This window comes from Adlercreutzia aquisgranensis, assembly GCF_943193145.1.
In the GTDB taxonomy this organism is placed as follows: Bacteria; Actinomycetota; Coriobacteriia; order Coriobacteriales; family Eggerthellaceae; genus Xiamenia; species Xiamenia aquisgranensis.
Map to the genome: position 1 here is coordinate 56,867 of NZ_CALPDA010000011.1, position 57,671 is coordinate 114,537.

At 64.9% G+C, this 57,671-nt stretch carries 45 protein-coding genes, 1 tRNA gene and 1 pseudogene (2 of these 47 running past the window's edge); 33 read left to right on the forward strand and 14 right to left on the reverse strand.

The features are described from left to right. Positions 1 to 1,004, reverse strand: partial view of an energy-dependent translational throttle protein EttA gene (gene ettA / locus NFR41_RS07940; RefSeq protein WP_251231413.1) — the 5' portion only. It extends 676 nt beyond the left edge of the window; 1,004 of the gene's 1,680 nt are visible here — the first part of the coding sequence; it begins with the start codon at positions 1,002 to 1,004; its stop codon lies beyond the left edge, outside the window. 277 nt (positions 1,005 to 1,281) lie between these two features. Between ettA and NFR41_RS07945 the strand changes: the two genes are divergently transcribed. From NFR41_RS07945 to NFR41_RS07965, 5 genes are all read left to right on the forward strand, one after another. Beyond that, the gene (locus tag NFR41_RS07945) at positions 1,282 to 2,871 is read left to right on the forward strand and encodes a helicase HerA-like domain-containing protein (protein ID WP_251231414.1); all 1,590 of its coding nucleotides are present in this window, start codon (positions 1,282 to 1,284) and stop codon (positions 2,869 to 2,871) included. 312 nt (positions 2,872 to 3,183) lie between these two features. Continuing rightward, on the forward strand, positions 3,184 to 3,843 hold the full coding sequence (locus tag NFR41_RS07950; RefSeq protein WP_251231415.1) for a hypothetical protein: 660 nt from the start codon (positions 3,184 to 3,186) through the stop codon (positions 3,841 to 3,843). A 9-nt stretch (positions 3,844 to 3,852) separates the two neighbouring features. Continuing rightward, positions 3,853 to 5,010, forward strand: a complete 1,158-nt coding sequence (locus NFR41_RS07955; protein ID WP_251231416.1) for an SPFH domain-containing protein — start codon at positions 3,853 to 3,855, stop codon at positions 5,008 to 5,010. A 123-nt stretch (positions 5,011 to 5,133) separates the two neighbouring features. Continuing rightward, complete coding sequence (locus tag NFR41_RS07960) at positions 5,134 to 5,511, forward strand: histidine triad nucleotide-binding protein (protein WP_251231417.1); 378 nt, start codon at positions 5,134 to 5,136, stop codon at positions 5,509 to 5,511. A gap of 182 nt (positions 5,512 to 5,693) precedes the next feature. After that, positions 5,694 to 8,321: a DEAD/DEAH box helicase gene (locus NFR41_RS07965; protein WP_251231418.1), complete on the forward strand. Its 2,628-nt coding sequence runs from the start codon at positions 5,694 to 5,696 to the stop codon at positions 8,319 to 8,321. A 284-nt stretch (positions 8,322 to 8,605) separates the two neighbouring features. Here NFR41_RS07965 and proC read toward each other — a convergent pair whose 3' ends face one another. Continuing rightward, the gene (proC, locus tag NFR41_RS07970) at positions 8,606 to 9,400 is read right to left on the reverse strand and encodes a pyrroline-5-carboxylate reductase (protein ID WP_251231419.1); all 795 of its coding nucleotides are present in this window, start codon (positions 9,398 to 9,400) and stop codon (positions 8,606 to 8,608) included. Between the two features lie 315 nt (positions 9,401 to 9,715). On the opposite strand from proC, the gene NFR41_RS07975 reads away from it, so the two are divergent. The 4 genes from NFR41_RS07975 (at position 9,716) to NFR41_RS07990 (ending at position 15,407) form a co-directional block, all read left to right on the forward strand. Next, positions 9,716 to 11,953 carry a HelD family protein gene (locus NFR41_RS07975; RefSeq protein ID WP_251231420.1) on the forward strand — a complete coding sequence of 746 codons (2,238 nt, stop codon included), beginning with the start codon at positions 9,716 to 9,718 and terminating at the stop codon, positions 11,951 to 11,953. A 2-nt stretch (positions 11,954 to 11,955) separates the two neighbouring features. Beyond that, on the forward strand, positions 11,956 to 12,567 hold the full coding sequence (locus tag NFR41_RS07980; RefSeq protein WP_251231421.1) for a very short patch repair endonuclease: 612 nt from the start codon (positions 11,956 to 11,958) through the stop codon (positions 12,565 to 12,567). Positions 12,568 to 12,619: 52 nt separating this feature from the next. After that, positions 12,620 to 14,428 carry an ABC transporter ATP-binding protein gene (locus tag NFR41_RS07985; protein ID WP_432762702.1) on the forward strand — a complete coding sequence of 603 codons (1,809 nt, stop codon included), beginning with the start codon at positions 12,620 to 12,622 and terminating at the stop codon, positions 14,426 to 14,428. 88 nt (positions 14,429 to 14,516) lie between these two features. Further along, positions 14,517 to 15,407 (forward strand): TIGR02452 family protein, encoded by an 891-nt coding sequence (locus tag NFR41_RS07990; RefSeq protein WP_251231423.1) that lies wholly within the window; start codon positions 14,517 to 14,519, stop codon positions 15,405 to 15,407. Between the two features lie 78 nt (positions 15,408 to 15,485). Here NFR41_RS07990 and NFR41_RS07995 read toward each other — a convergent pair whose 3' ends face one another. After that, positions 15,486 to 16,523 carry an L-lactate dehydrogenase gene (locus NFR41_RS07995; protein WP_251231424.1) on the reverse strand — a complete coding sequence of 346 codons (1,038 nt, stop codon included), beginning with the start codon at positions 16,521 to 16,523 and terminating at the stop codon, positions 15,486 to 15,488. Between the two features lie 518 nt (positions 16,524 to 17,041). Between NFR41_RS07995 and groEL the strand changes: the two genes are divergently transcribed. From groEL to NFR41_RS08010, 3 genes are all read left to right on the forward strand, one after another. Continuing rightward, positions 17,042 to 18,625 (forward strand): chaperonin GroEL, encoded by a 1,584-nt coding sequence (gene groEL / locus NFR41_RS08000; protein WP_251231425.1) that lies wholly within the window; start codon positions 17,042 to 17,044, stop codon positions 18,623 to 18,625. A 185-nt stretch (positions 18,626 to 18,810) separates the two neighbouring features. Continuing rightward, positions 18,811 to 19,932: an S-methyl thiohydantoin desulfurase family protein gene (locus tag NFR41_RS08005; RefSeq protein ID WP_251231426.1), complete on the forward strand. Its 1,122-nt coding sequence runs from the start codon at positions 18,811 to 18,813 to the stop codon at positions 19,930 to 19,932. A gap of 3 nt (positions 19,933 to 19,935) precedes the next feature. Further along, complete coding sequence (locus NFR41_RS08010; RefSeq protein ID WP_251231427.1) at positions 19,936 to 21,489, forward strand: hydantoinase/oxoprolinase N-terminal domain-containing protein; 1,554 nt, start codon at positions 19,936 to 19,938, stop codon at positions 21,487 to 21,489. Between the two features lie 12 nt (positions 21,490 to 21,501). Here the strand turns inward: NFR41_RS08010 and NFR41_RS08015 are convergent, their stop codons facing one another. After that, positions 21,502 to 22,515 (reverse strand): C39 family peptidase, encoded by a 1,014-nt coding sequence (locus tag NFR41_RS08015; RefSeq protein WP_251231428.1) that lies wholly within the window; start codon positions 22,513 to 22,515, stop codon positions 21,502 to 21,504. 295 nt (positions 22,516 to 22,810) lie between these two features. Between NFR41_RS08015 and NFR41_RS08020 the strand changes: the two genes are divergently transcribed. The 5 genes from NFR41_RS08020 (at position 22,811) to NFR41_RS08040 (ending at position 27,677) form a co-directional block, all read left to right on the forward strand. Continuing rightward, on the forward strand, positions 22,811 to 23,584 hold the full coding sequence (locus tag NFR41_RS08020; RefSeq protein WP_251231429.1) for a response regulator transcription factor: 774 nt from the start codon (positions 22,811 to 22,813) through the stop codon (positions 23,582 to 23,584). 2 nt (positions 23,585 to 23,586) lie between these two features. Beyond that, a complete protein-coding gene (locus NFR41_RS08025; protein ID WP_251231430.1) occupies positions 23,587 to 25,032 on the forward strand; it encodes a sensor histidine kinase in 1,446 nt (481 codons plus the stop codon). A 238-nt stretch (positions 25,033 to 25,270) separates the two neighbouring features. Beyond that, entirely contained in the window at positions 25,271 to 26,095 is an 825-nt protein-coding gene (locus NFR41_RS08030; RefSeq protein WP_251231431.1) for a transporter substrate-binding domain-containing protein, read from the forward strand. Between the two features lie 107 nt (positions 26,096 to 26,202). After that, a complete protein-coding gene (locus tag NFR41_RS08035; protein ID WP_251231432.1) occupies positions 26,203 to 26,856 on the forward strand; it encodes an amino acid ABC transporter permease in 654 nt (217 codons plus the stop codon). 53 nt (positions 26,857 to 26,909) lie between these two features. Then, positions 26,910 to 27,677 carry an amino acid ABC transporter ATP-binding protein gene (locus tag NFR41_RS08040; protein ID WP_251231433.1) on the forward strand — a complete coding sequence of 256 codons (768 nt, stop codon included), beginning with the start codon at positions 26,910 to 26,912 and terminating at the stop codon, positions 27,675 to 27,677. Positions 27,678 to 27,996: 319 nt separating this feature from the next. Here the strand turns inward: NFR41_RS08040 and NFR41_RS08045 are convergent, their stop codons facing one another. Next, on the reverse strand, positions 27,997 to 29,691 hold the full coding sequence (locus NFR41_RS08045; protein WP_251231434.1) for an FAD-dependent oxidoreductase: 1,695 nt from the start codon (positions 29,689 to 29,691) through the stop codon (positions 27,997 to 27,999). Between the two features lie 267 nt (positions 29,692 to 29,958). Here NFR41_RS08045 and NFR41_RS08050 point away from each other — a divergent pair, with 267 nt between their 5' ends. Continuing rightward, positions 29,959 to 31,401: a helix-turn-helix transcriptional regulator gene (locus NFR41_RS08050; protein ID WP_251231435.1), complete on the forward strand. Its 1,443-nt coding sequence runs from the start codon at positions 29,959 to 29,961 to the stop codon at positions 31,399 to 31,401. A 485-nt stretch (positions 31,402 to 31,886) separates the two neighbouring features. Here NFR41_RS08050 and NFR41_RS08055 read toward each other — a convergent pair whose 3' ends face one another. Then, the gene (locus NFR41_RS08055; RefSeq protein WP_251231436.1) at positions 31,887 to 32,498 is read right to left on the reverse strand and encodes a GNAT family N-acetyltransferase; all 612 of its coding nucleotides are present in this window, start codon (positions 32,496 to 32,498) and stop codon (positions 31,887 to 31,889) included. A 568-nt stretch (positions 32,499 to 33,066) separates the two neighbouring features. Here NFR41_RS08055 and NFR41_RS08060 point away from each other — a divergent pair. The 10 genes and pseudogenes from NFR41_RS08060 (at position 33,067) to NFR41_RS08105 (ending at position 40,962) form a co-directional block, all read left to right on the forward strand. After that, complete coding sequence (locus tag NFR41_RS08060; RefSeq protein ID WP_349665474.1) at positions 33,067 to 33,795, forward strand: B3/B4 domain-containing protein; 729 nt, start codon at positions 33,067 to 33,069, stop codon at positions 33,793 to 33,795. Between the two features lie 382 nt (positions 33,796 to 34,177). Continuing rightward, positions 34,178 to 34,414 (forward strand): NifU family protein, encoded by a 237-nt coding sequence (locus NFR41_RS08065; RefSeq protein WP_160212886.1) that lies wholly within the window; start codon positions 34,178 to 34,180, stop codon positions 34,412 to 34,414. A 20-nt stretch (positions 34,415 to 34,434) separates the two neighbouring features. After that, on the forward strand, positions 34,435 to 34,722 hold the full coding sequence (locus NFR41_RS08070; protein WP_160212885.1) for a hypothetical protein: 288 nt from the start codon (positions 34,435 to 34,437) through the stop codon (positions 34,720 to 34,722). Positions 34,723 to 34,734: 12 nt separating this feature from the next. After that, positions 34,735 to 34,968, forward strand: a complete 234-nt coding sequence (locus tag NFR41_RS08075; protein WP_160212884.1) for a CpXC domain-containing protein — start codon at positions 34,735 to 34,737, stop codon at positions 34,966 to 34,968. Further along, positions 34,958 to 35,776 (forward strand): annotated as a pseudogene (gene lgt / locus NFR41_RS08080) (prolipoprotein diacylglyceryl transferase); the annotation flags it as partial. The gene NFR41_RS08075 and the pseudogene lgt, both read left to right, overlap by 11 nt. 318 nt (positions 35,777 to 36,094) lie before the next feature. Further along, positions 36,095 to 36,475 carry a desulfoferrodoxin family protein gene (locus tag NFR41_RS08085; protein ID WP_160212882.1) on the forward strand — a complete coding sequence of 127 codons (381 nt, stop codon included), beginning with the start codon at positions 36,095 to 36,097 and terminating at the stop codon, positions 36,473 to 36,475. Between the two features lie 86 nt (positions 36,476 to 36,561). Beyond that, positions 36,562 to 38,022 (forward strand): pyruvate kinase, encoded by a 1,461-nt coding sequence (gene pyk / locus NFR41_RS08090; protein WP_251231437.1) that lies wholly within the window; start codon positions 36,562 to 36,564, stop codon positions 38,020 to 38,022. 297 nt (positions 38,023 to 38,319) lie between these two features. Then, complete coding sequence (rhaD, locus tag NFR41_RS08095; RefSeq protein ID WP_251231438.1) at positions 38,320 to 39,255, forward strand: rhamnulose-1-phosphate aldolase; 936 nt, start codon at positions 38,320 to 38,322, stop codon at positions 39,253 to 39,255. Between the two features lie 215 nt (positions 39,256 to 39,470). Beyond that, a complete protein-coding gene (rpmE, locus tag NFR41_RS08100) occupies positions 39,471 to 39,956 on the forward strand; it encodes a 50S ribosomal protein L31 (RefSeq protein ID WP_251231439.1) in 486 nt (161 codons plus the stop codon). A gap of 229 nt (positions 39,957 to 40,185) precedes the next feature. After that, positions 40,186 to 40,962, forward strand: coding sequence for a flavin reductase (locus NFR41_RS08105; protein ID WP_251231440.1), 777 nt, complete (start codon positions 40,186 to 40,188; stop codon positions 40,960 to 40,962). Between the two features lie 149 nt (positions 40,963 to 41,111). On the opposite strand, the gene NFR41_RS08110 is transcribed toward NFR41_RS08105, so the two are convergent. Continuing rightward, positions 41,112 to 42,572: a helix-turn-helix domain-containing protein gene (locus NFR41_RS08110; RefSeq protein ID WP_251231441.1), complete on the reverse strand. Its 1,461-nt coding sequence runs from the start codon at positions 42,570 to 42,572 to the stop codon at positions 41,112 to 41,114. 228 nt (positions 42,573 to 42,800) lie between these two features. Between NFR41_RS08110 and NFR41_RS08115 the strand changes: the two genes are divergently transcribed. Beyond that, complete coding sequence (locus NFR41_RS08115) at positions 42,801 to 44,492, forward strand: FAD-dependent oxidoreductase (RefSeq protein WP_160212876.1); 1,692 nt, start codon at positions 42,801 to 42,803, stop codon at positions 44,490 to 44,492. A 183-nt stretch (positions 44,493 to 44,675) separates the two neighbouring features. Here the strand turns inward: NFR41_RS08115 and NFR41_RS08120 are convergent, their stop codons facing one another. The 5 genes from NFR41_RS08120 to NFR41_RS08140 form a co-directional block, all read right to left on the reverse strand. After that, complete coding sequence (locus NFR41_RS08120) at positions 44,676 to 45,569, reverse strand: class I SAM-dependent methyltransferase (protein WP_251231442.1); 894 nt, start codon at positions 45,567 to 45,569, stop codon at positions 44,676 to 44,678. 158 nt (positions 45,570 to 45,727) lie between these two features. Beyond that, complete coding sequence (locus NFR41_RS08125; protein WP_251231443.1) at positions 45,728 to 47,065, reverse strand: DUF1385 domain-containing protein; 1,338 nt, start codon at positions 47,063 to 47,065, stop codon at positions 45,728 to 45,730. A 4-nt stretch (positions 47,066 to 47,069) separates the two neighbouring features. Then, complete coding sequence (gene thyX / locus NFR41_RS08130; protein WP_251231444.1) at positions 47,070 to 47,762, reverse strand: FAD-dependent thymidylate synthase; 693 nt, start codon at positions 47,760 to 47,762, stop codon at positions 47,070 to 47,072. 146 nt (positions 47,763 to 47,908) lie between these two features. Further along, positions 47,909 to 48,430 carry a hypothetical protein gene (locus tag NFR41_RS08135; protein WP_160212872.1) on the reverse strand — a complete coding sequence of 174 codons (522 nt, stop codon included), beginning with the start codon at positions 48,428 to 48,430 and terminating at the stop codon, positions 47,909 to 47,911. Positions 48,431 to 48,549: 119 nt separating this feature from the next. Beyond that, positions 48,550 to 49,503 (reverse strand): serine O-acetyltransferase, encoded by a 954-nt coding sequence (locus NFR41_RS08140; protein ID WP_251231445.1) that lies wholly within the window; start codon positions 49,501 to 49,503, stop codon positions 48,550 to 48,552. A gap of 367 nt (positions 49,504 to 49,870) precedes the next feature. Between NFR41_RS08140 and NFR41_RS08145 the strand changes: the two genes are divergently transcribed. Both NFR41_RS08145 and mdh read left to right on the forward strand, forming a co-directional pair. After that, complete coding sequence (locus NFR41_RS08145; protein ID WP_251231446.1) at positions 49,871 to 52,426, forward strand: DNA topoisomerase I; 2,556 nt, start codon at positions 49,871 to 49,873, stop codon at positions 52,424 to 52,426. A 246-nt stretch (positions 52,427 to 52,672) separates the two neighbouring features. Beyond that, positions 52,673 to 53,599, forward strand: coding sequence for a malate dehydrogenase (gene mdh, locus NFR41_RS08150; RefSeq protein ID WP_251231447.1), 927 nt, complete (start codon positions 52,673 to 52,675; stop codon positions 53,597 to 53,599). A 182-nt stretch (positions 53,600 to 53,781) separates the two neighbouring features. Here the strand turns inward: mdh and NFR41_RS08155 are convergent, their stop codons facing one another. Together NFR41_RS08155 and NFR41_RS08160 are read right to left on the reverse strand one after the other, a co-directional pair. Continuing rightward, positions 53,782 to 55,149: a class I SAM-dependent RNA methyltransferase gene (locus NFR41_RS08155; protein WP_251231448.1), complete on the reverse strand. Its 1,368-nt coding sequence runs from the start codon at positions 55,147 to 55,149 to the stop codon at positions 53,782 to 53,784. A gap of 72 nt (positions 55,150 to 55,221) precedes the next feature. After that, positions 55,222 to 55,297: transfer RNA gene (locus NFR41_RS08160), tRNA-Arg, on the reverse strand. Positions 55,298 to 56,153: 856 nt separating this feature from the next. On the opposite strand from NFR41_RS08160, the gene NFR41_RS08165 reads away from it, so the two are divergent. Together NFR41_RS08165 and NFR41_RS08170 are read left to right on the forward strand one after the other, a co-directional pair. Then, on the forward strand, positions 56,154 to 56,996 hold the full coding sequence (locus NFR41_RS08165; protein ID WP_251231449.1) for a DUF559 domain-containing protein: 843 nt from the start codon (positions 56,154 to 56,156) through the stop codon (positions 56,994 to 56,996). A 394-nt stretch (positions 56,997 to 57,390) separates the two neighbouring features. Beyond that, positions 57,391 to 57,671, forward strand: partial view of a rod shape-determining protein gene (locus tag NFR41_RS08170; protein ID WP_160212868.1) — the 5' portion only. It continues 775 nt past the right edge of the window; 281 of the gene's 1,056 nt are visible here — the first part of the coding sequence; it begins with the start codon at positions 57,391 to 57,393; the stop codon falls past the right edge of the window.

Consider the following 57,671-nt stretch of genomic DNA (forward strand, 5'->3'; position numbering starts at 1 on the left):
TCGCCGAAGGCCTTGTGCAGGTGGCTTACCTCCAGCACCTTCGCGCCCAAGCGCGGGCCGGCGGGAATCTGAATCTCGGAAAAGTCCAGCTTCTTGGCGTTGCGCGCCTCGGCGGACATCTGCTCGAAGTTCGCCAGACGGGCCTTGCTCTTGGCTTGGCGGGCCTTCGGTGAGGAGCGCACCCATTCCAGCTCGCGGGCCATGCGCTTGGCAAGCTTGGCCTGCTGCTGGCCCTGGGCCTCGATGCGAGCAGCCTTGGTCTCCAGGTAGGTGGAGTAGTTGCCCTTGTAGGGGAACAGCTGGCCGCGGTCCACCTCGCAGATCCATTCGGCCACGTTGTCCAGGAAGTAGCGGTCGTGGGTGACGGCCAGCACCGCGCCCGGGTAGCGCTTCAGGAACTGCTCCAGCCACAGCACCGACTCGGCGTCCAGATGGTTGGTGGGCTCGTCCAGAAGCAGCAGGTCGGGGGCTTCCAGCAGCAGCTTGCACAGGGCCACGCGCCTGCGCTCGCCGCCGGAGAGCACGTTTACGGGCATGTCCGGGTCGGGGCACTGCAGCGCGTCCATGGCCTGGGACAGCTGGCTGTCCAGGTCCCAGCCGTTGGCGGCGTCGATTTCGTCCTGCAGGCGGCCCATCTCGTCCATAAGGGCGTCGAAGTCGGCATCCGGGTCGCCCATCTCGGCGCTCACCTGGTTGAAGCGGTCGATCTTGGCCAGCACGTCGGCGAAGGCCTGGCGGATGTTCTCGATGACCGTGGCGTCCTCGTCAAGCGGCGGCTCCTGCTGCAGGATGCCCACGGTGTAGCCGGGGGTGAGCCGCGCCTCCCCGTTGGAGACCTCCTCCAGACCGGCCATGAGCTTGAGCAGCGTGGACTTGCCCATGCCGTTGGGCCCGACCACGCCGATCTTGGCGCCAGGGTAGAAGGACAGCGACACGTCGTCCAAAATGACCTTGTCGCCGTGGGCCTTGCGTGCCTTGTACATTTGGTAGATGAACTCCGCCATAACACTCCTTGGGAACGGTTCGAACCGAAGCAGGCGCAGCGGCGGGTCATCCCGCGCGCCATGGCTTCGCTGGTTGTGCCCGCTATTTTCGCATGGAACGCCGCAGCCGAGAAACACGTTCGTCAAAACCCCACTGCCCAGGACGTCGACGGGCATGCCGTCGGCCCTGTCGGTTTTCCGTTTCGTGCCAGATGGCGGGCGTGGCGGCGCTGCGGCGGGCTCCGAGGGATAATCGAGTCCAGCCTGTACGGCTGCCATTTCGTCGAGAGGACCTGCCATGCTGTCCACCGAACCTGCCGCCATCTGGGTCGCTCAGGGCGAAAACCCCTGCTATCTGCTGCTGAACCAGGCGAACCGCCACGGCCTTGTAGCCGGCGCGTCGGGAACGGGCAAGACGGTTACCGTGAAAGCCCTGGCCCAAGGGTTCTCCCAAGCGGGCGTGCCGGTGTTCGTGGCGGATGTGAAGGGCGATGTGACCGGCGTGGGCCAGGCCGCGGAGCCCGACGACGCCCTGCGTGAGAGGCTGGAAAAGCTCGGCGCAACCGATTGGCAGCCGGCCGCCTGCCCTATGCGCCTGTGGGATGTCATGGGGGACTGCGGCATTCCCGTTCGCATCACCATCTCCGACATGGGCCCGCTGCTGCTGGGTCGTATGCTGGGCCTCACCGACGTGCAGCAGGGGGTGCTCGACATCGTCTTCCGCGTTGCCGACGAACAGGGGCTTCTGCTCATCGACCTGAAGGACTTGCGCTCCATGCTCTCCTACGTGAGCGACCATGCCAAGGAGATTGAGACCGTCTACGGGCGCGTGTCGTCCCAGTCGGTGGGGGCGATTCTTCGGTCGCTTCTTGCGGTGGAGGACCAGGGCGGCAACATGTTCTTCGGCGAACCGGCAATCGACCTGGCGGACATGATGGCCTGCGACGAGTCGGGCCAGGGCTACGTGAACGTGCTGCGCGCCGAGAAGCTCGTCTCTTCGCCCCAGGTGTACGCGATGTTTCTGCTGTGGATGATCACCGAGCTCTACGAATCCCTGCCCGAGGTGGGCGATCCGGACAAACCCAAGCTCGTGTTCTTCTTCGACGAAGCCCATCTGCTGTTCGACGACATGCCGAAAGCGTTGCGCGACAAGCTGGTGCAGGTGGTGAAGCTCATTCGCTCGAAGGGCGTCGGGCTGTACTTCATCAGCCAGTCGCCCTCCGACATTCCCGACGAGGTGCTGGCCCAGCTGTCGAACCGTATTCAGCATGGGCTGCGTGCCTATACGCCCGCCGAGCAGAAGACGGTGAAGGCCACTGCAGAGGCGTTCCGCGAGAACCCTGCCTTCGACGCCGCCGAGGCGCTGCTCGAGCTGGGCACGGGCGAGGCGCTGGTGTCGTGCCTGGACGAGGACGGCAAGCCCAGCATGGTTGAGCGGGCCATGGTGCTTGCGCCCGAATGCACCATGGGCGCCGCGCATGAGGAAACCGTGCAGGCGGCCGTCGACGGGCATCCGGAGCTGATGGCGAAGCTTGGCGGTGCCGTCGACCGGGAAAGCGCCTACGAGAAGCTGGCCGCCCAAGCTGCCGAGGCGTCTCAGGCGGCAGAGCTTGCCGAGGAGCGGGCGAAGCTTGAGGCGGAGCGGGCGGCCTTCGAGAAGCAGAAGGCCGACGAGGAGGCGAAGGCGGCGAAAGCGGCGGCCAAGGAGGCGGCTCGGGCTCAGGCTGCAGCCGAGAAGGCAGCTGCCAAGGAGGCCGAGCGCCAGGCCAAGGCCGAGCAGAAGCAGCGCGAGCAAGTGGCCAAAACCGTGAACTCGGTTATCGGGCAGATAGGCCGGGAAACCAGCCGCCAGCTGCTCCGAGGCCTCTTCGGCTCGCTACGCCGCTAGGCCGTTCGGGCATAGAAGAAAAGTCTTCGCAAACGTTGCTTGGTGCGCTAGAATGCTGCAAGTGCGTTGGCTTCATATTTGAATACATCCGATGGGCCTTGCCAAGGTTGCATGCGGTGCGTCTGGGACGCATTCGGCGCGGAATGCTGACGCGAGAATGTTTTTCGCAATGCTAAGGGGGGGCGGACGATGGGCCAACTCGAGTTGATGCCTCGCGAGGTTATTCTGAGGCGTGACTCCAGCATCTCCTATGATCCCAGGGGGAAGGGATGTTCTCCTAATGCCGAGCTCTGCCTTACCAACGAAGCTCTCTTGGTGGGAATCAAGGGAATGTTTGGCGGCATCAAGAAAACGCTGAGATTCCCTTTGAGCGGCATAGTGGTTGACAACGGTGTTCCTCGCGTATGCGAGGGCCGGTCGCGAGACGGTAGCCGGCAGCTGCACGTGTTTTTCTCCCACGGGGTGGAGTCGTTCGCCCTCGGCGAGGCCGACGTCGAGGGCGGCGATTTGAAGTCTGCCCTCAAAAGCGTGCTTACTTCTCAGTCGGAAAAGGAGCAGCAAAACATTGCCCAGTGGTGCCAGGCAATCACGATGGCTGTGCGTGGCGCGCGCTCGGCCGTTTGCCCGGTTGCGCCTCCTCCGCCGGTGGCTTCCATGCGGGTCGAGCCGGCGGCAAGCCCGATTAGACCTGCTGTTGCGCCGGTTGCGAAGGGCGATTGCTGCGACGAAGAAGGCGGCTCGGAAACGCTCGCCTATCAGGTCGGCAGTCTTATTGCTACCGCCTCGAAGGGCATCGTAGGCGCGGCGGCTTTCGCTTCCGAACGAGCGGCATCGGCTGCTTCCGAGCGGAGCAAGCCCGCGGAACACGTCAACGTCACAGACCGCTGCATCGGCTGTGGTGCGCCGCTTGCGGGCTTCAAGGGGCAGCGGATAGTCTGCCGGTATTGTGACACGGACCAAACCATAGACTAGGGGGATTGCATGGGAATCATTCAGGCTGCCTCCGACTCGGTTCGGGGAACCCTTGCCGACCAGTGGAAAGAGGTCTTTACTGCGGGCCCCTTTGGGGAGCATGCGGTGCTTATTCCGGGCATTCTCAAGAACAGGGCAACCGGTCGGGGCTCGAACGCCTACGGAACGCAAGGGGTCATCAGCAATGGGTCACGTATCTTTGTTCCAGAAAACACGGTCGCCTGCATATACAGCGAAGGCGAAATCGAGGAGATGATATCCGAGCCGGGCAACTACGAATATACCGATGGGGAAGAGAGCATGTTTAGCGGGGACGGAGTGGGAAGTCTGATTGGGCAGGTGGCAAGCCGCATAGGGTTCGGCGGGGTTCCTGCGATGGACAAGCGTGTCTCTTTCGTCAACATGCGAGAGATACGGCATATACCGTTTGGTACCCGCGGCCCACAAATGTACAACGATGGGTATTATCACTGCGATTTGGAGGTTCACGCATACGGCAACTTTTCCATCCAGGTGACTGATCCCTACGTTTTCCTACGTAACTTCGTTCCCCCCAACGCGTATTTCTATACGTTCGATGACACTTCGGCGCGCAAGCAGATACTGTCTGAGTTCCTTCAGTCGTTCATCGTTGCGCTGAACCGTCTTTCCAACGAGTTTCGCATCTCCCAGCTCCCAAGCCAGGCCCGTGTTGTTGCCGAACGGGTTGCTGCAGACGAGGCTTACGTTGGCAGTTGGCCGAAGCGGTTCGGATTCGAGCTCAAGCGAGTGGCTGTCGAGAGCATTGAATTCTCCGACGAGTCGAGAGAGCTGGTGCACGGCTTCAACCGCAAGCGCATGGAGGTCAACGCGTTCGAGGGGGTGTCCCAGCATGCTGCCAACATTGCTGCGCAGCAAAGGATTGCTCAAGGTGTGCAGGAGAACGGGCTGGGCGAGGGCGGCGGCATGTTGTTCGGCATGAACCTGGCCTCAGCGCTCTCGTCGAGTGGGGTTGTGACTTCGGGTTCCGAGGCGCGATCGGACAGCGCCTCCGCAGTCGGCTCTCCTATTGGCGGCGATCTCGACGATTGCATCGAGGCTGTGAAAAAGCTCAAGGAGCTTCTTGATCTGGGTGCGCTCACTCAGGACGAATTCGATGCGAAGAAGCGAGAGGTCTTGAATCTGTAGGCGCCTTTCCTTATGGCGGCATGCGGTCGGCTCGTCTTCCTCGTCAGTGCGGCCGAAGGGCTTGCGGTACAATGGCGGGCGGCAGGAAACGCGCCCGTGCGGCAGCTGACGAAAGGACTTTCCATGGCTGACGATTGCCTGTTCTGCAAGATCGTGTCCGGCGGCATCCCCTCGGCGAAGGTCTACGAGGACGACCTGTGCTACGCCTTCGACGATATCGAGCCCGAGGCGCCGGTGCACACGCTCATCGTGCCGAAGCAGCACTACGACAACCTGCAGGACGGCGTGCCGGCCGAGCTGTTGGGGCATCTGCTGTCCGTGGTGCCGCAGGTGGCGAAGGCCAAGGGCGTCTACGAGAGCGGCTATCGCACGGTGATCAACACCGGTCCTGATTCCGCGGCTACGGTGCCCCACCTGCATCTGCATATCCTGGGCGGCACCAAGATGGGCCGCTTCACCTTCGAAGGCAGCGCTCGAGACGGTGCGTCGGCGGCCGAGTAGCAGCGCGCGGTGAGGGGAAGATGCCGCCGCACTTCCCGAGAACAGCAGGTAGCACCGCTGCGTTTTTGCCTTGGCGACTCGCAACGGGGCGAAAGGTTTCGGTTGTTGGCGACAATGGCCGGGTGTGGTTGTGCGCCGAGCGGCAAGGACCGTAGCGGCGATGGAGGACGAAAGAGCAGAAGATGGCGAAAGACGAGCAGCCCAACGAGCCCTTGGAGGCTACCCCCGTGGAGCTGATTCCCGGCACCGACGTCGACCCTTGGGAGCCGGGCAGCTTGGGCTGGCTTCTGCCGTGGGCCGAAACCGGCGAGGGCGACCTTATGACGGCCGACCAGGCTCTGGAAACCTTCTTGACCTGGGTGGAGGCCCGCGGCATTCAGCCGTGGCCCCATCAGGAGGATGCGCTGGTGGACCTGGCGGCGGGCGATCACGTGGTGCTGGGCACGCCTACGGGCTCGGGCAAGTCTCTCGTGGCCATGGGTCTGTGTTTCATCGCCATGGCAACGGGCAAGCGCGCCTACTACACGGCCCCCATCAAGGCGCTTGTGAGCGAGAAGTTCTTCGCCATGGTGGAGGTCATGGGCAAGGACAACGTGGGCATGCTCACCGGAGACGCCTCCATCAACCCGGATGCCCCCATCGTCTGCTGCACGGCCGAGATCCTGGCAAACATCGCCTTGGCCGAAGGGGAGGATGCTCGGGCGGACTGCGTGGTCATGGACGAGTTCCACTACTACGGCGAGCCGGATCGTGGCTGGGCTTGGCAGGTACCGCTGCTCATTTTGAAGAAAGCCCAGTTCCTGCTGATGAGCGCCACGCTCGGCGACATGTCGGCCATCGCCGGCGCGCTGCAGGAGCGTACGGGCCGTTCGGTCGACCTGGTGCTTGACGCCCCGCGCCCGGTACCCCTTTCCTTCGAATACGCCACCACTTTTCTGGAAGCCACAGTCGAGCTTGCCCTGCGCGCCGGCGAAGAGCCGCTCTACGTGGTCCACTTCTCCCAAGACGAGGCGTTCGGTTCGGCCCAGAAGCTTTCGAACTTCGGCATAGCCACCAAAGAGCAGCGCGAGGGTATCAAGAAGGTCATGCGCGGCACGCGATTCACCACCCCCTTCGGCAAGGCGCTGCAGCGGTTGCTGCTGGCCGGCGTGGGCGTGCACCATGCGGGGATGCTTCCGCGCTATCGCCTGCTGGTGGAGAAGCTTGCGCAGAAGGGGCTGCTGTCGGTCATCTGCGGCACGGACACCTTGGGCGTGGGCATCAACGTTCCCATTCACACCGTGGTGTTCACCAGCTTGGCGAAGTTCGACGGCGTGAAGCAGCGCCGGCTGCGGGCGCGCGAGTTCCACCAGATCGCGGGCAGGGCGGGCCGTTCTGGCTTCGACACCGAAGGTGTGGTCATCGCCGAGGCCCCCGACCACGAGATCGCCAACCTGAAGGCTGTGGAGAAAGCGGGGGGCGACCCCAAGAAGCTGCGGAAGGTGAAGAAGAAGCAACCGCCCGAGGGTTTCGTCAGCTGGTCGGAGAAGACCTTCGAGCGTTTGGTGGAGGCGCAGCCGGAAACGCTGGTCCCCCGCATGAAGATGACCCACGGCATGGTGCTCGGCGTGGTGGGTCGCGGCGGGGATGCGCGCGCCAACGTGCAAGAGCTTATCGACGAGTCCGCCCAGACGCCGGAGGAGAAGGCGGCGCTTTCCCAGCGCGCCGACGAGATCTTCAAAACGCTCGTCGACACCGACGTCGTGGTGATAGGCGAGGACGAGGCGGGCAACCCGGACTATCGCCTGACCGTTGAGCTGCCGGAAGACTTCGCGCTGGACCAGCCGCTTTCCCCGTTTCTGCTCAGTGCGCTGGCATTGTTCTCGCCCGACGAGCCGAACTACGCGCTGGACGTGATATCGCTGGTGGAGGCTACGCTCGAGGACCCGCGCCAAGTGCTGCGTGCCCAGCAGCGCAAAGCCCGCGACCGCGCCATGGCCCAGATGAAGGCCGACGGGGTCGACTACGAGGAGCGCCTGGAGCGCTTGCGGGAAGTCACCTACCCGCGCCCGCTGGAAGACGAGCTCGATGCCGCCTTCGAGCTGTACTGCAAAGAGGTTCCCTGGGCGCGCGACTTCCAACTCATGCCGAAGTCGGTGCTGCGCGACATGGTGGAGACGGCGGCCGACTTCAAGACCTACGTGAACACCTACGGTATCGCTCGCTCGGAGGGCACGCTGCTGCGCTACCTGTCCGACGCCTACCGCGTGTTGGAGAAGACGGTGCCGCCCGCCGCCCGCGACGAGCAGCTGGAGGAAATCGTCGATTGGCTTGGCCTTTTGGTGCGCACCACCGACTCGTCCCTGGTGGACGAGTGGGCGCGCGCTGGCCAGCTTCCCGAAGCCGACGTTGCCGGGTTCGGCGCCGAGGACGCCGTGGTGCGCGATCGCCACGGCATGGAGCTGATGGTGCGAAACGCCCTGTTCACGCGTGTGAAGCTGATCGCCGCCGACAAAGCCGATGCGCTGGGCGCTCTCGACGAGGACTGGGGGTACGGTGCGCGGAAATGGGGCCAGGTGCTGGATGACTTCTACGACGTCCACGCCGATGCGCGCATCGACGCCGACGCCCGGTCGAAGCAGTACGTGCTGCTGGACACCGCCCGGGAAGAGGCCGATCACGCCTGGCATGTACGCCAGATCGTGCTGGACACCGAAGGGGACTGCGACTTCTGCATCGACGCCGACGTGGACTTGGACGCCTCCCAGGAGGAGGGCGAAGTGGTGTTTGCGAACTATCGCGCCGGGTTCGCGGACGAACTGGGCGAATAGAGCTCGGCGCTTCGGGCTTCGGCCGAAGGATCCGTCGCTTGTCCTCGCTCGCGCGGGTGCTGCGGCTCGCCGCTTCTCGCCGCTGCGGAATCGCTCCTTGACCCTTCGGCCGAAGCCCTCCGCTGCTTGCTGGCGCCCTGGCCGCTTCGGCGCGGTCGGGAAAGGTGCGTCGCTTGTCCTCGCTCGCGCGGGTGTTGCGGGTTGCTCCTCTTTGCCGCTGCGGAATCGCTCCTTAGTCTTTCCCGACCGCGCCTTCGCTACTTGTGGGCTGTGCTCCCGCTGCCTTAGAGCTGCTTCGACTTTTGGACGCAGGCGTCGATGGCGTCCATGATGGCGCCGCGGAATCCTGCCTCTTCAAGCACGCGCACGCCTTCGATGGTGGTGCCGCCGGGGGAGCATACCATGTCCTTCAGCTCGCCGGGGTGCTTGCCGCTTTCCAACACCAGCTTCGCGCTGCCCAGAAGCGATTGGGCGGCGAACTCGTAGGCTTGGGCGCGGGGCATGCCGGCGGCTACGGCGCCGTCGGCCAAGGCTTCGACGAACATGAAGGCGAAGGCCGGCGAGCTGCCGCCTACGGCGCCTTCCGCGTCCATGAGCCGCTCGGGGATGGCGATGGCCCGGCCGAAGCTGCCCATGAGCTGCAGGCAGAGGGCCTCGTCGTCGGGCTGCGCGTTCGGTCCGGCGCAGACAGCGGTGCAGCCGGCCCCCACGAGCGCCGGCGTGTTCGGCATGCAGCGCACCAGGCGCACCGGGTGGCCGAACAGCTCTTCGATGCGCTGGCAGGTAAGCCCCGCGGCGATGCTTACCACCAGCTTGTCGTTGGCCGTGCTGGTGGCTATTTCGTCAATGACCTGGGGGAAGAACACCGGCTTCACCGCCAGGATCAGTACGTCGGCGGCATTGGCAACTTCGACGTTCGAAAGCGAGGCGTCTATCCCGAAGCGCTCTTGCATCCGGGCGCGGGTTTCCGGGGTCTTCGCCGAGCCCACGATGTCCGCAGGCGTCGCGATGCCCGACTCCAGCAAGCCGCCGATGATGGCCGCTGCCATGTTCCCCAACCCGATGAACCCTATTTTCATGATGTTCCTTCCGCTGCGCTTCGATACGGAGGCATTGTAACTAAAAACGAGCAGCCCGCCCCCGCCAAAGCGGAGACAGACCGCTTCGACAAGCCGAAAACTTGATTGAGTCTTGGTTGCTGCGGGATGACTGCCGCGGCTGGGGTGGCGGCGCCCGGTGCTTGCGCTTCGCCTTCCACTGCGGTTTTCGATGGCGCGACAAGTCTTGCTCCTGCCCGTCCGTTTGCGACGATTTCATAACGGGGATGTGCCGATGGGGGATATGCCGTACAATCGAATACCGTTTTTCACCCGAGACCTATGTGAGGAATGCGCATGATGGCCGATGAGCAGAGAAAATCGCAGGGATCCGCCGGGGATTTTGCCGACGAGCCCGAGTTCGCCGCCGAGCAGGCGCACCTAAACGCCACGTACGACACCATTCAGCGGGTGGCGCGCGGGGCTGCGGCCAAGCTCGAACGGGTGGCGGCCCAGGCTGCGGCGGACAAGGAGTCCATGGCCGCCGAGGTGACCATGAACACCGCCACCGAAGACGACGCCACCGAGATGTGGGCCGACTTCCACGCCATCAACCAGGTCATCGCCGGATACAACCTCTCCCACGACCTGGAGGCGAAGAAGCTGGCCGCCTGCGAGCTGCTGCTGCGCCAGCCCTATTTCGCCCGCATCACCCTGCGCTACCGCGAAGGCGCCGAGCCCAAGGAACTGTACCTGGGCACCGCGGGCCTTTCCGACGAGAACTACAAGCGCGTGGTGGTGGACTGGCGAAGCCCCGTGGCCGAGGTGTACTACAATCAGGAGATGGGGCGTACGTCCTACGTGGCTGAGGGGCGCACGATCGCCGTCGACATGCTGGGACGGCGCCAGTACGACATCCAGGGCAGCCGCCTGAACGCATACTTCGATACCGACGTGGCCATTCAGGACTCGCTGCTGCTGGCCTCGCTGTCCCACGAGCGCACCAGCCAGATGAAGGCCATCACCGCCACCATCCAGAAGGAGCAGAACCGCGTCATCCGCGCCGACGACGTTGCGGCCCTTGCCGTGTGGGGTGTGGCCGGCTCGGGCAAAACCAGCGTCATGATGCAGCGGCTCGCCTACCTGTTCTTCCAGCAGCGCGAGACGCTGGACGCCAGCCGCGTGTTCCTCATCAGCCCGAATCCGGTGTTCTCCCACTACATATCGGGGGTGCTGCCCGACATGGGCGAGCGCAACCCCCAGACGTTTACCTGGGACCAGTTCGCGGCGCTGGTGATGCCCGAGGGCCACGGTGCGGGCAACGTGGCCGTGCCGGTGGGCAACCTGCACAAGATCGAGCGCGCCCTGGACCCTTTCGAGTTCGACCAGCGCGACTTCCGCGATGTCGAGCAGGACGGCCTTCGCATCGTCAGCGCCGACCAGGCGTGGCGCGCGGTGCAGAAGTTCGCCAACGTGCCAGCGGGGCCGCGCCGCGTGAACCTGGTGCGCGAGGAGCTTCTGTCCCGCGCCGAAGCGCGCATCGGCCAGCTGGCGGCCGACGACTCGGTGCTCGAGGAGATAGAGGCGCTGCCCTTCGACATGCAGATCCGCATCTTCGATGAGCTGGTGACCGTTATCCCCGAAGAGGAGGAGCAGGCGGTACGCTTGCGCTACGTGCGCTGGAAGTACCGCGATGCGTTGCGGGCCGTCGCCGACGACCAGTGGCTGCGCATCGACCGCATAGCCATGCGCATGCTGGGCGCGTCGGGCGTGGTGCCGCTGGAGTGGCTCTACGCGAAGATGGTGGTGACCGGCTACGGCAACAGCGACGCGCAGTACGTGATGATCGACGAGGTGCAGGACTACACGGCGGCCCAGCTGCTTACATTGGCCCGTTACTTCAACCGCGCGAAGTTCATGACGTTGGGAGACGCCAACCAGGCTATCAAGGCCGACTGTGCCTCGGCTGCCGAGGTGGAGTCGGTGCTGCATGCTGCGCGCGGCCCGGTAACCACCTGCGAGCTTCTGACCAGCTACCGCTCCACGCCCGAGATCACGGCGCTGTTCGCCTCGCTGGCGCATGGGGTGGGGTCGGATTCGCGGGATGTGCATCTGACGGTGCAGTCGGTGCAGCGCGATTCCGAAAAGCCCGCGGTGGTCGAATGTGCTGACGACGAGCTATGGCTGGAGGCGCTTCGAGGGGCGGTGAGCCAGGCGCGTCAGAGGTGCACGTCCCCCGACACGCCGGCTGCCGACGCGTCTGCGGGCCTCACGGCGCTCGTGGTGCCCAACGGCTACGAGGCGGACAAGCTGGCGGCCACACTGGGCGAGGCGTGCCCTGCGCGGGTTGAGGACACCAGCCAGCTTCCCGATACAGGGGTGGTGCTCATCACGTTGAAGCTGGCCAAGGGCCTGGAGTTCGACCACGTCATCGTGCCCGACGCAAGCGAGCGGTCGTTCCCCGTCGCCACGGGCGCCACCGAGGTCGACCGCGACTTGGCCCGCCGCAGGCTCTACACCACCATCTCGCGCGCAACGCGGCGCCTGACTCTGCTGGCTCGCGGCGAGGTGACGCCGGCGCTGAACCTGGGGTAGCCATGGCGGCTGCGAGAAAGAAGGCGCGGCCTGTTGCTGGAAGCAGGTCGGGCGCCAAGGCCGAGAACGACGTTGCAAGCGGGGGCTCCGTCGCGGGCGAGGGTTCCGGCATCGCCGAGGACGCTGCTGAGAGCGAGAAGGCGCGAAGGCGGAAAACGCCTGATGCGCCGCCTGCCACCAACGAGCACGTGCGCAAGTCCATGCAGGGCAACAAGCGCGCGAACACCAAGCCCGAGCTGCTGGTGCGCCAACGCCTGCGCGAGGCGGGGCTGACCGGCTACCGGCTGCAATGGAAGGTGCCGGGGCATCCCGACATCGCCTGGCCCGGCAAGAAGGTGTGCGTCGAGGTGCGCGGCTGCTTTTGGCACCGCTGCCCCCACTGCCAGCTGTCCATGCCCAAGTCGCACGTGGAATACTGGGCAATGAAGTTCGATCGCAACGTGGAGCGCGACGCCGAGACCGCGGCGCGCCTGGCGGAGCTGGGATGGAAGGTGCACGTCATCTGGGAGTGCCAGCTGAAGAAGAAGGTTATCGACGCCACCTTCGCCGAGCTGCTGCCGGTGCTTTCCGAAGAGCTGGGCAAGCCGCTTAAGGGGGCACCCGACTGCTCGTAGGCGCGCACGGCTGCTTGCGAGCGGGCGCAGCGTGCGATATGCGGCATGCGGGATGCACGACGGAACGGAAGGGAGCATGATGGACAAACCGTCGCTCACGCGGCGAACGCTGCATTACTACTGGCTGGTCACGCGGAGGCACCTCGGGCTGTTCGCGGGGCTGGTGGTGTCCACCATTGGGTTCGTGGCGCTTCTGCAGTACGGCAACCCCTACCTCATGAGCCTGGTGGTCGACCGGGTGTCGGAAGGATCGACGGTGGCTCCCGACCAGGTGTTTTCCGCCTTCGGGCCGCTTGTTTTGGCGCTCGTGCTGGTGAATCTGGTGGGGCAGGCGTGCAGCAAGCTGCAGGACTACACTCTGTGGAAGCTCGAAATCGCCGTGAACTACGACTTGGCCACCATGGCCTTCGACGCCCTTGCCAACCAGTCCATGAGCTTTCACTCCAACCGCTTCGGCGGCACGCTGGTGTCGCAGACCACGAAGTTCCTGAGCGGTTACAACCAGCTGGTGGAAGTGATTATGTTCCCGTTTCTGCCGGTGATCTGCTCGGTGGTGTGCACCGTGGCGTTCTTGGTGCCGGTGGTGCCGCTGTACGTGGTCATCCTGCTGGTGCTGCTGGCGGGCTACGGCACCATCTCCTACGTCATGTACAAGCGCATCCTGCATCTGAACGAGGCGGCGGCAGGGGCCCAAAACGCCCTGTCCGGCGAGCTTTCCGACGCGGTCACCAACATCCTTGCCGTGAAGACCTACGGACGCGAGGACTACGAGCGGGGGCTGTTCGACGCCGCCAACAGGGAAGTGGTGGCCAAGGACTCCAAGCGCATGTGGTCGAGCATGGCGCGCGGCATCATCACCGCGGCCGTCACCGTGGTCATCATGAGCGTGGTGTCGGTGTTCATCGCGGGCGGCAACGCGTGGTTCGGCATCACTCCGGGCGTGCTCATCATGATGTTCACCTACACCAACACCGTGGCGAACCAGTTCAACTTTATCAACACCGGCTTGCAGCGCATCAACCGGGCTTTCGGCGACGCGAGCGGTCTTACGGCAGTGCTCGACGAGCCGCGACTGGTGGCCGACTCTCCCGACGCGAAGCCGCTGGTGGTGACCGAGGGCGCCATCGACTTTTCCGACATCGGCTTCTGCTACCAGGACGGCGGCGCCAAGACGTGCGTGTTCGACGACTTCAACCTGCATATCCCCGGAGGCCAGCGCGTAGGGCTCGTGGGCATGAGCGGGGCGGGCAAGACCACGCTCACGAAGCTGCTGCTGCGCCTGGCCGACATCCAGGAAGGTCGCATCACCGTAGACGGCCAGTCCATAGCGGATGTGACCCAGCAGAGCCTGCGCCGCCAGATCGCCTACGTGCCACAGGAGGCGCTGCTGTTCCATCGCACCATCGCCGAGAACATCGGCTACGGCAAGCCCGACGCCACCATGGACGAGATTCGCGAGGCGGCTCGCCTTGCCAACGCGCTGGAGTTCATCGAGCGGCTGCCCCAGGGCTTCGACACCGTGACCGGCGAGCGCGGCATCAAGCTGTCGGGCGGTCAGCGCCAACGCATCGCCATCGCCCGAGCCATGCTGGCAGACGCCCCCATCCTGGTGCTCGACGAGGCCACAAGCGCGCTGGATTCCGAAAGCGAGGCCCTGGTGCAGGAGGCACTCGGGCGCTTGATGCGGGGGCGCACCTCCATCGTGGTGGCTCACCGGCTGTCCACCGTGGCCAGCCTCGACCGCATCGTGGTGCTTTCCGACGGGCGGGTGGTGGAGGACGGCCCTCACGCCCAGCTGGTGGAGCGAAACGGCGACTACGCCAAGCTCTGGTCCATGCAGACCGGCGCCTACCTGGAGTAGCTGCCCGTCGCTTGCTTCCACGGTGTACATGCACGCAGGTTTTGGTCTATGATGAGTGAAGTATCTGCGAGAGATTCAGGAGGCGGTTATGGCGGTGAATGCGACGGATAGGGACGCGCAGCGAGCGGAACGCAAGGCTCAGGCGGCGAAGCACAGCGCGCTTATGAAGGGCGCCTTCGCGTCGGATACGGCGAAGACCGTTGATGCCGCCGTGATTTACGAGGACGGCCAGGCGCGCATGCTGGAATTGCCCGAAGCCGCTTTCGAAGGTACGGAAACCGTGGTCACCACGGCGTTCGCCCCCGAGGCGCTCTTCCGCTTCGGCAAGGGCAAGACCATGGTGGTGGACCCGGCGTCGGCCACCCGTCCCGGCGGTGCCTACGAGGACGGAGCGTTCGGCCCCGAGCAGGTGCTGTGCGCGGAAAGCAACCTCTACGAAGTGCTGCAGGGAATGCGGCAGGAGTTTCACCAGGGCAACCGCGGCACCCAGGCCGGTATGCTGTTCACCGACCGCGCCGCCTACCTGCCCGACGTGGCGTTTCTGCGCGGGGGCACCGTGCGCAAGGCCAACGTGCTGGCTATCCCCGAACCGGTGCGCGCCCGCGCGCTTGAGAACCATCGTTCCGAGCGCGAGTGCGACCTGGCGCTTGCGAACCGTGTGGAGTCCATCCTGCGCGCGGCGGCTGCCAACGGCTGCGAGACCGTGGTGGTGGGCGCCTTCGGATGCGGTCGCAACGGCTACCCGGCGTCGCAGGTCGTAAGCCTGTTCCAGGATTGGATTGCGGCGCATCCGGGCGCCATCGGCCAGCTGGTGTTCGCGGTGCCCCGCGCCTTCGTCGACCAGTTCCGCGAGGCCTTCGGCCAGCCCGAGCCCGAGGTAGCTCCCGTAGTGGCCGCACCGGAAGCCGGCAACGACAGCGACTCCGACGAGTTCGACTGGCGAAGCGTAGAGCTGCCCGAAGGCATCACCGTCCGCTAGATCCGTTGGGTCGCCGCCCCCGTTTCTTGGCGGCCGAAATCGCACTCGCAGGGGCGTCGCTTCGGCGGCGCCCCTTCGCTACTCCATCCCCAGGTCAAGCCCGGCTATCACGTCTTTGAGCGTGGCAGCCGAGGCCCTCAGGTCGGCGAGCTCCCGGTAGTTCAGCGACGGGGGCATGCGGGCCTCGATGCCGCGCTTGCCCACGATGCAGGGGGTGGACAGCGCCACGTCCGAGAGGCCGTACTCGCCGTTCAGGAAGTTCGACACCGACAGCACCGACTTCTCGTCGCGGGCGATGGCCCCGCAGATGCGCGTGACCGCCATGGCGATGCCGTAGTAGGTGGCCTTCTTCTTCGCGATGATCTCGTAGGCGGCGTTGACCACGGTGTCGGCCACCTCGCGGCGGAACTGCTCGTAGGAGCCGCCCGCGCGCATGGTGAAGTAGTCCTCTAGGGGGATGCCGGCCACGTGCGCGCTCGACCAGGCGATGAGCTCGCTGTCGCCATGCTCGCCCAGGATGCGCGCGTGCACGTTGCGCGGGTCCACCTGCAGCCGCTCGCCCAGGATGTGCTTCAGGCGCCCCGTGTCCAGCACCGTGCCCGACCCGATGACCCGTTCCTCGGGCATGCCGGAGAGCTTCACGGAGACGTAGGTGAGCACGTCCACCGGGTTCGATACCACCAACAAGATGCCGCCGCAATGGCGCGAGCGGATTTCGGCCATGATGTCCTTGAAGATGGCCACGTTCTTGTTTACCAGGTCGATGCGCGTCTCGCCGGGCTTCTGCCCAAGGCCCGCGGTAACCACGATCACGCCCGCATCGGCCACGTCGTCGTAGGTGCCGGCATGGATGTCGCAGGGGCTTGCGAACGCGGTGCCGTGGGAGATGTCGAGCGCCTCGCCCTCCGCGCGATCGGCGTCCACGTCGATGAGCACCATTTCCGAGAACAGCCCCGACTGCATGAGCGCGAATGCCGTGGCCGACCCCACGAATCCGCAGCCTACAATGGCTATCTTGCGGTCGTTGACGGCGGTGGGTGCTGCCGGGTCTTGCGCGCTCCTCATTGCTGCTTCTTCGCTTGCGGTGGGCGTTGCCTGGCCCAGTGTGCTGTCCATAGGTGCTCCTCTGCTGGCGGTGCGCCGGTTGCGTGGATTGGTTTTCGAAGCAAGTATATCGGGCGTCATCCATGCGGCAGCTCCGACTTGGCTGGCCGCAACGCAACGGTTACGGACGCGCTGGCTTGGCGATGGCGCACTCGGGGGCGGGGCGACAGGGCGATGGGGCGACGGGGCGGCAGGGCTGCCTCGCTCCTTGGAGCGAGCAGAAACTACCCATATCCGTTCATTTTGTCCAGAGATTTTCAAAGCGCTGAACTGGCATAACATAGAAAACCGCAGGTCATAAGCTCGAAATCCCGTGGACAAAATGAACGGATATGGGCATTTTTCCGAGAGGGCGGCATTGGCTTGGGCGGAGGCGTCCGAGGCTGCTGCTTTTACGTGGTTCACCGTGGCGGACGGCGCGCATCGGTGGGTCGTGCTATGCTGGGTGGGCTAGGATACATTCGGGCGCGAGAAAACCTAACGGAACGCCTCGGTATGGCGTTGACAGGGTAATTACTAGGAGTGGGACTATGCGTGGTCGTGGCAAGCAGATAACGTTCGGCGTGGCGGCTTGGGAGGGGTTGGCCGCCGGCGAGCGCACGATGGCTCGGACGGTGGCTGCCACCTTGGGTCCGCGCGGGCGCTATGTGGCCTGGGACACGAAGGACAAGCGCACCCCCAGCTTGTCGAACGACGGCGCCATGGTGGCGGGCAACATCGACCTGCCCGACTCGCTGCAAAACGTGGGGATGAAGGTGGTGCGCGAGGCGGCCATGGCGGCTAACCTGGGGGCGGGTGACGGCACCACTACGGCCACCGTTTTGGCCGATGCCCTTGTAACCGAAGGTGTGAGGGCGGTTGTTTCGGGCGCCGAGCCGCTGGCGCTGCGCCGCGGCATGCAGAAGGCGTGCGATGCGCTGGTGGAGGCGCTGCGAGCGTCCGCCCAGCCGGTGACCACCGCCGAGCAGCTGGCGGAAGTAGCCATCGTGGCCGCCGGCGACGAGAAGATAGGCCGCACCGTGGCCGACGCGCTGGTCAGCGTGGGGACAGAAGGCGTGGTCTCGGTGGAGAAGAGCAACATGTTCGGCATCTCCCACAAGGTTCAGAAGGGCATGATGTGGGGCTTCGGCTTCATCTCCCCTCAGATGGCCGACGACATGGGCGCCATGGTCACCGAGCTGCACCAGCCCTACATCCTCATAACCGACCAGCGTCTGGCCGACAACTTCGACGACGTCATCCCGGTGCTTGAAGAGGTGGCGAAATCGGGGCACCCGCTGCTCATCTGCGCTGACGACGTGCGCGGCGTGTCGCTGAAGTCGCTCCTGGCCAACAACGCCCGCGGCAAGCTGAAGACCGTGGCCGTGAAGGCTCCCGGGCTAGGCGAGCGCCGCAAGAACGAGGCGGAGGATCTGGCCGTGCTCACCGGGGGCACCTTCGTCACCGAGGCCCAGGGATTGCGCCTGAGGGACGTCACCAAAGCCATGCTCGGACGGGCCGAAAGCGCCATCATCACGAAGGACTCGTGCGTGGTGGTGGGCGGCAAGGGCAAGCAGGAGGCCGTCGACGCGCGCAAGGCATCCATCCGCGCGCAGCTGGACGGCACGGTTGCCGGCGAGAGCCACGATGTGCTGCGCGAGCGCTTGGGGAAGCTCTCGGGCGGCATCGCCGTCATCTCGGTGGGCGCCGCTACCGAGACCGAGCAGGACGAGATTCGCAGCCGTATCCAGGACGCTCTGCGGGCTACGCGCTCGGCGGCGGAAGAAGGCCTGGTAGCAGGCGGAGGGGTGGCGCTCGGCCAGGCGGCGCAGGCGTTTGGTGCGCGCGATTTCGCCAGCGAGGACGAACGGCTTGGCGCCGAGATCGCGCGCAGGGCAGCCTGGGCGCCCGCGAAGGCCATCGCCGCCAACGCCGGCTTCGACCCGGAGGTGGTGGCTCACGGGATTGCGAGCGCTCCTGCAGGCGAAGGTCTCGACGCTGCCACCGGCGAGTGGGGCCCCATGATTGCCCGCGGCATCGCCGACCCCGCCAAGGTCACCCGGGTGGCCTTGGAATCCGCCGTTTCCGTGGCGGGCCTCATCCTGATAACGGATGCCGCAGTGGTAGGGAACTAGCGGCGGGCGCGTGAGGACGCTTTCGCGGGCCGCGCTCTCCACGTTTTCGCAAGAATTAACGTTGTCGTCTCCTGTTGCGGCGGAGTGGCTGGTAAACTTGCATATCCGTGCATAAGATACAGGGCGACTGCTTCGCCGCACGGCAACGAGGCAATCCGATGGTTTCCGAAGGGAAGGAAGCATCTATGCGTCTTATAGGGCTGGAGGATGTGGAGGACATTGCGCTGGGGGCTTCGCTTCTGGGCGCGGGCGGCGGGGGCGACCCTTACGTGGGCAAGCTTGCCGCCATGGCCGCTATCCGCGAGTGCGGACCGGTCACGCTGCTGGACGCCGACGAAGTGCCCGACGACGCCTTCGTGGTGCCTTCGGCCGGCATGGGCGCACCCACGGTGCTTACCGAGAAAGGCTTCGGCAGCAACACGGAAATACAGGCGCTCAAGGACAACGTCCAGCGCTTCTTCGGCCGCGAGGTCTACGCTACGCTTCCCGCCGAGGCCGGCGGCGTGAACTCCATGTTCCCGCTGATCGTGGCGGCGCGCCTGGGCATCCCCATGGTGGACGCCGACGGCATGGGCCGGGCGTTCCCCGAGTTGCAGATGGTCACCTTCACCATCGGCGGTGTGCGCACCACGCCCATGGCCTGGGCTGACGAGAAGGGCAACTTCGGCGTTCTCGACACCATCTCGAACAAGTGGGCCGAAGACGTGGCGCGCTCGGTCACCATGGTCTGCGGCGGTGCGGTATCCATCATGCTGTTCGGCATGGACGGGGCCAAGCTGAAGGAATGCGGCGTGCACGGCATCGTCACCCGCAGCCAGCAGCTGGGCCGCGCCATCCGCCAGGCCAAGCATCTGGCGGCCGAGGAAGGGCTGACCCCCGAGGAGTTCTTCCTGCGGTTCACCGGCGGCCACAAGCTGTTCAAGGGCAAGATTTCTGACGTGCTGCGTGAGATGCGCGGCGCATTCAACTACGGGCGCGTGAAGCTGGCCGGCATCGGCGACTACAAGGGCTCGGCGGCCTACGTGGACTTCCAGAACGAGAACCTGTGCTGCGTGGTGGACGATCGCATGGTGGCCACCACCCCCGACATGATTTGCCTGGTGGACGTCGAAACCTTCATGCCCGTGCCCACCGACGCCCTGAAGTACGGCAAGCGCGTGATGGTGGTGGGCCTGGAGTGCTTCCACCTGTGGCGCACGCCGGAGGGGCTGGAGCTGGCGGGCCCGCGCTACTTCGGGCTTGACACCGACTACATACCCGTGGAGGAGCGCTGCAAGATGGCGGTTGCGGAAGGCGAGGTGGCTTAAGCCATGTACAGACTGGGAATCGACGTCGGGGGAACGAACACCGACGCAGCGCTGATCGACGAGAACCTGCAGGTGGTGGCGGCGGTGAAGAGCCCTACCACCGAGAACGTGGAAGACGGCATTGTGGCCGCCATGAACGCGGTGCTGGAAGCCGCGGCCATCGATCGCGACCAGGTGGGCTGGGCTATGCTTGGCACCACCCAGTGCACGAACGCCATCGTGGAGCGCAAGGGGCTCTCTCCTGTGGCCATCCTGCGCATCGGCGCGCCTGCAAGCGTGTCTATGCCGCCCATGGTGGACTGGGCGCCGGACATCGCCTCGGCGTGTGTGGCCGACGTCATCGTGGGCGGCGGCTTCGAGGCGGACGGCAAGCGCATCGCCCCCTTCGACGAGGCAGCCGCCCGTGCGTTCTTCGAGAGCGTGAAGGGCAAGGTGGAGGCCGTGGCCATCAGCTGCGTGTTCGCCACGGTGCGCGCCGACGACGAGCTAGCCGCCGCCGCCATCGCCCGCGAGGTGTTCGGGCCCGATATGCCCCTGTCGCTGTCCCACGAGATCGGCAGCATGGGGCTTATCGAGCGCGAGAACGCCACCATCCTAAACGCCGCCTTGGACCGTGTGTCGAAGCGCTTCACCGAAAGCTTCGCTCGGGCGCTTCGGGAGGCCGGCGTCGCCTGCGCCCAGGCCTATCTGTCCCAGAACGACGGTACGCTCATGACCTTGGAATATGCGCGTCGCTACCCGATTCTCACCATCGCCTGCGGTCCCACCAACTCCATCTGCGGCGCCAGCCGCCTTACCCAGGTGGACAACGCCATCGTCATCGACGTGGGCGGCACCACCACCGACCTGGGCGTGCTTCAGCTGGGCTTCCCGCGCGAGAGCGGCGTGGCCGTCACCATCGGCGGCGTGCGCACGAACTTCCGCATGCCCGACGTGGTGTCCATCGGGCTGGGCGGCGGATCGATCGTTCGCGTGGGCGAGGACGGCTCGGTTACCGTAGGCCCCGACTCCGTGGGCTTCCGCATCGCCCAGGAGGCGCGGGTGTTCGGCGGCTCCACGCTGACCGCCACCGACGTGGCCGTGCGCCTGGGCATGGCGCAGGTGGGCGATCCAGCCCTGGTGGCCGATGTGCCTCAGGAGCTTGCCGAAGCGGCCATGGCGGTTATCCGCGAGCTGGCCGAGGACGCCATCGACGCCATGAAGACCTCCAGCGACCCCATCGACGTCATCCTGGTGGGTGGCGGTTCGATCATCCTGCCCTCCGATTTGGCGGGCACCAGCACGGTGTACGCCCCCGACCACGCCGGGTGCGCCAACGCCGTGGGCTCGGCGCTTGCGAAGGTGGGCGGCGAGGCAGAGATCCTCGTTAGCTACGACCAGGTTCCGCGCGACGAGGCCATAGCCAACGCTACTGAGGCGGCCATCGCTGCGGCCCATGCGGCCGGCGCCGTGCCCGGAACGGTGACGGTGGTGGACGCGGAGGACGTGCCACTGGCCTACATGACGGGCCATACCTGCCGCATCAAGGTGAAGGCCGCAGGCGACCTGCAGGCTTAAGGGGCGTCGGGCTTAGGCGCTGATCGCCCAGAAGCACAGCGCCTGACCGATGATGGTGTCGATGTCCCAGGTGGTAGCCGAGCGCGTGGGGCTGTTCGGGTCGTAGACCACGGCCCGCCCCTGGGAATCCAGCCCGTTCATCACGATGAAATGCCCTTCCTCGGTGAAGTCGCCCGGGCCCATGATGGCCACCACCGGGGTACCTGCCGACAGGGCGTTCTCTATCTGGAAGGCGTCGGCGCCCAGCTCTTCGGACTGCAGTCCCAGCATACGGGCGCCCTCGCTCATGAAGACCCATCGGGTGCTGCCATCCTCTACGAATCCGTTGCTCTCGGAGAATTGCGCCATGGCTACCGGGTCGTAGGAGGCGTCGCCGGTCAGGTAGACGTAGACCATGGAAAGGCACGTGGGGCCGCAGCCGGCGATGCCCAGGGTGCTGTCGGCGTAGGGGGTTTCAGCCCAGTTCGCGTCCTTCTGGTACAGGTGGGGCATCGTTCCGCGCGCCCATTCCGACGCCGGCGTGCTCGCGGGGCTCTCGTCCGACCCGGAGCGGCTGCGTGCCTCGTCCAACGCGCCCTGGAATGCGCCGGCTGCGTCCACGCCGGCAGCGGCGGTAGTAGTGCCCGAAAGGAACGAGAGAGGGCTTTCCTGGCCCGAGGCGCGCAGAAGGCCGCTCCCTATGAGCAGCAGCACGACCAGTGCCAGCGCTATGCAGCCGAAGCTCTTCAGCTTGTCCGATATGCGCAGGGGTTCGTAGGCGAAGGCGGGCTGCGCCGCTCGGCGACCGGCTTGCCGAGGGCGCGACGAGGCTTGGGCTGCTGCTGCGCTTCGGCGCACCGCGTCCGTCCGCTGCTCGGGAATGCGCGCGAACGAGCGCGGGGGCGCGAAGCTCTCTGTCACGCCGTAGCGCGGGTTCTGCGTGCTGTAGTAGTCCAGGTCGTCTACGTCCAGGTTGTCGTAGGAGAAGCCGGCGGTCTGGGGGCCCAGGTCGGCGAAGGTGGCATGGCGTGCGTTTCGGTGGTCCATCGTGCCCTCCTGCGGTGCGTCGTGACGGCTGCGGCGCGTTTCGAGGTGTAGCGCCTTGCTCCTAAACCTACCATCGCGTTCGGTTTGGTGTCCCATAGGGAATGCTTAGCAATTTCTTATCGGGCTGTACTTTCTGGGAAATACCCGCCAAACAGCCTGGTAAAGGCAGTGTTTCAGTAGATACTGTGGAAAGCGGGCCGCAGCGCTTTCGCTTGCGCGAAGGCTCGCGTATCTAGGAGCGTGCACGGATGCGCAGGCTGCTTGGCGGCGTGCGCGCAGAGGGAAGGAGCATGCCGTGGAGGAGCGGGCCCTGCGTATTCTCGCTGTCGACGACGATGCCGCCATCGCCGACATGGTGGCGCGCATGCTGGAGGCGGAATGCTACGACGTGACTGCCTGCTATTCCGGAGGGGAGGCCTTGGCGCTGTTCGCCGCCGAGCCTTACGATTTGGTGCTGCTCGACATCATGATGCCCGGCATGGACGGGTTGGAGGTGTGCCGGCAGATCCGGCAGACCAGCGAGGTGCCCATCGTGTTCTTGTCCGCCAAGGACGAGGAGACCGACAAGGTGCTGGGGCTGCTCATGGGCGCCGACGACTATATCGTGAAGCCATTTCGCCAACGGGAGCTGGTGGCGCGTGTGAAGGCGCGGCTGCGACGGTTGGAGGCGAGCCGCAGCGCCGGTGCCGCCGACGGCTCCGGCTTGGGCCGAGTTGGCGATGAAGGTGCCGACGAGGGCGCGCCCGGCATCCGGCGCGTGGGCGACCTTGAGATCAACGAGCGCGGTCATGTAGCTCACTTCCAGGGCATGGAGGTTTCGCTGGCCCCGAAGGAGTTCGGCGTGCTGGCCATGCTGGTCCGCAACGCCGGCGCCACGGTTTCGGCGGCCGAGCTCTACGAGTCCGTCTGGGAGCAGTCCTACGACAAGACGGCCAACAACTCCGTCATGGTGTGTATCCGCGGAATACGCCGCAAGCTGGCCGAGGTGGACTCGTCCATGGACGTGGTGCACACGGTGTGGGGCGTGGGCTACAAGATCGAGGGCTCTGCGAAGGCGGCGGGGAGGTAGCCATGGCCTTGGAGAACGCCCAGTCGCGGCATCTGTGGTGGAACCTGCTAGGGCGCCTCGCCGGCTTTCTCATGCTGTGGACGGCGCTGTGCATTGCTGCTGCCTTCCTGCTGGAGCAGTTCGTATTCCCCTCGTTCGGCGAGTTCATAGCCTCGTCCACGAGCGAATGGCAGGGCACCACCCAGGAGAATCTGAACGAGCTGGCCATGGTGCTGGGCTACGATGCCCTGTACGGGCCTCACGACCAGACGTTTCGCCAGCAAGCGTCCATCGGATGGGACGGCACCCTGCTGGTGCGCGACATCAGCTTCTACGAAATGGTGAGGCGGCTCAAGCTCCCGGTGTTCTTCGCCGTGTACCTGCTCGGCGTCGTTGCCGTTTCCGTGCTGGTGCTGCGCCGCTCGGTCCGCAACTTCGACAAGCTGGCGCTGGCGGTCACGGGCTTGGCTCGGGAGCGGACCCAGGCACCGAAGCTGCCGAGCAACCTGTACATCATCCAGTCCGAGCTGCTGCAGATCCAGTCCGCGGCCATCGCCGACGAGATGGCGTCGGTGGAGGAGGAGCGCCGTAAGAACGAGATGGTGGCCTACCTGGCCCACGACATCCGCTCGCCCTTGACCTCGGTGACCGGCTATTTGGAACTGCTGAAGGACACGCCGGACATGCCGCTTGAGGCCCGCCGCCGCTACGCCGAGGTGGCCTTCTCCAAGGCGTGCCGCATGGAGGGCCTGGTCAACGAGTTCTTCGAGATCACCCGCTACAACGTGGTGCGCATGCCCATCGAGCGGGAGCGGCTGGATGCGGCGCTGTTCTGCCAGCAGGTGGCCGAGGGCTACGACATCCAGGCGGCGGCGCGCAACCTGACCATCGAGGTGGACGCGCCGGAGGGGCTTGAGTTTCTGGGCGACCCGGACAAGCTCTCGCGGGCGCTGGGCAACGTCATCCGCAACGCCATCGCCTTCGCCGACGAGGGGACGGTCATCCTAGTGTCTGCGGCGAGGACCGCGTCGCTTGGCGGCGACCCTATTGTGGACGTGGCGCCTTCCGGGCGGTTGCAGCCGCCGTCGCCGACGAGCCGGGTGGGAGCTGCCGCTGGCGAAGATGCCGCCGTCGGGGAAGCCTCGGCCGAGGGGACGCCTGCCGTACCGGTGCCGCCCGTGCCGTCGGCCTTCGCCATGGTGCCGCATCCGGTGAGCGCCGCCGTGGTCTCCCAGGCCCAGTACGTGCGCTTCACGGTGACTGACCATGGCAAGGAGATCTCGAAGCTGCACCTGACCAGCATATTCGACAAGTTCTTCCGCGAGGACAGCTCGCGCGGCCAGGAAAACGGCGGTGCGGGGCTGGGGCTTGCCATCGCCAAGGAGATCGTGCAGGCCCACAAGGGCGAGATCGCCGCCGCCAGCGACCACGGCGTCACCACGTTCTCCATCACGCTGCCCTTGGTGTAGCGCGCGGGGGGGGGCTCGGCTTGCCGTAGCCGCGCCGCCCGCGCGACCGAAAGCCTACCGTTTCCTGGAGAGGGGTTGCCGTGCGCCCAGGGCAGTGGTATGCTTTCCATCGCTTTAGTACAGTAGAGTGATAAAGTACCGAACCGGACGGCAACCGCAGCCTTTTCGTGCCGTAGTGCGTCCCGGCTAGGTGCAGCGGGTCTTCGGGCCTGCGGACGTTGGGAAGGCAAGGTTTGCGATGAAGAAGAAGTTTGCAGCGGTTGTCGCCTGCGCGGCGGCGCTGGCGCTTTCGGTGGCGGCGCTGGCCGGGTGCTCGGGCGGCAGCCAGGAGAGCACCGACGGCACCCAGAAGCTGATCGTCGGCTTCGACCAGGGGTATCCGCCCTACGGCTACGTGGACGACAGCGGGCAGTTCGCCGGGTTCGACCTGGATCTGGCTCAGGCCGTGGCCGAAAAGAACGGCTGGGATATAGAGCTTGCCCCCATCGACTGGGATGCCAAGGACGCGCTTCTGGGCAGCGGCGCCATCAACTGCATCTGGAACGGCTTCACCATGGAAGGCCGCGAAGCCGGATACACCTTCAGTGACCCCTACATGCTCAACGAGCAGGTGGTCGTGGTGAAGGCCGACAGCGGCATCGACTCTCTTGAGGACTTGGCTGGCAAGGTGGTCATGACCCAGGTCGACTCCGCCGCGCTCGACGTGCTTCAAAACGATAACGCCGAAGAGGGCGGCCAGGCCGAGCTCGCCGCCACCTTCAAGGACCTGCAGACCATCGGCGACTACAACAACGCCTTCATGCAGCTGGAGTCCGGCGCCGTGGACGCCGTGGCCTGCGACCTGTCCATCGCCGCCTACCAGATGGCCGCCAAGCCCGACGTGTACAAGCAGCTGGGCACGCTTTCCAGCGAGCACTACGCCGTGGGCTTCGCTAAGGGCGACGATGCCCTTGCCAAGCAGGTGACCGATGCGCTCAAGCAGCTGGACGAGGAAGGCGTGGTCCAGCAGCTGTGCGATAAGTACGCCGATCAGGGCATCACCTACGACAACTGGGTGCTGTAGCGCTACACTGAACGGGCGGCGTCTCTCGCGGCGGGGCGAAGCTTCGGTTTCGGCTCCCCGAGCGAAGGCGTCGCCCTTCTGTTTCGTTTCGCGCGGAAAGGACAGGCATGGACTTCTCCACCATGATGGGGATTCTGCTCTCGGGTCTGGGCTTCACGGTCCAGATCTTCCTCATTACCCTTGCAGGGTCGCTGCCGCTGGGCGTTCTGGTGGCTTTGGGGCGCATGAGCAAGTGCAAGCCCGTGGCGCTGCTGGTGCGGTTCTACATCTCCATCATGCGCGGTACGCCGCTGATGCTGCAGCTGATGTTCTTCATGTTCGGTCCGTACTACATCTTCGGGCTGTCCTTGGGCAACGACTGGAAGTACTGGGCCTGCTCCATCGGCTTCATCCTGAACTACGCCGCCTACTTCGGCGAGATCTACCGCAGCGGCATCCAGTCCATTCCCCGCGGCCAGTACGAGGCTGCCGAGGTGCTGGGCTACACCAAGTTCCAGACCTTCACGAAGATCGTGCTGCCCCAGGTGGTCAAGCGCATCCTGCCCGCCATGAGCAACGAGGTCATCACGCTGGTGAAGGACACGTCGCTGGCCTTCGTGCTGGGCATCATGGAGCTGTTCAGCCAGGCCAAGGCGCTGGCCGCCTCCCAGGTGAGCATGGTGCCCTACATCTTGGCCGGCGTGATCTACTGGGTGTTCAACTTCATCGTTGAAATCGTGCTCACGCGCATCGAGAAGCGGATGAACTACTACCACGACTAGGGCGCCCCGGACGTCTGTGCTGTCTGCAAGCCCGCTACCGAAAGCTGTGACCTATGGAAAACGCCATCGTGAAATTGGAGAACGCGCGGAAGTCCTTCGGCGACACCCCGGTGCTCAAGGACATATCGCTTACGGTCAATCGGGGCGACGTGCTGGCCATCATCGGCCCCTCGGGTGGCGGCAAGTCCACGCTGCTGCGCTGCTGCACGCTGCTGGAAACCCTTGATGGGGGCAGCCTCTCCTACGGCGACCTGGACGTGTGCGTGAACGACACCCAGGGAAACGCGGTCTACGGGCCCCCCTCGGTCATCCGGCAGGCAAAGCAGCGTTTCGGGCTGGTGTTCCAGAACTTCAACCTGTTTCCGCACTACACGGTGCTGAAGAACGTGGCAGATGCGCCCATCAGCGTGGCGAAGGTGCCGAAGGCCCAGGCCGAAGAGCGCGCCCGGGCGCTTCTGGCGAAGATGGGGCTCGCGGGCAAGGAGTCCATGGTGCCCTGCGAGCTTTCCGGCGGCCAGCAGCAGCGCGTGGCCATCGCCCGCGCCCTGGCCATGAACCCCGATGTGCTGTTCTTCGACGAGCCCACCAGTGCGCTCGACCCGGAGCTCACCCAGGACGTGCTGCGCGTCATTCGCGAGCTGGCGGCGGAGTCGATGACCATGGTGATCGTGACCCACGAGATGTCCTTCGCCCGCGATGTGGCCGACCACCTGGTGTTCATGGACGGCGGCACCATCGTGGAGGAAGGGCCGGCCGCCCAGGTGATTGAAAGCCCCCAGCACGAGCGCACCCGCGCATTCCTGCGCAACTACGGCAACTAGGCCGCCCCTCTGCCACCTGGCCGGCGCCCGTGGGCGGCGCAGTGCACCTTCGCTTGTCCTCGCCCCGCGCGGGTGTGGGGCTTGCGGCTCTTCGCTGCTGCGGAATCGCTCAGGTGCACCACGCCGCATCTTGACGACCGCCCCTCTGCCACCTGGCCGGCGCCCGTGGGCGGCGCAGTGCACCTTCGCTTGTCCTCGCCCGCTCGGGTGTGGGGTTTGCGGCTTTTCGCTGCTGCGGAATCGCTCAGGTGCACCGTGCCGCCCACGGGCGCCTGCTCTTTCGTGCTTGGCCGGCTCGGCGAGGGTCGGGCTCGTGGGTTTATTCGCCCAGGCGGTTTCCCGTGGCTATTGCTTTGCCCAGCAGTGCGCCGAGCGTTAGGCAGCGGCCGTGGCTGAGGCCCGGCGCGCAGATGGGGTAGTCGTTGGCGAAGAAGTTGCCCATGACGTTGCCCACTGCGTAAAGGCCTTCGATCGGATCGCCGTCGCGGCTGAGCACCTGCATCTGGCTGTCGACGTTCAGGCCCGATGCGATGACGAGCACCTTTGCCGTCAGCGCCGAGGCGTAGAACGGGCCCTGGACGATGGGCTGCAGGTCGGCGGCGTCCTTGCCGAAGTCTTCGTCGACGCCGGCCTCCACCAGCTCGTTGTAGCGGGCAACCGTCGCCTCGAGCGCGTCTGTCGGCACGTCGATGGCTGCGGCTAGCTCTGCGATCGTGTCTCCCTTCACGGTGCTGCCGTCCTCCAGGCAGTACTCCACTACTTCGCTATGGCTCGGCGGGTTAGCGGGGTCGGCTGCTCCGCTGGAGAACATCGCCGTCAGCGGGCCTGCGGTATTGTTGTTGTAGTTGGACAGCGGGGACATCTTGGGCATCTGCTCTTCGAAGTTGCTGTCGAAGATGGCCCAGACCTTGTGGCCCTTGCTGGTCAGGTACATGTTCGAGATGCCGGGAAGCGTGGTGTTCTCGTTGCAGAAGCGCACGCCGTCGCTGTTGACCTTCAGGTTCGACGCTGCGCTCAGTGCGCCGCCGCCGAAGATGGGGTGAATCATGGCGGCATGGGCGCCCGGCTGGATGGCGGCACCTACCCACATGGCCATGTTGATGCCGTCGCCGGTGTTGGCGGTCGAGTCGGGGTACACGCTTCCCTCGGCGCCGGCGGCCAGGGGGCACCATGCCTCCACCATCTCCTGGTTGCTGCCATAGTCGCCCGTTGCCAGGACAACGCCTTTGGCCGCGTTGATCTTGACGGTGTTGCCGTCGGCGTCGGTGGCGTATACGGCGACGATGCGATCGTCGTCCTTCAGAAGCTGCTCGGCCTTCATCTTGAAGTAGGACTGTCCGCCTGCGTCTTCGCCCGCCTTCATCATGCGCTCGATCAGCGCGCAGGGCCCCTCTACCAGACCGCCGAACATATGGTCGGTGGGGTATGTGCGGGTGGCGAAGTCCTCCGCCCCGGCGGATGCTGCCGACCCGGATCCCAGCATCACTTCGCCGCCGTCGGCCACGGTCATGTCGATAAGCCGGTCGAAGATGGGGCCAGAATGGTCCGCCCACAGCTTCAGCAGCGAGCCATCTGCCTTGTATCCCGACGATTTCACCAGGTCGTTGACGAGCTGACCCTTGTCGATGGTAATGCCGGCCGCCTTCTGCACCTTGGTGTCGACGGCGGCGAAGTCCAACCCGCGCCCGCTGATGGAGTCGCGCTTCTCGATGATCACCGTGTTGGCCCCGGCTTCGGCTGCGTGCATGAAGGCAGCCGCGCCTGCCATACCGGCGCCGATTACCACCACGTCTGCGTCGATGGTCTCGCTGACACTGCCTTCGTCAATAGACTCGGGTACGATTTCCCACGAGCGGCCGGTACCGGCAGCCGATGCCGTGGTGGCGTCGCCCTTCGCCGCGTTGGCGGTTGTGCTGGGGGAGGCGCAGCCTGCAAGCGTGGCCGCTCCTGCAGCCGCGCCTATGGCCGCGATACCCTTCAGAAATCCGCGACGTTCCATGGTTGCGTTGATCATAGGTAGCCCCTTCCTCTCCTGGGTGCCCGAGCACCCCTTTCCTCTGTCGGCTGCGTCTTGCATTCTGTCCGGCGCAGCCTTCGCCCATGGTCGCTTGCACCGGCGCTCAGCGCATCGTCGGTTTCACTTGTTTCGGCCTGAAGGCCATCACTGGATTCCATTGATTTTTGCGCTTACCAGGTAATTTCAGCCCGCAGGCGCGGGTGTGCCGGCGTCGGGTGCGGGTGAATCGGGTTACAATGGCCCCGTCGAGAGAGGAGGGCTCGGTTGAGTCCGAACGCCGCAAGGAGCTTGCGCCGCGTCCTGGGTTTGGCGCTTTGCCTGGCCTGGGCGTTCTGCGCATACCCGCCCACCAATGCCGAGGGGACGTTTCTGCAGGGCATGACTCCCGGCTTTCAGACGCTTATGCGCTTGGGGGTCGTGGGGCTGGTGCCTACGGTGCTCTTTCCCCTGTTTCCCTCCCTGTTCGTCGCGAAGCGTTCCCGTCGCGTTGCCGCTGTGGTCGTTACGGGACTTTGGGTGGCGGGATGGCTGGGAAGCTCCCTTCTTGCGCAAGACGCTTCTCCGGCCATTGCCTTTGCGATGACTGCCGTCGCGGGTGGCTGCGTGGCCTACTTTCTCGTACGCTGGGGGTTGGAGTTCTGTTCGGGCGATGTCGAGACGGCCGAGCGCGACTTCGTGTCCGTGCTCATCGTTACGGGCGTGGTTTCCGTCTTTGCCCTCGAAGTGCCCGGAGCCATGCTTCCCGCACTGCTGGTTGTCATGGCGATTGCCGTGGGGATGCTGGCCTTTTTCGAGCGCGGTTGCCAGCCCGATGCGAATGTCAAGGGGGAGAGGGGATCGCTGAGTCGCGGCGCGCTCGCGCTGTCGGAAAAGCAGACGGCCGCTTCCCTCGTTCCCATAGTGCTTCGCACGGCGCTGGCCGTTACCCTCGTGAGCTTCGTTTGGTGTGTGTTCTCCATGCGCCATCAAACCCTGGTCGTTTCGAAGACCTTGGTGTTCGGCGTCGGCTTCGTGCTTGCCGGCGTTGCCATCCGCCTGTTTCTGAAGCACTCTCCCAGCGTCGGTTTTGCCGCCGCCGCCCGCTGGGTGCTTCCCGCCATGGCCGTGGGGCTGCTGCTGAACGACTCGCGTTTCCCCTGGCTGCTGGTGGCGGCATGCCTGATGCTTTCCGTGGCCCATGCCGCCTTCGAGATGAGTCTTCGCATGCAGGTGGTGTCGTTCGCACGCCGGCACGAGGCTTCGCGTATCTTCTGCGTAGGGTGGGGCTTTGCTGCCATCATGGCCGGTGCGTTCCTCGGGCCGAGTTTGTACCTGGCGCTTGCGTCCGTCGTTGCCGTGGACACGCTGCACCTTACTTTGGCGGTGCTTGTTGTGCTGGTGATCGTGGGGTCGCTGATTCCTCTGGTGCCCGACCAGAAGCCTGCGGAGCGCGAGATGCTGGCCGAGGGTGCGTCCAGCAGCGAGCCAGGCGATTCCGCAGCGGCCGACCCCGCTCGGCTTGCGCTGCTCATGGGTGTGCGCTATGGGCTGACTAATCGCGAGGCTGAGATTCTGCACATGTTGCTGGAAGGGCGGAGCCGTCCCTACATCCGCGATACGCTCTACGTCTCCATCAGCACCGTTGACACCCACGTGCGCCATATCTATGCGAAGGTCGGCGTGCACAACAAGCAAGACCTGATCGATTTGTCCCGTGCCTGCGAATAAGAGCGCGTGCGGCCGCTCTGCCACCTGGCCGGCGCCCGCGGGCGGCGCGGCGTGCCTTCGCTTGTCCTCGCTTCGCGCGGGTGTGGGGCTTGCGGCCCATGGCTGCCGCGGAATCGCTCAGGTGCGCCGCGTCGCATCCTGGCGACCGCCCCTCTGCCACCTGGCCGGCGTCCGTGTGCGGCGCAGTGCACCTTCGCTTGTCCTCGCCCCGCTCGGGTGTGGGGCTTGCGGCTCTTCGCTGCTGCGGAATCGCTCAGGTGCACCGTGCCGCCCACGGGCTCCTACTTTTTCGTGCTTGGCCGGCGAGACGCGCCCTCGCTTGTCCTCGCCCTGCTCGGGTGTGGGGCTTGCGGCCCGTGGCTGCTGCGGAATCGCTCGGGCGCCGCCCAGCCCTCGCCTTGCCTGCTTTTGTGCGCTCGATTGGTTGCCGTGCGCTTTCTCGCCAGTTGCGCTTGTGGCGGCTGCAGGTTCTCTTTTGTGGCTTGCTACTGCGCGAGGGGCTGCGGTTCGCCTTCGAAGGAGCCGATGGGTTTGCGCAGGTAGACGAGGTCGTGCCAGCGGCCCAGCTTGTAGCCGGCGCTCGGATGGTAGCCTACTTGAACGAACCCCAGTTTCTCGTGCAGGCGCAGGCTTGGCTCGTTGTCGGCGGTGATTAGGCTGAACAGATTGCGGACGCCCATGGCGGACAGCTCGCTTTCCAGCTGCGATACCAGGCGCGCACCCAAGCCCTGTCCCTGTGCTTCGGGGGCCAGGTATACCGCCAGTTCCGCGTTCCATTGGAAGGCCGCACGCTCTCCCATGCGGTGGGCGTAGGCGTAGCCGATGATGCGGGCTTTTGCAGGCTCTTCGGGCTCGCTGGGCTGCTGCGTCTGTTCTGCCACCAGGTAGGGGTACGTACCGATGATGGAGGCCATTCGGGCGCGGAACTCGTCGAGCGAGGGCACCGCGTATTCGAACGTGATGGCGGTGTTCTCTATGAACGGCCGGTAGATGGCCAGTATGCCGGGCGCGTCTTCCAAGGTGGCGGGACGGATTCTTGGCGAGTTTTCGTCGGCTTGCCGAGGTACGTTCGTCTCGGCGACGCTTTCGCAAAGCACGGCTTCCCTCCTTTGCCGGTTTTGTGGGCGCCTTTCCGCCCATGTTCGGCCCATGGTACCAATCACCGTGGCGAGAAATCGTGCATACCAGGCAGGTTGGTGCAGAAAAACGTATGAACCTGCCCGGCATGCACGATTCACAGGGAATGTGCTATCATGACATCGCTTGAGTACATAGCCTGCCGCCGGGTAGGTGCAAGCGCCCAAAGGATGGACGTCGTTAGGCCTTTGAAGACGTCCGCCCCTTGGGCGCTTTTTGTTTTCGGCAGCAGCTCGGGCGGGGAGGGCTACTCGCGCGAGAGGGGCTGCCTTCCTGCGGCGTGCCGGCAGGGAGCGAGGGTGGGGCTTGCGTTCGGCGGGGAAGGGCCCTTGCCAGGGGTGTCTCCCTGTGGGTGCGAGGAAGGTTCCTCGCGAGGGAAGCCGTCTTCCTGCAACAGCGCGGGAAGGGTCCTCGCTGCAGCAGCCGTCTTCCGGCGGCGGCGCGCGGAAGGACGGCGCGTACTGCCGCGAGATGCGAAAAGGTCGAGCCGGCCTTGGCTTCGCGAGGCCGCATCTGAGGAAAGGACGCATGATGAAGCAGTTTGTGACCGAGGATTCGTTCTGGGAGCTGTTCCCCGACGCGCGCATCGGCGTGGTGGTGGCCCACGGCATGAAGAGCGCCGACCAGGTGCCGCCCGAGGACGCGTCTGCCCTGGCCCGCGCGCTTGCCGAGGCTAACGGCAAGGCCGACCAGCACCTCAACAGCAACACCATCTCGCAGAACCAGGTGGTGGCCGTCTGGCGCGACGCCTACCAGAGGTTCAAGACGAAGAAGGGCGCGCGCTGCTCGGTGGAGAACCTGCTCAAGCGCGTGCTGAAGGGCAACCCCGTGGGCTCCATCACCCCTTCCGTCGACGTGTACAACATCGTATCGCTCACCCATGCGCTTCCCGTGGGAGGGGAGGACATCGACGCCATGGAAGGAGACATCCGCCTGGGCATCACCCGGGGCGGCGATCCGTTCCGCCCGCTGGGGGAGGACGAGGACGCCCCTACGCTGGAAGGCGAGCTGTGCTACCGCGACGATGCGGGCGCCATCTGCCGGTGCTGGAACTGGCGCGACGGCGAGCGCACGGCCCTTACCGACGACTCGCAGAAGGCCTTCCTCATCATCGAGTCCGTCGACCCCTCCCGGGCGGACGATCTGGAGGCGGCCATCGACCAGCTTGCCGAACTGGTGCAGCGCTATCTGGGCGCCAGCATTTTCGCGAAGCAGATCGTCACGCGCGACAACCCTTCCATAGTGATCGACGAGTAGGTGCTGCGCGTCTGGAGGCGAAGCTGGTTGCAGGTCGGCCGGCGGGCGGCGGGTGGCGGTCAGCAGTCGGAAATCCCGCACAATCGGCAGGTTGGTGAGTTTTTATGCACCAACCTGCCGATTGTGCGGGCTGCGGGGCCGGTCCGGCTGATGCACGACTGGAAGGTGAGGCCGGCTGATGCGCGGCTGGAAGGGGCGATCGGCCGCCGAGCGCCGTCGGCTTGCGCGCCCGCAAGCGGTCGTGGGCTTTCTGCGATGCGGCGGTTACGAATGGCCCGCGCTGGCGCATTCCGGCGCCGAATGTAGGCTGCTGTGGTAGAATCCCGACGAACGAAACGATGGGGTTCCCGCTTCGGCGGCGCAACCCGGAAAAGAGGTAGACATGGTTGAGAAGACCGACGTTGCGGCTGTGCTCGAGCTCATTCGCCCCAGCCTGCAGGCCGATGGCGGCGACGTGCGCCTGGTGGACGTGAGCGAGGACGGCGTGGTGTCCGTGGAGCTGCAGGGCGCTTGCAAGGGCTGCCCGATGTCTCAGATGACCTTGGCGAACGGCGTCGAGCGCATTCTGAAGGAGCGCGTGCCCGGCGTGACCCGCGTGGTCCCCGCCGACATGATGTAGGCACCGCGGCAGACGCAACCATGAGCTGTTGGACTTTGCGCGGCTGCGATGACGAGATGCAGTCGCGCTGCCCCCACAACATTCCCGGCGAGCCGTGCCCGGCCGATTGCCTGTATTCCCAGTGCGACCGGCCTACCCATGTGAACTGCGAGGACTTCGGCAAGATGCTGAACCCCGAACGGGATTACGACGCCGCCGTCAAAGAGGTCTGCCGCATCTGCGAGCATTTCCTCGACCATGGGCCCGCCCTGGTTGACCGACCGGAGGGCTTCTCTCGCCAGGGGAACCCCAACCGCTTTCTTCTGTAGGCCGCGGTCGTTATGGCCAATCGCCGGATAAGCTGCCCCAGCTGCCGCGAGTCGACGCTGGATGTGACGCGCTACGATTCCATGATGGTGCTGAAAAGCGACGTGGCGCTGTTCTCGCTGCACTGTCCGGCGTGCGGCGCTCGCGTGTCCGCGATCCAATCCATCCCGTTTTCGCTGCGGGGACAAGTTGCCGAAGCCGCGGCGAAGGTCCACGCAGGCATGCTGAAGGACTCCCATGCTGAATGACATCTACCAGAGCATCGACCCTGTAGCGTTTTCCTTCGGCCCTTTCGCCGTGCGCTGGTACGGGCTGGCCTACCTGGCCGGTTTCGTGTGCGCGGCGCTGGTCATGTGGAACGTGTCGAAGCGCTGGAAGGTGCGTATCGATGCGGATTCCCTGCTCACCGTGGTGTTCTGCGCTATCGTCGGCATCATCTTGGGCGGCCGGTTGGGCTACGTGCTGGTGTACGGCGACGGCTATTACCTGCAGCACCCCGAAGAGATTTTGGCCTTCAGCCACGGAGGCATGAGCTTCCACGGAGGGCTGATCGGCGCGCTTCTTGCCGGCATCGTGGCCGCGAAGCTCACGCGCATCCCGTATCTGACCTTGGCCGACATGGCGGTGATCGGCGCGCCTTTGGGGCTGTTCTTCGGCCGGTGCGCCAACTTCATCAACGGCGAGCTTTACGGCGCCCCCACCGACCTGCCCTGGGGCGTGGTCTTCGGCGGTGCGGCGGGCGCGGTTCCGCACCATCCCTCGCAGCTCTACGAGGCGCTGCTGGAGGGGGTCGTCATCTTCGTCGTGCTGTTCGCGCTTTCGCGCAAGCAGCCGCCCCGGCCCCGCGGCACGTTTCTGGGCCTGTTCCTAATCATGTACGGAACCTTCCGCTTCCTGGTGGAGTTTGTGCGCCTTCCCGACCCTCAGATCGGCTATCTGTGGGGCGATTGGCTCACCATGGGCCAGGTGCTCAGCTTGCCGTTGGTGGTTGTGGGCGTCGTGGTGCTCGCCTACGCCTGTGTGAAGAAGCTGCCGCAGCAGGGTCTGCCCAAGTTGCCTGCTGCCAGCGGTCCCGAGGGGCCTGACGGCGGCGACGGTGCTGGCTACGACCGCGCCCCTCTGCCGGAATCTGGCGACGGAGAAAGCGGCACGGTTGGGCGAGACGATTCGGGTGAGCCGGAAGGCAGGGGCGGCGCGGGTGGTCGCGACGGGGCCTTGGGGCCCAAAGGTGGAAGCGAGGCGCGTCAACATGACGGTTCGGAAGCGAATCTGTAGCGAATCAGTCAGCTTCGCGGCGAGCGCGCGGGAATCGTTGCTGCCGGCGGTACAATAGCCGTGTTTTATAAGTACCTACCGCGATTTTAGGAGGCTGCTATGGCTTTGAAGTTCTACCTGTGCAAGCATTGCGGGAACATCGCAGTGAAGCCCTTCGATTCCGGTGTGCCGCTGGTGTGCTGCGGCGAGAAGATGGAAGAGATTGTCCCCAACACCGAGGATGCCGCCGTCGAGAAGCACGTGCCCGTGGTGACGGTGGACGGGCAGAGCGTCCATGTGCAGGTGGGAGGCGTGCTGCATCCCATGACCCCCGAGCACTGGATTACCTTCATCTGCCTTGAGACCGAGCAGGGTTATCAGATCAAGCAGCTGACCAGCGACGATCAGCCTATGGCTGACTTCGCCGTGGCAGAGGGCGACCGTCCGCTGCGCGTGTACGAGCACTGCAATATCCATGGTCTGTGGGTGGCCGAGATCTAGGGTCCGTCCGAGCACAGGCGACGAACCACAAAGCGCCCCGTTCCTCGTCCGAGGGCGGGGCGCTTTTCTTGAAGGGAGGTACTCCCATGAAGCGCCGAACGAAAATCGTATGCACTTTGGGTCCCGCCGTTGACGGGGAGTCCATGATCGGCCAGCTGCTGGATGCCGGCATGGACGTGGCCCGGCTGAATTTCTCCCACGGCAGCCATCAGGAGCACGGCGAGCGCATCCGCCGCGTTCGCGAGGCAGCCGAAGCGCGCCAGAGCCCTTGTGCTATTCTGCTGGACACCCGTGGCCCTGAGATTCGCACGGGACTTTTGGCTGGGGGAGCGCCTGTGCGCCTGGAGGAGGGCGCACAGCTGGTGCTGACCGAGCAGCCGGTGGAGGGAACGGCCCAGCGCGTGAGCCAAAGCTGCGCCGGCCTGGGCAGCTACGTGCACCCAGGCACGTCCATCCTGCTCGACGACGGGCGCGTTGAGCTTTCGGTGCTAGCTGTAGGCGAGAACGGCGACATCCGTTGCGTCGTTCGCAACAGCGCCGTGCTGGGCCAGCGCAAGTCGGTGAACCTGCCGGGCACCACGGTGCCGCTCCCGGAGATGACCGATCAGGACAAGGCTGACTTGCTCTTCGGCATTCAGCAGGATGTGGACTTCGTGGCGCTTTCGTTCGTGCGCAGCGCTGCCGATGTGCGCCGTGTGCGGGCGTTTCTGGCCGAGCACGGCGGCGAGCACATCAGCCTTATCGCGAAGATCGAGTCGGCCCGGGCCATCGAGAACTTCGACGAGATTCTGGAAGCAGCCGACGGCATCATGGTGGCTCGCGGCGATCTGGGCGTGGAGGTGGAAACGGCGCGCGTGCCTCATATGCAGAAGCGCATCATCCGCCAATGCGTGCGCATGTCTAAGCCGGTGATCACCGCTACGCAGATGCTGGAGTCCATGATCGCCAATCCGCGTCCCACCCGCGCCGAGGTGGCCGACATCGCCAACGCCATCTACGACGGAACCGATGCCGTGATGCTTTCGGGCGAGACGGCCAACGGGGCCTACCCGGTGCAGGCCGTGCGCATGATGGCCCAGGTGGCCGAAGCCAGCGAACGCCATTACTTCGAGGAGCACGAGCCCGACCGCACCCGCGACCGCGCCCGCGTGGCCATGGCCGTGGGCATTGCGGCGGTGACCACGGCCGAGACTGTCGGCGCGCGCTGCATCGTGGCTCCCACCATGTCGGGGCGCACCACGCGCCTGCTTTCGCATTTGCGGCCTCGCGTGCCCATCTACGCGGTGACGCCGTTTCCCCGCGTCATGCGCCAGCAGCAGCTGAACTGGGGCGTGAAGCCTTTGCTAGGAGACGTGGAAGGCCGCATGCGCGACGTGGTGAGCCATGCCCAGCGAGCGGTGCTCGACGCGGGGTTGTGCCTGCCGGGCGACGTGGCGGTGCTGACGGCGGGCGACCCTGCCACCAGCCCATCCATCGCCACGGGCAACGGCGACGGCGCGGCGGGCGTCGCGGCCACCAACGTGATGTACGTAGTGGAGTTGCGTTAGCGGCGCGCAGCCGACGTGCTGCATGCGCCGACGAGCCGCCAGGCCGCGTGCCGGCGACGAGCTGCTTGCCGCCCTGCCGCGTGCCTCCAGCGCTCCAGTGGGCGGCAATCCGGCTGTCTGCCGGGGCTCGAACGTTGAAAATCGGATATTTTGGGCAGAGAAAAACACTGCGCTCATCTGGGACTTTCTATATAACGCCAGGTAAAACCACCTTTTTCTGACGCCCAAATAATTCGATTTTCAATAGATTTCATAAGGAAGAAGAGCGATAGAGCGACAGGACGAAAGGGAGCTTACATGGGTTTTCTCGATGAGGCGTCAGACCTTCTGGGCAAGGGCATGAATGCGGCGAAGGACATGGTGACCGAAGGGGCCGTGGTGGCCAAGGGGGCCGTGGCCGGCATGGCCGTGGAACAGCGGCCGTTTATGAGGGCGTTCGTGCGGATGTGCTCCGACGGGTGGGCCCAGGGCTGGAACGAGCGCAACGGCGGCAACGCCAGCTACCGCATGACGGTGGAAGAGGCGGCGGCGTGCAAGCCGTACTTCTACGACACGCCCAGTTCCTGGGTACCTCTGAAAACCGCCGTGCCGCAGCTGGGCGGCGCCTTCTTCGCCTGCACCGCTGCGGGCAGCTTTATGCGCAACCTGGCGGGAGATGTGGCCGGCAACATGGGTATCGTGGAGCTGTCCGAGGCGGGCGACTCGTGGCGCGTGGTGTGGGGGTTCAAGGACGGTGGACGCCCGACTAGCGAGCTTGAGGCGCATCTGGCCTGCCACAGGGTTCGCATGGAGGTGACCTATGGTGTGTCGCGGGTGGTCTACCATGCCCACCCCGCCCATACGGTGGCGCTCTCGCTGCTGCTGCCCGCCATGCCCCGGGCGCTGTCGAAGGCGCTGTGGTGCGCTATGACCGAGTGCGCCATGGTGTTTCCCGAAGGCGTGGGGGCGGTGGACGTCATGGTTCCCGGAGGCGAGGCGCTTGCCCAGGCGACGGCTCGCGAGGCCGAGCGTCATGGAGCGGTGGTATGGGCGGCCCATGGGCTGCTGGTCACGGGGGCAACCTTCGACGAGGCGTTCGGGCTCATGCACACCATCGAGAAGGCGGCGCAGATCCGCTTGCTGGCTCGCGCGGCCGACGGCGGGTCGGCCCGGTTCGATACCCAGGTGTCCGACGACATCCTGCGTGCCATCGCCGCCAGCGTGGGCAAGACCCTCGACGAGTCGCTGCTCTAAGGACTGTCGAATGAAGAGAGATACGGGGCAACGAGGCGGTCGGCCGCTCCCTGTGTAAGGCGAGGTGATTTGGCACTGTCTCGCGGAGACAGCCGTGGTCTTTTCATGGAAGGGCTGCCGCGGTGCTACCATATACAAGCTTGCGCGATTCCCTGTGGGCAAGCGAACATCGTGTCCGCCTTGGTCGGAAACCAAGGCACGAAAAGGAGCCTACCATGAAGGAAAACATCCATCCGGAGTACATGGAGTGCGTCGTGAAGTGCAGCTGCGGCAACACTTTCACCACCCGTTCCACCAAGCCGGAGCTCAAGATCGACATCTGCAACGTGTGCCACCCGTTCTATACGGGCCAGCAGCGTTTCGTTGATACCGGCGGACGCGTGCAGCGCTTCGCCGACAAGTTCGGTTCGGCCAAGGATGCCGTGGCTGCTCGCGAGGCCGAGAAGAAGGCCAAGCGCGCTGCCGAGATCGCCGCTCGCGAGGAGGCCAAGCGCGCCGAGCGCGAGGCCAAGGCCGCCGAGAAGGCCAAGCGTGCCGAGGAGTTCGCCAAGAAGGCCGAGGAAGCTGCCGCTAAGGCTGCTGCTCGCGAGGCTGAGGAAGCCGCCAATGCCGAGGCCGACCTGGTGGAGGCCGCTGCCGAGGACGCTGCCGCCCTGGACGCCATGGTGGAAACCCCGGCCGAGGAAGCTGCTGCTGAGTAGCGAACAATAGGTTGCTGCGTTGCCAAGGTCCGCCCCGAAAGGGGCGGATTTTTTTGCTGCGGTAGAGGCTTGCAGTCAATGACGAGGAATCGGCTCGTTCTTCGTTTTCATCTTGCTTTCAGCATGTCTCTGCTGAAACATCTCGTGTTTTGTTGTGATAGGCTGACGCAAGCTGTGCGATGGTGCGCGCCCGTCTTATCGGGCGCTGGGATTCGAAGGGGGCGGCACTATGATAGATAGCAGCGCTTTCCATAGTTTGAGCTACGGGCTCTACGTTATCGGCACGACCGGGGCAGGCGGCCCTGCGGGATGTATCGCGAATACGTTCCAGCAGGTTACGTCTTCGCCGTTCCAGGTAAGCGTGGCGCTGAACAACGACAACGTCACTACGGGGCGCATCTTGGAGTCGGGCCGCTTTACGGCCGCCTGCCTGTCAGAGGAGGCGCCGATGGAGCTTATCGGGCGCTTCGGCTTCCATACCAGTGCCGATACGGACAAGTTCGACGGCGTGGCCCATGGGCGGGATGCTGCCGGCGTGCCCTATGTGACCGAGACCAGCTGTTCGTGGTTCTCGGCGCGCGTGGTGTCGTCGATGAACCTCGGCAGCCATACCATGATCGTGGGCGAGGTGGAGGAAGCCGGCACGCTGGATTCCGATGCTCCCATGACCTACGCCTACTACCACATGGTGAAAGGCGGCAAGACCCCTCCGAAGGCCTCCAGCTTTATCCCCGGCGATGCGCAGACGTCTCCTGCACCTTCCGATGCGGCCCAGGCGGTGTCGGCCGAGGCGGGAGCGAAGGCGGCCCGCACCTTGGAGTGCGTGGCGGCATCGGTGGAGGCCGAGGCGGCCCGAGAGGGGGCGGCATCCGGCGGCCCTTCCACCGGCTGGCGCTGCAAGGTGTGCGGCTACATCGTGTCTGGATACCCCGACGGCCTGCCTGCCGATTTCACGTGCCCTTGCTGCGGCGTGGGCCCCGAAATGTTCGAGCAGGTGGAGCTGTAGGCCCGGCTGCACGTCTCTGCAAAGCGGCAGAAGCGGAAGCGGCGCAGTCCTCAATAGCTGCGCCGCCTTTACGTGATTGGCTCTTCGCGCGGAAGCAGTCCGGCTCGAGCGCGGTGCTTCTTTACGGGGCGACTTTTGCTTGCCCTGCTCTATTTCGCATTACGCGCAGCCTGCTCGTTTTCGTCGACTTCCCCGTCTCTTCGATGACGCCAAAGGTCGACGACCTCCTGTCGCGTGTGCACGTTCATTTTCCGGTAAACGCTTTTCATGTGGCTTTGCACTGTGCTCGGCGCGACGAACAGGAGGGCGCTTATCTTCTTCACGGTGTTTCCTTCGACGATCAGCGAGACGATTTCTTGCTCTCGCTGGGTGAGCCCGTATACTTGCCCCAGTTCTTCGAGGATGTCATCGTCAGAGACAGGGGGCGCGACGACGCTGGGTCTCTCTTCGAATAGATGGCTTCCCAAAATGCCGTAGGAAGCAATAACGAGCACGAAGCAGACGATTGCCGCGCAAGGGGCAATGTAGGATTCGAGAGGCTCTGATGCAAACTCTACCACGAAAGGCACCACGCCATAGCTCAGGAACGAGGACGCAGCGTCGATCAGGAGAAACGCGGAGGCGAGGAACGTCGGAGACTTTTGGCGCTCGCCGTTGCGCGAAAGGCAGAGGCAGGCGAAGAGGAACACGTTGAGTATCGTGCGCGATGCGATGACCACGGCTCTGCCTATGTTGACGCCGTTTTGATCGTTGACGACCAAGAGAAGAAGGCCCAAGAAGAAAACGACTATGATGCCTCTCCAAAGATTGCCGAGAACTCTTTGCTCCATGCTTGAGCGGGCAATGAGGGGGATGAGTAACGCGGTTAGCAAGGCCGCGATGCAGGAAGGGGCAATTGTGCTTTGCGTTGAAAGGCCGTCGACGGCGCCTCCATACAGGAGTCCGCGCAGGATGCTGCTCAGAAGAAGAAAGAGCGCGAGAATCCAAAATGCCCTTGGCAGACGGCGTCCGGCGAGAACCTGCTTTTCGGCCGGCGTCTCTGTCCTTTTGGGGCGTATTGCGAGCCAGCATCCGCAGGACAGTGCGGGGGCGAGCGAGGAAAGTAGTCCTGGGAAAGGCGCAGCAAGAAGGAAACCGGTGCTGATGGCGCAGGTGACAAGGAAGGATACCAAGCAGGCTCCCAAGACGTAGCGCGGTTTCCTGGCGACGAGCGATTCGGCCCAAGCGCACGCAAGGCCGACGAAAGACAATCCGAGAAACAGAATCGAGGCGATTGCGAGCGGTTGCCATGCTTCGCCCAAGAGCACGAGGGCGCATGAGAATGTGGACGCACAGGCGCATACGAGGGTTACGGCCATCCTGCTTTGGCGAAGGGCGCCTTCGGAGAGGTTGCCGAATAGGAGCAGGGCTCCCGCAGCGATTGCGGTGGTGAAGATGAATATCCAATGGCATTCTTGCGAGAAGACGCTGAGATTCGCCAGCAGCGAGCTGAAGAAGGGACGCCGAAGGAATAGCCAGAAAAACGATAGACCGATCGCCATCGCCGTCGCTTCGGCTCTGCTTGCCGACGATGCTGGGCCTTGCGTCATGCTTTCGATCCCCTCCCTCACAATCTGTGCTTACAGGATAGCACGATGGCCAGGATGCGACCGTATTCTCTTTGGCGACGAACGCTGGTCTTACCTGGTGATTTCTTCAAATCCCATATTTCATGGGGCCTGATTGCCTCTTCTTTCCTCTTCTTCATGGTATGCCGACGCAATCGCGGGAGGCTAAGCTGGAGCGCGCCGGGACGCTTTCCTGGCAAATACTTCAGCAGGGGAACGGAGGAGGAGAGCATGACAGGAAACATGAATCGCAGAAGCTTTCTTAAGGGAACCGCGTTGGCAATCGGGGCGTCCGCTGCTGTGGGAGCGCTCAGTGGCTGTGCGACGGGTCCACAGCCCGTCGCCCAAGCGGAGGCAGCGTTGCCAGAGGGCTTTACCGCAGAGGACTTCGAAGCTTCTGCGGCCGAATACGAGCCCATTAGTGATTTCAGCGACGAGAAAACCTATGACGTCGTGGTGGTGGGAGCCGGCACGGCGGGCCTTCCCGCAGTTCTGACGGCGCTCGAAGAGGGGGCGACCGTCGCTTGTCTGCAAAAGGAGCCGACCACCATCTCGCAAGGGAACAACTCGTCGGGCATGATTCTTGAGGAGAGCACGGAAAACGCCGTTAACAAGTGGATGCAGGCTTACCGTAAGGCAGTGCAATATCGAACGAACCTGGCGCAACTCCAGTTCTTCGCGCTTCACTCAGGCGAGACGTTGTGCTGGTTGGACAAAATGGCCGAAGAGGTCGGATACCCCGCCTGCACCTACAACGACACCACGCGTACCTACGAAGAAGAGGTTGCTTCGTTTCGTCGGCACACTTTCGGCGAGAAGCCAGAGAATCACGGAAAGCTTATTGAGGCTTTGGCGGGGCTCGCCGAGCAGAGGGGAGCCGATTTCTTTTACAGCACCCCCGGCGTGCAGCTGCTGATGGAGGACGGGGCGTGCGTGGGCGTTGTGGGCAAAGCGCAAGATGGCTACATCAAGTTCAACGCGACGCAGGCGGTCATTGTTGCGACGGGAGATTACCAGAACAACGAGTCTCTCGTCAGGCGATACTCTCCCGATGCCGTGCCGTTTGCTCGCAAACAGGTCAACAAGACTGGCGATGGGATCCTCATGTGTGCCTTGGCCGGAGGATGGATGAGCCATGTTGGTCATGCGAAACAGTTCCACGATATGGATTCCGCTCCCAAGCCCATCGCTGAGCTGCCCTTCCTTGCGGTCGATATGAACGGCGAGCGCTTTATGAACGAGGACATTCCCATGATCTCTTGGAACCTGACCCTGTCCGAGAAGAACACGGCCGGCGACGACCCCGGAGTGTTCTGCAGGATCTTCGATAGCTCCTATCCAGAGAAGATTGCAACATGGGGAGGCACCGCTCCCAAACCCGAGGCACTTGAAAAATACATTCCAGGCCTCGTAGAGAACCCGAAGGGGGTCTACCCCGACCTCGTCAACACGCATCGCTGCGACACTCTTGACGAGTTGGCTGGCGAGCTCGGCATCCCAGCAGACAACCTGAAGGCTAGCGTTGCCCGCTTCAACGAAATGTGCGCAAAAGGAAAGGACACCGACTTCGGGCTCGACGAGCGGTTTCTTCAACCAATCGATACTCCGCCGTACTGGGGTGTGTCGCAATGGGTGCGGGTCTCCGCGATTTGCAGCGGCCTTGTCGTGGACGGAAACTATCAGGTAGTGGACCGTGAGCGGAATCCGATTCCGGGGCTCTACGCCGTCGGCTTCTGTGCCGGTGAGCTATGCGGCAATCATGACTGGATCTACACCGATGGTATGGCAGCGGGGTCGTGCTTCACTTCCGGACGCTATGCCACGATTCATGCAATTACCGGTGCTCTTTCTCCGGCGAAGCCAGTGGCGTGGGACGAAGTGAAGGGCCTCTATGCGGATGCTCCGAAGGCGGTAGGGGCTTAGGGTGGCCCGATTCGGGTGCCCCAGGTCCTATTCGCCGGTTTCGCCTGCCCCCTGCTGCGGTGTGGATTTCGAGATGTCCGAGCTGGTGGGGCCGTAGACGCCGGCAGCCTGCCGAAAGCCAACCGTAGCGAAGGCGGCGCAGTCCTCGATGGCTGCGCCGCCTTCGCTTCAACTTCGCAGGGTTTACTTTTCCCAGGCAATAAACGCCCAGGCCACTATACGAGGTTGCTTCAGGTGCCAGGCGCCTTGGGGCACCCCTTTTCGATCGGATTCTCCGGCGTGGGGGTTCGGCTCCAAATTTTCTTCCAGCCAGCCGCGCAGGCGATCGCAGGCGGCGGCAAGCTCGGCTTCGGTGGCGCCCACCGACCCGGCGTCGCGAATCATCTTGGCGAAGTCGTCGTAGGCGTCCTCGGGCGTGGCGAAGGTGTCCTCGCGGGTGCTGTTGATATAGTCCACCTGCGGCTTCAGCCCTTCGTCCGCCAGGATGTTGAAGGCGTACAGGTAGTCGCGCCCCAGCACTTGCGAAAGCCCTACGGCCGAGAGTATCCGCTCGTCCACCCGCGGGCTCGACCCGGTGGACAGCGTGATGCATACGCGGCGACGCGCCACATCGGTCAGTCGCATCAGTGAGTCGCGCAGATCGTCGGTGGCGATGGAGCGCGAGGCGATGGCCACGTCGGCCATGCCGGTCCGCACGCCGAAGGCCGCCCAGTCGTCGTCCCAGCTCATGCACTTCGGAAACACCGTCTTCACTCCGGCGGCGTCAAGGTTTCGCTGCATGGCGTCCAGCATCCCCTGGGAGAAGTCGGCTGCCACCACCTTGTGCCCGGCCTGCCCCAACGGCACGGCCAGCGCTCCGGTGCCGCAGCCCATGTCGAACACCGTCTCGCCGGGCTTGATGTCGGCCAGGCGCAGGAAGTCCTCTACGTAGCGGTTCGGCGCGTCCTTGGTGGTGAAGGTGGCGGCGCGCTTGTCCCAGTAGGCGGAATCGTCCTTGCGGCGGCGCAACCGCTGCAGCTCCTGCCACTCCGCGTTCCAGTCGTAGCTGGTCAGCAGGGGAGTAAAGTTATCGCTCATGGCCTTCCTTTCCGCATTGCTCGCATCAGGCCCGAAGGACAGGGGTCCACGCGCAGTTCCGCACGAGGGCAGAACGCGAAGCGTTCGGTGCCCGAGCTCAGGGCTGTTCGAGCATGGACTCCTGTCCTTCGGGCCCCTCCGCGAAATTCAGGTCGGTACTACGAGGCGCCTTCGGCAACAGGCTTGCCGCCAGCCGCGGCCGCTGCCTCTTCCCGCTGCTCCCGCTCCAGCACCAGCTTCATGGCCTCGATGGCGCATTCGATCTGGCCGTCGTCGGGCTCGTTGGTAGTCAGGTACTGCAGCTGCATACCGGGCCACAACACCACTTTCACCAGCGGGTTGTCCGGATGGCTGCCGGCCCACTTCACCGTGATCTCGTAGGCGATGCCGGCGATGACGGGCACGAACAGGATGCGGATGGCGATGACCAGTGCCAGTTTCGGCGCCCCGTCGGGGATGCCCCAGGCGCTGATGAGCGCCGGCACCGGGATGACGGTATACACGAAGATGGCGATGATCATGACCATGATAAGAAACGCCGTGCCGCAGCGCACGTGCAGGCGCGGGAAGCTGCGGGCGTTCTCGGGCGTGAGGGGCAGTCCGTGCTCGAAGCAGTGGATGGTCTTGTGCTCGGCGCCGTGGTAGCCGAACATGCGCTTGATGTCGCTCATGCGGCCGATCAGCCACAGGTAGCCCACGAATACCGCCACGCGCAGGATGCCGTCCACGATGTTCCAGGCGATGGGGTTGCCATCGTACTCGCCCACCAGCAGGTTCGTGATGAAGGCCGGCGCCACGATGAACAGCACCACGCCCAGCACCAGTCCGAACACCATGGAGACCACCATCTCCTTGTGCCCGAACTCCACCTCCTCGTCCATGAAACCCTTCTTGGGCTCGGCTGACTCGCTGCCCTCGGCGGTGGGGGAGGCCTGCGCTTCGCCGGCGGGCGCGGGCTCGCTCACTACCTCCAAGGTGCGTTGGGCTCCCAGGGCGTCGATGACGGTGTCGGGACGGCCGAAGTCGTCCTTCCAGCTGAAGGCACGCTCGTTGGCGGCGGCCAGAGCAGCAGGGTCGACGCCGGTGTTTCGGCCGGCCCCGTCGCCGAACTCGTCTTCGAAGGCGTTGTCCAGCAGCACCGCTTCCAGCTCTTCCTGGTGAAGATTCTCCTTCGCGCGCTCGGCGTCAGCCTGGCCTGCGCTCTCGTCGAAGGCGTGCGTGGCCGCGATCTCGAGCGCCTTGAACCCCAGCGCCAGCGACTCCACCATGGCGCGGCATCCGCGCATCAGCGGCCAGTACATCCAGCCGTTCTTCTTCCTGCCGCTGGCCAGGTCGTGCTCTTCCGTGTAAACCTGGCCGTTGGGCTGGCGCACCGCCACCGACCAGTTGTACTTCCCGCGCATCATGATCCCCTCGATGAGCGCCTGGCCGCCCACGTGGGTCTTCAGCGCCCCGTCTTCGGAGAAGGCGCGGGATGCGTCGCTCTTCTTGGCCATGGCGCTAGGCCCCCAGGGCGTCGCGCGACACGCGGGGGTAGGGGTTTCCGCAGGTCATTTTCCCTTCGGGGCAGGCGCCGCTCACGCAGGGAGCCCCGGCGTCGGCGAAGATGAACGGCGCGGTGGGCCGGGCCAGCTCCAGCATCTTGTGGGCCATGTCGCGAATCTCCCATTGGGCGCGGTTGCAGCAGCGCAGCTTGAAGAAGTGCAGCAGCTCGCGCACGTTCATGGTGATGACGATCTTGCTCTCGGCGGCGTTGGGCAGCAGATAGCGCGCATCTTCCGCGGGAACGCCTAGCTCAAGCAGTTTCTGGTAGCCGTCCACCGCCGCCTGCACCGCATCGTCGAAGGCGGCCGAGGCCTCGGGGTCCTGGGCTACGGAGTCGGGCTTGACCACGGGCACGCCGTTTCTGAACTTCACGTAGCGCTGGCTCTGCTGATTGAAGCTGGCGATGCGGTGGCGCACCAGCTGGTGGGTGAGGGCTCGCGAGACGCCGTCCACGGCGAAGGTGTAGCTGGCGTGCTCAAGGGTGGAGAAGTGACCGCTGCCCATGATGGTGGAAAGCACGCTTCTCACGCGCTCCTCGGGCATGGTCTCCATCAGCTCGCTAGCTCCCACCGGGGCGTAGCACAGGCGTGCTGCGGTGGCGATGGCGCGCTCGGGGTCGGGGGTGTGGTACAGAAGCTCAACTTGCATGGGGGCTCCTCGAGGATGGGGTGCCGGCAGGATTGTTCGCGCTTCAGTATAGCAAGCGCGGCGAACCCTGCTTCGGCGAAGGCCCCAGGCAACACCCAATGCGCACGGCGGGTCGGCGGGTGCCATGCCGCCGTGCGGCTGCGTCTCTAGCCCAGCATCGAGGCGTAGGCCAGGTAGTCCTGGGCGTCGGGCGGAATGGCGAAGGTGATCTCCTGCCCGTAGGCCTCCACGGTGACGTAGCCCGGGTCGTCGTAGAGGGTGACGGTGCCGTCCACCCCCATGGCGCTCCCGGAGAACGAGCCGGTCTCAGCGGCGGAGTCGGGCAGCGTGGTGGCTTGCCAGTCCTCCACGTTGATGGCGCTCACGGCGCTCTGCACGGTGTCGGCGGGGATGCCCGTGGCCTCGGCGATGCGGTCCACGTTGGAGTCCAGTGCGCTTTGCACCCGGGTCTTGATGCCGCTCGCGTCGATGGCCGCGTTGACCGCACCGTCCTTGGCACCGCCCACGGCGTTCTCGAAGCCGCTCTTCAGGTCGTCCACCGCCTCCACGATGCCGGCAAGGGGCGAATCGTCCAGCAGGTCGTCCAGCGACGGCACGGCGATAACCGCCACGCAGGCGAGCACGAGGGCGCCGATCAGGCCGAGGAACAGAGCGAGTACTTTCTTCATGGGTGGACCTTCCTTTCCTGTTGCTCCTTAAGGGAAAAGCGGTTCTCCTGGTAAGGCGGCGCTGCAGTTGCGCCCGGGCTGCATTCGGCGCGGGCGCAACCGGCAGACGTTGCGGTTCTCTAGTCCAGCTCGCCGGGGCGGCGCACGGTAACTTCCTGCGCCTTCACCGACACGCGGGAATGGGGCGGCACCGAGGCGGTGATGAACGTGGAGCCGGCGATGACCGACCCCTCGCCGATGACTGTCTCGCCGCCAAGGACGCTGGCGTTCGAGTAGATGGTCACGTTGTTCTCGATGGTGGGATGGCGCTTCACGCCCGAAAGCCGCTGGCCTCCGCGGGTGGAGAGCGCGCCCAGGGTCACGCCCTGGTAGAGCTTCACGTGGTCGCCGATGGTGGTGGTCTCGCCGATCACCACGCCCGTGCCGTGGTCGATGAAGAAGTACTCGCCTATGTGCGCGCCGGCGCCGATGTCGATGCCGGTGGACGAGTGGGCGATTTCGGTCATCACCCGGGGCAGGATGGGCACGTCCTGCTGGAAGAGCACGTGGGCGATGCGGTACACGTAGATGGCGTAGAGCCCCGGGTAGGTGAAGATGACCTCCTCCTTCGAGCCGGCCGCCGGGTCGCCGTCGAAGAGCGCCTGCACGTCGGTGAGCAGGACGCGCTGGATTTCCGGCAGCTCGTTGAAGAAGGCGGCGCACACCTCGTCGGCACGCTTCTGAACCTCGTCGTCGGAGCAGAAACGGCAGGGGCGGCAGTCGTCGTCGCAGTTGCTGCCAGCGCCGGAGGCCGCGTCGGTGGCGGTGTAGGCGAAGGCCAGCACCAGCTGCTCGCGCAGGGCGCGCTCAACTTCGATGAGCGTCTGCCCGATGAAGTAGGAGGGGCTGGTGGAGGACGTGAGCATCTCCTGGCCGAAGTAGCCCGGGAACATCACGCGCCGCAGCTCGGTGATGATGCCCTTGATGGCCGTGCGGTTGGGGAAGCGCCGGCCCGGCTTGGTGAAGAATATCTCGTCGGCTTCGTAGTTCTTCTCGATGCGTGCGACGATGCGCTCCAGGTCCTCTCCGAACATAGGGCCTCCTCGGTTCGATAACGTGAACAATGCCCGGCTGCGCCGCTCTTGGGCTGGTTCGCGGCGGTCCTGCGGCAGGCGGATAGCTTTCCATGGTATCCCACTGCGCGGGCTGTCGGGACCGCGGCGGGTGCGTTTCCACGGCGGGTGCAAAGGTTTTGCATAGGGCCTCCGCGGGGAATTAGGGGGTTTCGCTCGCCGGAAAAATGTGTATGCTAACAAGCTTGCGGGAACTTTCGAGCTTCCCCCTGAGGCGGGCCCTAGAGCGAAACTTCAGGGGGAAATCGTGCAGAATATACTGTCGAGCTGCGGTTTTCGCGGCGTAGAGGCGCGTTTTCGTGGGGCGCCAAGGGAAAGGAAGGCTTGCGTGAGGCTGGTCATCACCGAGAAGAACGACGCGGCTCAGAAAATTGCCGACCTGTTGGGCGCCGGCAAGCCAAAGGCGGACAAGGTCTACACCACGCCCGTGTACCGGTTCACCGTCGACGGCGAGGAGTGGGTGACTATCGGCCTTCGGGGCCATATACTGGAGCCGGACTTCGCGCCCTCGCTTATATATAGGCAGCGCGGCGGCTGGCAGGCAGTGGATGCCGAAGGCTCGCGCATCCCGGCGTCCATCCCTGCGTCGCTTCCGCGCCCCCCGTTCAAGAAGAAGAAGCCCTTCACCGCCGACGGCGTGGAGCTGAAGACGTGGAAGATGGAGGCTCTGCCGTATTTGGTGTACGCTCCCATCGAGAAGCTGCCCAAGGAGAAGGACATCATCCGCAGCCTGAAGAACCTGGCGAAGAAGGCCGATTCAGTCATCATCGCCACCGACTTCGACCGCGAGGGCGAGCTTATCGGCTCGGACGCCCTTTCCTGCGTGCAGGAGGTGAACCCCTCCATCCCGGTGTCGCGCGCCCGCTACTCCGCCTTCACGAAGGAGGAGATTACCCATGCCTTCGGCAACCTGGTGGACTTGGACACCAATCTGGCCGCAGCCGGCGGTTCGCGCCAGGACATCGACCTTATCTGGGGCGCAGTGCTCACCCGCTACCTGACGCTGGTGAAGTTCGCCGGCTACGGCAACGTGCGCAGCTCCGGGCGCGTGCAGACTCCCACGCTGGCGCTGATCGTGGCCCGCGAGCGGGAGCGCATGGCCTTCGTGCCCGAGGACTACTGGGTGATCAAGGGCGCCTTCGACGCCGAAGCCACCGCCGGGCCCACCGCCGGCGACGGCCCGCTTTCCTTCGAGGCCACCCACACCACGGCTCGCTTCAAGAGCCAGGCCGAGGCCCAGGCTGTCATGGAGGCGGTTTCCGGCGCCGTCAGCGCCACGGTGACCGACGTCGAGAAGAAGAAGCGCACGGTGCCGGCCCCTGTCCCCTTCAACACCACCAGCCTCATGGCCGCGGCTTCGGCCGAGGGCATCTCGCCGGCGCGCACCATGCGCATCGCCGAGAGCCTGTACATGAGCGGTTACATTTCCTACCCGCGCGTTGACAACACAGTGTACCCCAGCTCGATGGACCTGGCCGAGACCGTCCGCGCCATCTCGGGCAACCCGGCCTACGCGCCCTATTGCCGCGAGCTTTTGGCGAAAGGCGAGCTGCACGCCACCCGCGGCAAGAAGGAGACCACCGACCACCCGCCCATCTACCCGGTGCGCGCCGCCACCCCCGACGACCTGTCGGCCGGCGACTACAAGCTGTACAACCTTATCGCGCGCCGGTTTTTGGCCACGCTGTCCGATGCGGCCGTGGTGGAGGGCACGAAGGTGACCCTGGACGTTGCCGGGCAGCCCTTCGTGGCCAAGGGGGACGTGCTGGTGAAGCCGGGGTTTAGGGCCATTTACCCCTACGGGCTCAAGAAGGACGAGACGCTGCCGGTTCTGGAGGCGGGGCAGCTCGTGGCCTTCAACGGCGCCGACTGCGCCCACAAGCAGACCGAGCCGCCGGCCCGCTACAGCCAGGGTAAGCTCATCCAGGAGATGGAGAAGCTGGGGTTGGGCACGAAGTCCACGCGCCATGCCATCATCGAGCGCTTGTACCAGGTGAAGTACATCCAGAACGACCCCATCGAGCCCAGCCAGCTGGGCATTGCGGTGGTGGACGCCCTGGACAAGTTCGCGCCGCACATCACCCATTCGCAGATGACCTCCGACCTGGAGGCCCAGATGGATGCCATCGCCGCCGGCAGCGCCACCAAGGAGAAGGTGGTGGACACCAGCCGCAACCTGCTGGCCCGGGAGCTTGCGGTGCTCATGCCCCATTCCGAAGAGGTGAAGGACGCCCTGGCCGACGCCGTGGCCGCCGACGCCTACGTGGGGCCGTGCCCGAAGTGCGGCAAGGACCTGCAGATTCGCGTGAGCCAGAAGACCCGCGGCATGTTCATCGGCTGCGCCGGTTGGCCGGACTGCGATGTCACCTTCCCGCTGCCCCAGGGCAAGATCGAGGCGGTGGAGGAGAAGTGCCCGGTCTGCGGCATGCCCCAGGTGAAGGTGACGGCGTTTCGCAGTAAACCGCGCATTGTGTGCATCGACCCCAACTGCTCCACCAACGCCGAGCCCGACGTGGTGGTGGGCAAGTGCCCCACCTGTGCGGCCCGCGGCGTGGACGCGAACCTGATCGCCCAACGCAACCCCCGCTCGCTCAAGCGCTTCATTCGCTGCGAGAACTACGACACCTGCGAGACCAGCTACCCGCTGCCGCAGTACGGCAAGCTCTCGGCCACCGATGAGGTGTGCGAGCATTGCGGCGCGCCTCTTGTGGTGGTGACTACCAACCGGGGGCCGTGGAAGCTGTGCCCGAACTTCAACTGCCCCGGCAAGGAGAAGGACGACGCCGACAAGGGGGCGAAGCGGTCCGGGTCGAAGAGCGCTTCGAAGGGCGCGTCCCGAGGCAAGGCGAAATCGACGAAGCGCACGACGAAGGCCAAGGGCTAGGGGCTCGGGCTGCGAGCGCTTGCGGCGGCGGGGAGGCGGGAGATGGCGTCTCAGCGCTGCGGGTTCGCTGCGTTCGCGCGCTGGGGGAGCAGCTGGATTGAATCTCGATTCTCCGTGCCGTCTGCGACTTGATGGAGCCGCGGGCGGCACGGAGCTTTATACTTGGGCACCGTCATCATTGTTCGCCCGCTTCAGCGCCGGTCCGCACTTTGCGCCGCAGCGGGGACTTTCGCGAAGGAGAAGCCCATGCCCAAGGTAACCATTGTCGGCGCCGGCAACGTCGGAGCCACTGCTGCCCACATCATCGCCTCTAAGAACCTGGCCGACGTCGTGCTGGTGGACGTGGCGGAGGGGCTGCCCCAGGGCAAGGCGCTCGACATGATGCACATGCGCTCCGTGGAGGGCTTCACCGTGAAGGTGACCGGCTCCAACGACTACGATGCCACGGCCGATTCCGATGTGGTGGTCATCACCGCCGGCATCGCCCGCAAGCCCGGCATGACCCGCGAGGATTTGCTGGGCGTGAACGCCGGTATCATGCGCTCGGTCATCTCCGCTGCTGTGGAGAAGTCGCCCAATGCCGTATTCATCTGCGTCACCAACCCGCTGGACGTCATGACCTACCTGGCCTTCAAGGAGTCGGGGCTTCCCGATAGCCGCCTGATGGGCATGGGTGGCGTGCTGGATTCGTCCCGCCTGTCCTTCGCCGTGTGCGAGAAGCTGGGCTGCGACCCGGCCGACGTGACCGCTTGGGCCGTGGGCGCCCATGGCGAGGGCATGGTGTGCTGGCCCCGCTTCACCATGGTGGCCGGCCAGCCCATCACCGAGCTGCTGTCCGCCGAAGAGGTGGACGAGGTGGTGCGTCGCTGCGTGAAGGGCGGCGCCGAGGTGGTGGCCTTCCTGAAGACGGGCAGCGCCTACTACGCCCCCGGCGCCTCCATCGCCAAGATGGTGCAGGCGATCCTGACCGACTCCCATGAGGTGCTTTCGGTGTGCGCGCATCTGACCGGCCAGTACGGCATCGACGATGTGTACATGAACGTGCCGGTGCGCCTGGGCCGCGGCGGGGTGGAAGAGGTCGTGGAGTTCGACCTGAACGACGCCGAGCTTGCCGCCCTGCGCGAATCCGCCGACAGCGTGAAGGCCGGCCTGAAGGCGCTCGAGACGCTGTAGCTTTCGATGGGCGGGTGGCGTGAGCGCCTGCTTTTGCCATCCGCCCATCAGTCCCCATCGCATTCCCTGGCGGGTGCTTCGACAGTGCACGGGGGCTGGGTTCCGCAGGAATTCCCGCAGAACCCAGCCCCCGTGCACTGTTTTCCCGTCGTCCGCAAACGACAGGGTTGCGGCAGCCTTTTCTAGGCGCGCTCGAACAGGCTCGCCACTTCCACGTGGTAGGTTTGAGGGAATAGGTCCACGGGGCGTACGCGGACCAGGCGGTAGCCGCTCGATTCGAAGCGGGCGACATCGCGGGCCCAGGTGGCCGGGTTGCAGCTGATGTATACGACCCGCTCCGGGCTCGCGGCGGCGATGCTTTCCACCACACCGTCGGCCAGGCCTGCGCGGGGCGGGTCCACCACCAGGGCGTCAAGCTCTCCCAGCTCGGGCAGCTCGCGGGCGGCGTCTCCCCCCACAACGTCCACGAACACGCCGTTCGCATCGGCGTTGCGCCGCAGATCGCGCACGGAGGAGCCGGCGGATTCCACAGCCACTACTTCGGCGCCGGCCTGGGCGATTGGGATGCTGAAAGTACCGCCTCCGGCGTACAGGTCGGCGATGTAGAGGCCGTCCAGGCCGGTAGGGGCTTCCGGCTCACCGGTGCCGCCGTCGGGCCGGGCGCCGGGGGTGCCGCCCAGAAACTCGATGGCGGCATCGACCAGCCTCTCGGCCTGGGCGGTATTCACCTGGAAGAACGAAGGCGCCGCCACCATGTAGCGGGCCGCACCCAGCTGCTCTTCCCAAAACCCTTTGCCGGCCAGCACCTCTACGCCCTTGATCTTGCGGGCGTGGCCGGGGTCTGCCATGACGCGCACGATGCTGGTGGCTTTCAGGGCGCTGGACAGGGTCTTCGCCACATGGGCTCGGGGGAAGGCGCCGGCGGGCGTCCAAAGGGCGATCTCGGTCTCTCCGGTGCGAAGGCTGTTGCGCACCCCTACGCGGTAGATGCCCAGGCTGCCGGACCCTTGGGCGAAGCGCAGCGCCCCCTGCAGCGCCTTGGGCGCCTTCTGGATGGACCTGTGGGCTAAGGGGCAGGTGGGCGTGGCGATCACTTGGTTACTTTCGGCGGGGTGGAAACCCAGGCAGAAGCGGCCGGCTTCGTCGGCGCAAGCGAGCTCCAGCTTGTTGCGGTAGCCCCAGCGGCGCTTGCTGGGCACGCAGGGCTCCACCACCGCTTCGGCGCGCTCTTCTGGCAGGTGGGCGGTGCGGACCAGCGTCGATGCCACGTTGTCGCGCTTGGCGCTTAGCTGCGCGCCGTAGGAGAGGTGCTGCCAGGGGGCGGCGCCGGTGGCGATGCCGTCGGGCCATTCAGGGGCGACCCGCAAAGGCGAGGGCTCCACCAGCCGTTGGATGCGGGCCCGAGCGAAGCTGGCTTTTTCCTCGACCAGCTGCACCTCGGCCATGTCTCCCGGTGCCCCGCCTTCGACGAAGACGGTTTTTCCGCTGGCCAGATGACCTACGGCCTCGGCTCCGTAGCCCATGCGCTCGATGGTGATGGTGTCGGTCATGCCGCCTCCCGCGTCGATGCCCTGCATTGCCAACGAAAAAGGCCGGGTATGCGCCCGGCCTGTGCGTTTCGGTGGTGCCCTTGACAGGATTCGAACCTGCGGCTTTCTGCTCCGGAGGCAGACGCTCTATCCCCTGAGCTACAAGGGCACGTGAGGGCATAGTATAGCGCAAAGCCGCTCCCCATGCGCGGCTAACTTCAATGTCGAAAAAGCTGCATATCCTTGCAGCGCTGACGCGGCGTCGACGCTGCTTCGGCGCAGTCTCGGCGAAGCGCTGGCGAAACACCAACGCAGTACTGACGAAGTCTCGGCGAAGTCGATGCGACCAACTTTTACCATTGCCGGCTGTTGACAGTGCACGGGAGAGGGGTTCTGCGTAAAATCCTGCGGAATCCCTCTCCCGTGCACTGTGCCGCGATGTCCGAGGTCGGCAATCTCTCCGATTTCAAGCATGATCCAAGCAGAATTTAGCCCCGACCCTTTCAGGGCTGCGGGCTGATTCTTTCAAATTTGCAGGCTAGGTCTCTCCGGATGCTACAGCGATTCAAACAGAATGAAACACCAATTTGAACTGGGAAAACAGTAAAATCTTTTCCTTGAAATAAGCGATTTCGGATGCTAGGATTCCCTTCATGACCATCGTTCTTGGAGGACATACGGCACTTGAGATAATGCGGGCGGCATCCCCTCTTGTCCTGCACGCCCTGTCGCATGGGCGCAAGCCTGCAAGTGCGGCAGCCTATCCTGAAGCTCGTCTCGAAGCGCACCGCGGCGATGGAGGCCGTTGCGCTTCGATGGGGAGCGCGGACCCCCGATTCGTCGCAGGCTGCTGCCGCGGCGCACTAACAGGAAGTCGGGGCAACGGTAGTGTGGACCCTCGTTTCGCTGCAGACTGCCGCCCGATAACCGCAATCGGTTCTGCGAGGGCCTCGTTCGCCGAGCCGTCCTTCTTGCCCGAGCTGGCGGTCCGTCCTCGAGCCGGCGACAACGACAGGGTGCGAGCCATGTTTCCATTTCTGTCCGAGGGGCCGCTTGAGGTGGTTGTCTCCAAGGCATCGCTGCGAAGCAACTCCCAGCTGTTCGCATGCAGCGTGGAGCCGGCCTCCTTGCTAGGCTGGACTGTGCTTAAGATAGCGGACGGCGTGTACATCTGCCATCCGGCCCTGGTGCTTGTTCAGCTTGCCCGCACTCACAAGGTAGAGCATGTTGCGTCTGTCGGTTCCGAGCTTTGCGGGGCGTACCGAAAGGCATCGTTCGCTGCGGGCGGGTTTGTTTGCTCGCGACCGCTTGCCTCCCGTCAGCTCCTGCTGGATTGCATCGGAGGGCTAGAGGGGGTGAAGGGTCTGCCAGGTGCCAGATCGGCTATTCGTTGCACCTTCGACGGTGCTCGCTCGCCAATGGAGTCCGACCTCGCCGTGCTTTTCGGCGCGCCCACCTTGCGGGGAGGTTACGACCTGGGGCCGTTCGAGATGAACGGGTTGGTAGAGGTTCCGCGAGGCAAGATGCTCCTGTGCGCAAAGTCCTACTACCTGTGCGACTTTCTTTGGCGTCACGAGCGCGTGGTCGTGGAATACGATAGCGACCTGTGCCATACGGGATCAGGGCGAATAGCCGACGACGCTGCCAGACGCAATGCGCTTTCCGCTCTGGGCTTCAACGTACTTACCCTTACCAAGCGTCAGCTGCTCAACCGGTTCGAGTTCGCCCGCTTCATGGCTACCTTGGAGACGGCGCTCGGCAGGCGGCGTTCGCGCTGTTCTAGCGAGGTGCTTCGAAGAAAGGCCGAGCTGTGGTTTTCGCTGGTGGGGCATTTCGGGGCTGCGGAGGAGCTGGCCGAGGGCGCCTGACGGAGTGCTTTGGGACCGAGCTTCAGGAACAGCAGTGCATGGGGGCGGGGTTGTGCGGCGATTCGTGCAGAACCCCGCCCCCGTGCACTGCCGCAATGGGAGGGTGCGCCTGGCGGGGGATTGTGCCTGGCGGGGGAGGGTGCGCCTGGCGGGGGGCTGCGCCTGGCGTAGGGCTGTGTCTGGGAGGGTGCGCCGCCGCAACGGGAGCTGTGTCTGGGGTGCGGCTTGTGTATGGCGGCGATGGGGGAAGGGAAGGGGCGGCAGAGTGCGGGAGGCTGCAACTCTTAAGCTGGGTTGTGTGCCCCGTGGATTTTGCGGTGGCATCTGGGGGAAGGTTGCACCCTGTGATAAACTGCATAGCTACTTACTATCGAGAATCAAGGGGTACACCAGCATGTCGTTCCTTGACGTTTTCTCTGGGTTGACGGGCCAGATGTCGGCAGATATGGCCATTGACCTGGGAACCGCTAATACGTTGGTAGCCATTCCCGGCGAGGGCATTGTTGTGAACGAGCCTTCCGTCGTTGCCATCGAGAAGAACACTCATCGTGTGCTGGCCGTGGGCCACGAAGCGAAGAACATGATCAACCACACGCCCGAGGCCTTCTCGGCCGAGCACCCCCTGCACGACGGCGTGGTGGCTGATTACGACGTGACCGAGGCCATGATCTCGGC

Coding starts and splice junctions, on each gene's coding strand:
- NFR41_RS08115 (WP_160212876.1), top strand. CDS start 42,801: ATGACAGGAAACATGAATCGCAGAAGCTTTCTTAAGGGAACCGCGTTG.
- NFR41_RS08070 (WP_160212885.1), top strand. CDS start 34,435: ATGAGCTGTTGGACTTTGCGCGGCTGCGATGACGAGATGCAGTCGCGC.
- pyk (WP_251231437.1), top strand. CDS start 36,562: ATGAAGCGCCGAACGAAAATCGTATGCACTTTGGGTCCCGCCGTTGAC.
- NFR41_RS08075 (WP_160212884.1), top strand. CDS start 34,735: ATGGCCAATCGCCGGATAAGCTGCCCCAGCTGCCGCGAGTCGACGCTG.
- NFR41_RS08065 (WP_160212886.1), top strand. CDS start 34,178: ATGGTTGAGAAGACCGACGTTGCGGCTGTGCTCGAGCTCATTCGCCCC.
- NFR41_RS08060 (WP_349665474.1), top strand. CDS start 33,067: ATGATGAAGCAGTTTGTGACCGAGGATTCGTTCTGGGAGCTGTTCCCC.
- NFR41_RS07985 (WP_432762702.1), top strand. CDS start 12,620: ATGCACGACGGAACGGAAGGGAGCATGATGGACAAACCGTCGCTCACG.
- NFR41_RS07955 (WP_251231416.1), top strand. CDS start 3,853: ATGGGAATCATTCAGGCTGCCTCCGACTCGGTTCGGGGAACCCTTGCC.
- thyX (WP_251231444.1), bottom strand. CDS start 47,762: ATGCAAGTTGAGCTTCTGTACCACACCCCCGACCCCGAGCGCGCCATC.
- NFR41_RS08035 (WP_251231432.1), top strand. CDS start 26,203: ATGGACTTCTCCACCATGATGGGGATTCTGCTCTCGGGTCTGGGCTTC.
- NFR41_RS08025 (WP_251231430.1), top strand. CDS start 23,587: ATGGCCTTGGAGAACGCCCAGTCGCGGCATCTGTGGTGGAACCTGCTA.
- NFR41_RS08085 (WP_160212882.1), top strand. CDS start 36,095: ATGGCTTTGAAGTTCTACCTGTGCAAGCATTGCGGGAACATCGCAGTG.
- NFR41_RS07960 (WP_251231417.1), top strand. CDS start 5,134: ATGGCTGACGATTGCCTGTTCTGCAAGATCGTGTCCGGCGGCATCCCC.
- NFR41_RS08040 (WP_251231433.1), top strand. CDS start 26,910: ATGGAAAACGCCATCGTGAAATTGGAGAACGCGCGGAAGTCCTTCGGC.
- NFR41_RS08005 (WP_251231426.1), top strand. CDS start 18,811: ATGCGTCTTATAGGGCTGGAGGATGTGGAGGACATTGCGCTGGGGGCT.
- NFR41_RS08015 (WP_251231428.1), bottom strand. CDS start 22,515: ATGGACCACCGAAACGCACGCCATGCCACCTTCGCCGACCTGGGCCCC.
- NFR41_RS08140 (WP_251231445.1), bottom strand. CDS start 49,503: ATGTTCGGAGAGGACCTGGAGCGCATCGTCGCACGCATCGAGAAGAAC.
- mdh (WP_251231447.1), top strand. CDS start 52,673: ATGCCCAAGGTAACCATTGTCGGCGCCGGCAACGTCGGAGCCACTGCT.
- NFR41_RS07945 (WP_251231414.1), top strand. CDS start 1,282: ATGCTGTCCACCGAACCTGCCGCCATCTGGGTCGCTCAGGGCGAAAAC.
- NFR41_RS07990 (WP_251231423.1), top strand. CDS start 14,517: ATGGCGGTGAATGCGACGGATAGGGACGCGCAGCGAGCGGAACGCAAG.
- NFR41_RS08125 (WP_251231443.1), bottom strand. CDS start 47,065: ATGGCCAAGAAGAGCGACGCATCCCGCGCCTTCTCCGAAGACGGGGCG.
- NFR41_RS08135 (WP_160212872.1), bottom strand. CDS start 48,430: ATGAAGAAAGTACTCGCTCTGTTCCTCGGCCTGATCGGCGCCCTCGTG.
- NFR41_RS07965 (WP_251231418.1), top strand. CDS start 5,694: ATGGCGAAAGACGAGCAGCCCAACGAGCCCTTGGAGGCTACCCCCGTG.
- groEL (WP_251231425.1), top strand. CDS start 17,042: ATGCGTGGTCGTGGCAAGCAGATAACGTTCGGCGTGGCGGCTTGGGAG.
- NFR41_RS08105 (WP_251231440.1), top strand. CDS start 40,186: ATGATAGATAGCAGCGCTTTCCATAGTTTGAGCTACGGGCTCTACGTT.
- NFR41_RS07980 (WP_251231421.1), top strand. CDS start 11,956: ATGGCGGCTGCGAGAAAGAAGGCGCGGCCTGTTGCTGGAAGCAGGTCG.
- proC (WP_251231419.1), bottom strand. CDS start 9,400: ATGAAAATAGGGTTCATCGGGTTGGGGAACATGGCAGCGGCCATCATC.
- rpmE (WP_251231439.1), top strand. CDS start 39,471: ATGAAGGAAAACATCCATCCGGAGTACATGGAGTGCGTCGTGAAGTGC.
- NFR41_RS08165 (WP_251231449.1), top strand. CDS start 56,154: ATGTTTCCATTTCTGTCCGAGGGGCCGCTTGAGGTGGTTGTCTCCAAG.
- NFR41_RS08010 (WP_251231427.1), top strand. CDS start 19,936: ATGTACAGACTGGGAATCGACGTCGGGGGAACGAACACCGACGCAGCG.
- NFR41_RS08045 (WP_251231434.1), bottom strand. CDS start 29,691: ATGATCAACGCAACCATGGAACGTCGCGGATTTCTGAAGGGTATCGCG.
- NFR41_RS07995 (WP_251231424.1), bottom strand. CDS start 16,523: ATGGACAGCACACTGGGCCAGGCAACGCCCACCGCAAGCGAAGAAGCA.
- NFR41_RS07975 (WP_251231420.1), top strand. CDS start 9,716: ATGATGGCCGATGAGCAGAGAAAATCGCAGGGATCCGCCGGGGATTTT.
- NFR41_RS08030 (WP_251231431.1), top strand. CDS start 25,271: ATGAAGAAGAAGTTTGCAGCGGTTGTCGCCTGCGCGGCGGCGCTGGCG.
- NFR41_RS08120 (WP_251231442.1), bottom strand. CDS start 45,569: ATGAGCGATAACTTTACTCCCCTGCTGACCAGCTACGACTGGAACGCG.
- NFR41_RS08155 (WP_251231448.1), bottom strand. CDS start 55,149: ATGACCGACACCATCACCATCGAGCGCATGGGCTACGGAGCCGAGGCC.
- rhaD (WP_251231438.1), top strand. CDS start 38,320: ATGGGTTTTCTCGATGAGGCGTCAGACCTTCTGGGCAAGGGCATGAAT.